63 protein-coding genes, 1 riboswitch and 1 other annotated feature (1 of these 65 running past the window's edge) are annotated in these 57671 nt (G+C 39.5%); of the genes, 13 read left to right on the forward strand and 50 right to left on the reverse strand.

Going from position 1 to position 57671, the window contains the following annotated elements:
* Positions 1-48 precede the first annotated feature (48 nt).
* From NSS77_RS15030 to NSS77_RS15045, 4 genes are all read right to left on the reverse strand, one after another.
* Positions 49-840 (reverse strand): carbonic anhydrase family protein, encoded by a 792-nt coding sequence (locus NSS77_RS15030; protein WP_342469460.1) that lies wholly within the window; start codon positions 838-840, stop codon positions 49-51.
* 94 nt (positions 841-934) lie between these two features.
* On the reverse strand, positions 935-2257 hold the full coding sequence (locus NSS77_RS15035) for a diguanylate cyclase (RefSeq protein WP_342469461.1): 1323 nt from the start codon (positions 2255-2257) through the stop codon (positions 935-937).
* Positions 2258-2401: 144 nt separating this feature from the next.
* Complete coding sequence (locus tag NSS77_RS15040) at positions 2402-3166, reverse strand: YqhG family protein (protein ID WP_342469462.1); 765 nt, start codon at positions 3164-3166, stop codon at positions 2402-2404.
* Between the two features lie 26 nt (positions 3167-3192).
* Complete coding sequence (locus NSS77_RS15045) at positions 3193-4803, reverse strand: SNF2-related protein (protein ID WP_342469463.1); 1611 nt, start codon at positions 4801-4803, stop codon at positions 3193-3195.
* Positions 4804-5126: 323 nt separating this feature from the next.
* Between NSS77_RS15045 and NSS77_RS15050 the strand changes: the two genes are divergently transcribed.
* The 6 genes from NSS77_RS15050 (at position 5127) to NSS77_RS15075 (ending at position 7762) form a co-directional block, all read left to right on the forward strand.
* The gene (locus NSS77_RS15050) at positions 5127-5333 is read left to right on the forward strand and encodes a hypothetical protein (protein WP_342469464.1); all 207 of its coding nucleotides are present in this window, start codon (positions 5127-5129) and stop codon (positions 5331-5333) included.
* Between the two features lie 38 nt (positions 5334-5371).
* Positions 5372-5524, forward strand: a complete 153-nt coding sequence (locus tag NSS77_RS15055; RefSeq protein WP_342469465.1) for a hypothetical protein — start codon at positions 5372-5374, stop codon at positions 5522-5524.
* Between the two features lie 185 nt (positions 5525-5709).
* The gene (locus tag NSS77_RS15060; RefSeq protein ID WP_342469466.1) at positions 5710-5847 is read left to right on the forward strand and encodes a hypothetical protein; all 138 of its coding nucleotides are present in this window, start codon (positions 5710-5712) and stop codon (positions 5845-5847) included.
* 142 nt (positions 5848-5989) lie between these two features.
* Positions 5990-6625, forward strand: a complete 636-nt coding sequence (locus NSS77_RS15065; protein WP_342469467.1) for a hypothetical protein — start codon at positions 5990-5992, stop codon at positions 6623-6625.
* A 459-nt stretch (positions 6626-7084) separates the two neighbouring features.
* Complete coding sequence (locus tag NSS77_RS15070) at positions 7085-7207, forward strand: hypothetical protein (RefSeq protein ID WP_342469468.1); 123 nt, start codon at positions 7085-7087, stop codon at positions 7205-7207.
* Positions 7208-7597: 390 nt separating this feature from the next.
* Positions 7598-7762 (forward strand): aspartyl-phosphate phosphatase Spo0E family protein, encoded by a 165-nt coding sequence (locus NSS77_RS15075; protein WP_342469469.1) that lies wholly within the window; start codon positions 7598-7600, stop codon positions 7760-7762.
* Between the two features lie 92 nt (positions 7763-7854).
* On the opposite strand, the gene NSS77_RS15080 is transcribed toward NSS77_RS15075, so the two are convergent.
* A complete protein-coding gene (locus tag NSS77_RS15080) occupies positions 7855-8628 on the reverse strand; it encodes a biotin transporter BioY (RefSeq protein ID WP_342469470.1) in 774 nt (257 codons plus the stop codon).
* 421 nt (positions 8629-9049) lie between these two features.
* Here NSS77_RS15080 and proB point away from each other — a divergent pair, with 421 nt between their 5' ends.
* Together proB and NSS77_RS15090 are read left to right on the forward strand one after the other, a co-directional pair.
* The gene (gene proB / locus NSS77_RS15085) at positions 9050-10135 is read left to right on the forward strand and encodes a glutamate 5-kinase (RefSeq protein WP_342469471.1); all 1086 of its coding nucleotides are present in this window, start codon (positions 9050-9052) and stop codon (positions 10133-10135) included.
* A 28-nt stretch (positions 10136-10163) separates the two neighbouring features.
* Entirely contained in the window at positions 10164-11429 is a 1266-nt protein-coding gene (locus tag NSS77_RS15090; RefSeq protein ID WP_342469473.1) for a glutamate-5-semialdehyde dehydrogenase, read from the forward strand.
* A gap of 139 nt (positions 11430-11568) precedes the next feature.
* Here NSS77_RS15090 and NSS77_RS15095 read toward each other — a convergent pair whose 3' ends face one another.
* The 5 genes from NSS77_RS15095 to NSS77_RS15115 all read right to left on the reverse strand — a co-directional run bounded on the left by NSS77_RS15095 (position 11569) and on the right by NSS77_RS15115 (position 16183).
* Complete coding sequence (locus NSS77_RS15095; protein WP_342469474.1) at positions 11569-11904, reverse strand: DUF3889 domain-containing protein; 336 nt, start codon at positions 11902-11904, stop codon at positions 11569-11571.
* A 93-nt stretch (positions 11905-11997) separates the two neighbouring features.
* The gene (argH, locus tag NSS77_RS15100; protein WP_342469475.1) at positions 11998-13371 is read right to left on the reverse strand and encodes an argininosuccinate lyase; all 1374 of its coding nucleotides are present in this window, start codon (positions 13369-13371) and stop codon (positions 11998-12000) included.
* A 170-nt stretch (positions 13372-13541) separates the two neighbouring features.
* Entirely contained in the window at positions 13542-14750 is a 1209-nt protein-coding gene (locus NSS77_RS15105) for an argininosuccinate synthase (protein WP_342469476.1), read from the reverse strand.
* Positions 14751-14916: 166 nt separating this feature from the next.
* Positions 14917-15666, reverse strand: a complete 750-nt coding sequence (locus tag NSS77_RS15110) for an SDR family NAD(P)-dependent oxidoreductase (RefSeq protein ID WP_342469477.1) — start codon at positions 15664-15666, stop codon at positions 14917-14919.
* Positions 15667-15736: 70 nt separating this feature from the next.
* On the reverse strand, positions 15737-16183 hold the full coding sequence (locus NSS77_RS15115; protein WP_342469478.1) for an Rrf2 family transcriptional regulator: 447 nt from the start codon (positions 16181-16183) through the stop codon (positions 15737-15739).
* Positions 16184-16385: 202 nt separating this feature from the next.
* Here NSS77_RS15115 and hmpA point away from each other — a divergent pair, with 202 nt between their 5' ends.
* Positions 16386-17543, forward strand: coding sequence for an NO-inducible flavohemoprotein (gene hmpA / locus NSS77_RS15120; protein WP_342469479.1), 1158 nt, complete (start codon positions 16386-16388; stop codon positions 17541-17543).
* 104 nt (positions 17544-17647) lie between these two features.
* Here the strand turns inward: hmpA and NSS77_RS15125 are convergent, their stop codons facing one another.
* A complete protein-coding gene (locus NSS77_RS15125; RefSeq protein ID WP_342469480.1) occupies positions 17648-18589 on the reverse strand; it encodes an MBL fold metallo-hydrolase in 942 nt (313 codons plus the stop codon).
* 139 nt (positions 18590-18728) lie between these two features.
* Positions 18729-18939: a binding site (T-box leader), on the forward strand.
* A gap of 60 nt (positions 18940-18999) precedes the next feature.
* Here NSS77_RS15125 and proC point away from each other — a divergent pair.
* Entirely contained in the window at positions 19000-19806 is an 807-nt protein-coding gene (gene proC, locus NSS77_RS15130) for a pyrroline-5-carboxylate reductase (RefSeq protein WP_342469481.1), read from the forward strand.
* Between the two features lie 372 nt (positions 19807-20178).
* Here the strand turns inward: proC and NSS77_RS15135 are convergent, their stop codons facing one another.
* From NSS77_RS15135 to NSS77_RS15145, 3 genes are all read right to left on the reverse strand, one after another.
* A complete protein-coding gene (locus NSS77_RS15135) occupies positions 20179-20409 on the reverse strand; it encodes an acyl-phosphate glycerol 3-phosphate acyltransferase (RefSeq protein WP_342469482.1) in 231 nt (76 codons plus the stop codon).
* A 92-nt stretch (positions 20410-20501) separates the two neighbouring features.
* Positions 20502-21452, reverse strand: coding sequence for a ribonuclease Z (gene rnz, locus NSS77_RS15140; protein ID WP_342469483.1), 951 nt, complete (start codon positions 21450-21452; stop codon positions 20502-20504).
* A 15-nt stretch (positions 21453-21467) separates the two neighbouring features.
* Complete coding sequence (locus NSS77_RS15145; protein WP_342469484.1) at positions 21468-22703, reverse strand: DNA polymerase IV; 1236 nt, start codon at positions 22701-22703, stop codon at positions 21468-21470.
* A gap of 193 nt (positions 22704-22896) precedes the next feature.
* Here NSS77_RS15145 and NSS77_RS15150 point away from each other — a divergent pair, with 193 nt between their 5' ends.
* Positions 22897-23445 (forward strand): biotin transporter BioY, encoded by a 549-nt coding sequence (locus NSS77_RS15150; protein WP_342469485.1) that lies wholly within the window; start codon positions 22897-22899, stop codon positions 23443-23445.
* Positions 23446-23541: 96 nt separating this feature from the next.
* Here NSS77_RS15150 and NSS77_RS15155 read toward each other — a convergent pair whose 3' ends face one another.
* The 10 genes from NSS77_RS15155 to NSS77_RS15200 all read right to left on the reverse strand — a co-directional run bounded on the left by NSS77_RS15155 (position 23542) and on the right by NSS77_RS15200 (position 31471).
* Positions 23542-24096, reverse strand: coding sequence for an HAD family acid phosphatase (locus tag NSS77_RS15155; protein WP_342471304.1), 555 nt, complete (start codon positions 24094-24096; stop codon positions 23542-23544).
* 18 nt (positions 24097-24114) lie between these two features.
* Positions 24115-25194, reverse strand: a complete 1080-nt coding sequence (locus NSS77_RS15160) for an FAD-dependent monooxygenase (protein ID WP_342469486.1) — start codon at positions 25192-25194, stop codon at positions 24115-24117.
* Complete coding sequence (ribD, locus tag NSS77_RS15165; RefSeq protein WP_342469487.1) at positions 25181-26296, reverse strand: bifunctional diaminohydroxyphosphoribosylaminopyrimidine deaminase/5-amino-6-(5-phosphoribosylamino)uracil reductase RibD; 1116 nt, start codon at positions 26294-26296, stop codon at positions 25181-25183. Before ribD ends, NSS77_RS15160 begins: the two co-directional genes overlap by 14 nt.
* Before the next feature lie 11 nt (positions 26297-26307).
* Entirely contained in the window at positions 26308-27051 is a 744-nt protein-coding gene (locus NSS77_RS15170; protein WP_342469488.1) for a GTP cyclohydrolase II, read from the reverse strand.
* A gap of 248 nt (positions 27052-27299) precedes the next feature.
* Positions 27300-28055 (reverse strand): 3D domain-containing protein, encoded by a 756-nt coding sequence (locus tag NSS77_RS15175; RefSeq protein ID WP_342469489.1) that lies wholly within the window; start codon positions 28053-28055, stop codon positions 27300-27302.
* A gap of 198 nt (positions 28056-28253) precedes the next feature.
* Positions 28254-28397: a hypothetical protein gene (locus tag NSS77_RS15180; RefSeq protein ID WP_342469131.1), complete on the reverse strand. Its 144-nt coding sequence runs from the start codon at positions 28395-28397 to the stop codon at positions 28254-28256.
* 534 nt (positions 28398-28931) lie between these two features.
* Positions 28932-29147, reverse strand: a complete 216-nt coding sequence (locus tag NSS77_RS15185; protein ID WP_342469490.1) for a hypothetical protein — start codon at positions 29145-29147, stop codon at positions 28932-28934.
* A gap of 170 nt (positions 29148-29317) precedes the next feature.
* Entirely contained in the window at positions 29318-29968 is a 651-nt protein-coding gene (locus NSS77_RS15190) for a bifunctional precorrin-2 dehydrogenase/sirohydrochlorin ferrochelatase (RefSeq protein WP_342469491.1), read from the reverse strand.
* Between the two features lie 143 nt (positions 29969-30111).
* Positions 30112-30666 carry a signal peptidase I gene (lepB, locus tag NSS77_RS15195; RefSeq protein WP_342469492.1) on the reverse strand — a complete coding sequence of 185 codons (555 nt, stop codon included), beginning with the start codon at positions 30664-30666 and terminating at the stop codon, positions 30112-30114.
* Between the two features lie 31 nt (positions 30667-30697).
* Complete coding sequence (locus NSS77_RS15200; protein WP_342469493.1) at positions 30698-31471, reverse strand: ABC transporter ATP-binding protein; 774 nt, start codon at positions 31469-31471, stop codon at positions 30698-30700.
* A gap of 162 nt (positions 31472-31633) precedes the next feature.
* On the opposite strand from NSS77_RS15200, the gene NSS77_RS15205 reads away from it, so the two are divergent.
* Positions 31634-32146, forward strand: coding sequence for a methylated-DNA--[protein]-cysteine S-methyltransferase (locus NSS77_RS15205; RefSeq protein ID WP_342469494.1), 513 nt, complete (start codon positions 31634-31636; stop codon positions 32144-32146).
* Between the two features lie 2 nt (positions 32147-32148).
* Here the strand turns inward: NSS77_RS15205 and NSS77_RS15210 are convergent, their stop codons facing one another.
* The 23 genes from NSS77_RS15210 to mce form a co-directional block, all read right to left on the reverse strand.
* Complete coding sequence (locus NSS77_RS15210) at positions 32149-32826, reverse strand: DNA alkylation repair protein (RefSeq protein WP_342469495.1); 678 nt, start codon at positions 32824-32826, stop codon at positions 32149-32151.
* An 18-nt stretch (positions 32827-32844) separates the two neighbouring features.
* Entirely contained in the window at positions 32845-33348 is a 504-nt protein-coding gene (locus NSS77_RS15215; RefSeq protein ID WP_342469496.1) for a DUF1648 domain-containing protein, read from the reverse strand.
* Between the two features lie 72 nt (positions 33349-33420).
* Complete coding sequence (locus tag NSS77_RS15220) at positions 33421-33906, reverse strand: chemotaxis protein CheW (RefSeq protein WP_342469497.1); 486 nt, start codon at positions 33904-33906, stop codon at positions 33421-33423.
* A 10-nt stretch (positions 33907-33916) separates the two neighbouring features.
* Positions 33917-35035 (reverse strand): M20/M25/M40 family metallo-hydrolase, encoded by a 1119-nt coding sequence (locus NSS77_RS15225; protein ID WP_342469498.1) that lies wholly within the window; start codon positions 35033-35035, stop codon positions 33917-33919.
* Between the two features lie 280 nt (positions 35036-35315).
* Positions 35316-36839, reverse strand: coding sequence for a cobyric acid synthase (locus NSS77_RS15230; protein ID WP_342469499.1), 1524 nt, complete (start codon positions 36837-36839; stop codon positions 35316-35318).
* Between the two features lie 14 nt (positions 36840-36853).
* Positions 36854-37450, reverse strand: coding sequence for a cob(I)yrinic acid a,c-diamide adenosyltransferase (locus tag NSS77_RS15235; RefSeq protein WP_342469500.1), 597 nt, complete (start codon positions 37448-37450; stop codon positions 36854-36856).
* A 19-nt stretch (positions 37451-37469) separates the two neighbouring features.
* Positions 37470-38252, reverse strand: coding sequence for a uroporphyrinogen-III C-methyltransferase (cobA, locus tag NSS77_RS15240; protein ID WP_342469501.1), 783 nt, complete (start codon positions 38250-38252; stop codon positions 37470-37472).
* A gap of 68 nt (positions 38253-38320) precedes the next feature.
* Positions 38321-39682 (reverse strand): cobyrinate a,c-diamide synthase, encoded by a 1362-nt coding sequence (locus tag NSS77_RS15245; protein WP_342471305.1) that lies wholly within the window; start codon positions 39680-39682, stop codon positions 38321-38323.
* Complete coding sequence (locus NSS77_RS15250) at positions 39682-40830, reverse strand: cobalamin biosynthesis protein (RefSeq protein WP_141600760.1); 1149 nt, start codon at positions 40828-40830, stop codon at positions 39682-39684. The genes NSS77_RS15245 and NSS77_RS15250 overlap by 1 nt, the downstream gene beginning before the upstream one ends.
* A complete protein-coding gene (gene cobM / locus NSS77_RS15255) occupies positions 40827-41606 on the reverse strand; it encodes a precorrin-4 C(11)-methyltransferase (RefSeq protein WP_342469502.1) in 780 nt (259 codons plus the stop codon). The genes NSS77_RS15250 and cobM overlap by 4 nt, the downstream gene beginning before the upstream one ends.
* Positions 41603-42307 carry a precorrin-2 C(20)-methyltransferase gene (gene cobI, locus NSS77_RS15260; RefSeq protein ID WP_342469503.1) on the reverse strand — a complete coding sequence of 235 codons (705 nt, stop codon included), beginning with the start codon at positions 42305-42307 and terminating at the stop codon, positions 41603-41605. The genes cobM and cobI overlap by 4 nt, the downstream gene beginning before the upstream one ends.
* The gene (cbiE, locus tag NSS77_RS15265; RefSeq protein WP_342469504.1) at positions 42300-43508 is read right to left on the reverse strand and encodes a precorrin-6y C5,15-methyltransferase (decarboxylating) subunit CbiE; all 1209 of its coding nucleotides are present in this window, start codon (positions 43506-43508) and stop codon (positions 42300-42302) included. Before cbiE ends, cobI begins: the two co-directional genes overlap by 8 nt.
* A complete protein-coding gene (locus NSS77_RS15270) occupies positions 43498-44607 on the reverse strand; it encodes a cobalt-precorrin-5B (C(1))-methyltransferase (RefSeq protein ID WP_342469505.1) in 1110 nt (369 codons plus the stop codon). Before NSS77_RS15270 ends, cbiE begins: the two co-directional genes overlap by 11 nt.
* A gap of 5 nt (positions 44608-44612) precedes the next feature.
* Positions 44613-45251 carry a precorrin-8X methylmutase gene (locus tag NSS77_RS15275; protein ID WP_342469506.1) on the reverse strand — a complete coding sequence of 213 codons (639 nt, stop codon included), beginning with the start codon at positions 45249-45251 and terminating at the stop codon, positions 44613-44615.
* Complete coding sequence (cobK, locus tag NSS77_RS15280; protein ID WP_342469507.1) at positions 45248-46024, reverse strand: precorrin-6A reductase; 777 nt, start codon at positions 46022-46024, stop codon at positions 45248-45250. The genes NSS77_RS15275 and cobK overlap by 4 nt, the downstream gene beginning before the upstream one ends.
* Complete coding sequence (locus NSS77_RS15285) at positions 46021-46950, reverse strand: sirohydrochlorin chelatase (RefSeq protein ID WP_342469508.1); 930 nt, start codon at positions 46948-46950, stop codon at positions 46021-46023. The genes cobK and NSS77_RS15285 overlap by 4 nt, the downstream gene beginning before the upstream one ends.
* Positions 46951-46963: 13 nt before the next feature.
* Positions 46964-48565, reverse strand: coding sequence for a precorrin-3B C(17)-methyltransferase (gene cobJ / locus NSS77_RS15290; RefSeq protein ID WP_026019029.1), 1602 nt, complete (start codon positions 48563-48565; stop codon positions 46964-46966).
* An 8-nt stretch (positions 48566-48573) separates the two neighbouring features.
* Entirely contained in the window at positions 48574-49428 is an 855-nt protein-coding gene (locus NSS77_RS15295) for an ABC transporter ATP-binding protein (RefSeq protein ID WP_342469509.1), read from the reverse strand.
* Position 49429: 1 nt separating this feature from the next.
* Complete coding sequence (cbiQ, locus tag NSS77_RS15300) at positions 49430-50212, reverse strand: cobalt ECF transporter T component CbiQ (protein WP_342469510.1); 783 nt, start codon at positions 50210-50212, stop codon at positions 49430-49432.
* Positions 50209-50502, reverse strand: a complete 294-nt coding sequence (locus NSS77_RS15305; protein WP_342469511.1) for an energy-coupling factor ABC transporter substrate-binding protein — start codon at positions 50500-50502, stop codon at positions 50209-50211. Before NSS77_RS15305 ends, cbiQ begins: the two co-directional genes overlap by 4 nt.
* A gap of 1 nt (position 50503) precedes the next feature.
* Positions 50504-51250 carry an energy-coupling factor ABC transporter permease gene (locus NSS77_RS15310; RefSeq protein WP_342469512.1) on the reverse strand — a complete coding sequence of 249 codons (747 nt, stop codon included), beginning with the start codon at positions 51248-51250 and terminating at the stop codon, positions 50504-50506.
* Positions 51251-51367: 117 nt separating this feature from the next.
* A riboswitch (cobalamin riboswitch) is annotated at positions 51368-51547 on the reverse strand.
* 214 nt (positions 51548-51761) lie between these two features.
* Positions 51762-53309, reverse strand: coding sequence for an acyl-CoA carboxylase subunit beta (locus tag NSS77_RS15315; protein WP_342469513.1), 1548 nt, complete (start codon positions 53307-53309; stop codon positions 51762-51764).
* Positions 53309-53725, reverse strand: coding sequence for a methylmalonyl-CoA epimerase (mce, locus tag NSS77_RS15320; protein WP_342469514.1), 417 nt, complete (start codon positions 53723-53725; stop codon positions 53309-53311). Before mce ends, NSS77_RS15315 begins: the two co-directional genes overlap by 1 nt.
* A gap of 125 nt (positions 53726-53850) precedes the next feature.
* Here mce and prli42 point away from each other — a divergent pair, with 125 nt between their 5' ends.
* Positions 53851-53943 (forward strand): stressosome-associated protein Prli42, encoded by a 93-nt coding sequence (gene prli42 / locus NSS77_RS15325; RefSeq protein ID WP_342469515.1) that lies wholly within the window; start codon positions 53851-53853, stop codon positions 53941-53943.
* A 229-nt stretch (positions 53944-54172) separates the two neighbouring features.
* Here the strand turns inward: prli42 and NSS77_RS15330 are convergent, their stop codons facing one another.
* From NSS77_RS15330 to scpA, 3 genes are all read right to left on the reverse strand, one after another.
* A complete protein-coding gene (locus NSS77_RS15330; RefSeq protein ID WP_342469516.1) occupies positions 54173-54619 on the reverse strand; it encodes a BrxA/BrxB family bacilliredoxin in 447 nt (148 codons plus the stop codon).
* A gap of 101 nt (positions 54620-54720) precedes the next feature.
* Complete coding sequence (gene meaB / locus NSS77_RS15335; RefSeq protein WP_342469517.1) at positions 54721-55809, reverse strand: methylmalonyl Co-A mutase-associated GTPase MeaB; 1089 nt, start codon at positions 55807-55809, stop codon at positions 54721-54723.
* Positions 55806-57671, reverse strand: the 3' portion of a protein-coding gene (gene scpA / locus NSS77_RS15340; protein ID WP_342469518.1) for a methylmalonyl-CoA mutase. Its footprint extends 282 nt past the window's final position; the window shows 1866 of its 2148 coding nt (coding positions 283-2148); its start codon lies off the right edge, out of view — the gene reads right to left on this strand; the stop codon is at positions 55806-55808. The genes meaB and scpA overlap by 4 nt, the downstream gene beginning before the upstream one ends.

The following is a 57671-nucleotide window of genomic DNA, read 5'->3' on the forward strand; positions in this document are numbered from 1 at the left end:
CTCAAGCTTTTTCATTTTGGAATTGAACGGATGAAGTTCGTGTATATATCACTTTACAGAAATCTTGATAATCTCCCTGCCATTTGCCGGTTGAAGCGGGCGGTTATTATTGCCATAAAATTTGCTGAATAAGGCGATCTGATCCTTGGAAAATTCAATAGGATTTTCAAATATAATCCACCGGACCCCCTCTGTACATGGCGGAGTCGTCAATGACCCCTCATAATAATAAGCTGTTTTTTCTTCGGGGATGAATTGCAAAAGATTGAAGGCTTCATATTCTTTTTCTTTCAATGTTTCATCCTTTAAAAATTTCCATACTTCTTTTATCATATCGTTTTCTTTGCCCGATTGAATAAAAACCGCTACGACTGCCAGTTCCCCTTTTTCATTTTTATGGACTAGATGCAATTCCATGTCATGGCTTTGACCTTCTATCTGATGCTCGCTTGGCTGGTGGAAATGGAATGATTCGAATTTGTATTGCTCGTTGTCGATCGTAATAAAATTCAAATTGGATTTTGAAACAGCTTCCAACGTATGCTTTTGTTTTACCAGCCCCAGCTGTTCCTCGCCATAAGAAAATCGGATGCTTGGAGCTTGTTTGCGGACGACATCAGCCGATTCAATTTGGATTGGCGATTGCATCGTCCCCTTTTCACAGGCTTTTTCCTCAGCGTATACCGTTTCATCTTCGAAATAGGATACTTCCTTTTTGGTGATTGTTTCTTCATGGTTTCCAGTCAGTTGTTTTGGCGACGTCATTTGATGAGAAAAATACGCCGTTGCGCTTAAAAATGAAAAGAACGTCAAAAGGAGGATTAAATGTCTGATTTTCATCGGGATTTCCTTTCATTTTTTGTTATTTAACTTAACCAGAATCTTTCCTTTTTTATACTTCCAACCTTTTACTTTTCAATAAAAAAGTGCTGGTTTACTCACCAACACCTTCGTTTTTATATAAAGTGACTTGATTTCGTCCATTATTTTTTGAATGATACAATGCTTCATCCGCCATTAAAATGAGATCGTTTGGATTGGATCCTTTCTTCGGTACGACAGTGGCTACACCGACACTCACCGTAACAAATTCATGGGTAGGAGATGATTCATGGGGCAGCTTTAATCCGAGAACATCCTTCCGAATTTCCTCCGAAAGTTTTTCCGCTTCATGTTCATTGGAGGAATTCAAGAGCAGACAAAATTCCTCTCCTCCATATCTGCATACAATTTTATCCGGAAACTGATTATGCTGTTTCAAACAGTCGGCTATTTTTTGCAAGCATTCATCCCCCTTGACATGACCATATGTATCATTAAACTTTTTGTAATGGTCAATATCCAAGAGAATAAGGGAAATCGGCTCTGAACGCGCTATCGCCCTTTTCCATTGCTCCTCTATATGTTGATTGAAGTATCTCCTGTTATATAGTCCCGTTAATGCATCCATATTGGCTATATATTCCAAAGATTGTATGTTATTGGCCAGTTGGCTGCGCATAATATCAATGTTTCCGATTAATTCGGATAATTCATCCCGTTTTTTATATGCGGGGACATTTTTTGTAAAATCATGCTCCGTATAAGCTTTCACACTGTTGCTTAATTGAATGATCGGTTGGATGACCTTTTTTAATATTTTAATTTCGATGATGACAGCAACAACAATGGTGAAGAAAACGGCAATGACGACGGAAATCAGGATTGTATTGATCTTTCTTCTCATTGTGTTTCTTACAATGGTTCTTTGTTCTTCCACCAACCAATAATACTCGCTGTACATTTGCCGAAATTCTTCCAATGCTTTTTCGCTTTGTTGCAGCAATGCCGTGTTGACCCCTTGATCTTTATCTGTCAAAAAAATGAGCGGGGCAATCAGCTCATCTTGTATGTATTGTCCCTTTTCCACGAATTCATCCGTTTTATGTACCAATAGAGGAAAAATCTTCGTTTGCATCCGAATGTCTTCCGCATTCTTTTTATATTTTTCCAATCCAAGATCATATGTATCCAAATAATATGTGTCGCCCGTTATACAATATCCCCTTTGCCCGATGATTTGATCATTGACTGCCTGATAAATTTGAGTGGCGGTTTCATCGATCGCATCCAATGAACGTTGCCCTTTGATATTTTCATTTAAAAACAGGCGAATCGAGATAATCGCCAATAATATAATAATAAAAATAATGCTTGCTGTTACAATGATGGAATGCAACAAACGCGTTCCCAATTTCCCTAATGTTCTATCCTTCACCCTTGTGCGTCTCCTCTTTCCCAACCACTGACCAATAGGTAACATTTATTGTATTGCACTATATTTTACCGTACAACAATCTATATATTTTATCAAGTATTGAAAAAATTTATCAATAAAAAAGCCGTATCTATATTGATACGACTATTTCAGATAAAACAGCCCCCCGCTGACGATTTCAATTTTGATTCTCGGCTGAAACCGTTCTTCCAACGCTTTTTTCTCAATCTCATAAATTTCAGGTTTTTCTTCAACACCGACATAAAAGTGATCCAAAATTTCTTGTTCCCTTTCCCATCGTTTTTTCGCCTCATCCGCCCACGTCATATCATCATTGGCAATATAGTTTTCAATGGCTGTCTCCAATCTTTCAATCGCTCTCATCGGCGAAACGATATAAGGAAGGCAATAGGCGTTTCTCGGGAGTTCATTCGTCAACTTCAGTCCAATCAATAAGTCTTGAAAATTGCTTTTGACGCTTCCATGAATCAAGTTGATCCCCAAAGAAAATAGCATTTCCTTTGTCTGATCCGTATGATAAGAAACTTTAAAATTTGCGCCAATCCATGGAAATAAGCTGGCCCCTTCTTCATTTTCATACAGTTGGACAAAGGAACCCAAATCTTTTGTCGCCTGAAATATTTGATGCATCCTCGTCGAACCATAATGAATATATTCGCCACGGATCTCTTGATTTTCGGGCCTTTTCGTTATGAAGGTCACCTTTAAAGGGTTGGGTTGTGCCTTTGTGCTTTCAACAAATTGCCAATAAAAAGGGCGATTCATGATTCGCTTATCGATGTCGGAGGTTAACTGTACCGTCAGATGATTGGGTGTATCCTCCAAAATTTCGCAATCTGTTACACTAAAAAAAGTCCGCAAATAGTCATGGATTTGCTCTGATAACATCTTTCAGCCCCTTTCAAGATGATGGTTCAGGTGAATCCGAGCTGGTCTTCCAAGCCATAATCCTCGAAATGGAAATTTGATACAAAGTTAGGAGAATTGTATATTCGTTCTTCCACTTTGTTCGTTAAAATATCGTCCAAGTCCCCTACAATTTTTTCAAATACATCGATTTTGTTCGTCAATAAATCGATGATCCGGTCTTCTATCGTGTTTTGAATGGCAAGATTATAAATATATACATCCGATTGTTGGCCAAATCGGTGCACACGGCCGATTCGCTGCTCAATTTTCATCGGATTCCATGGCAAATCAAAATTGATGACATGATGGCAAAATTGCAGGTTGATCCCTTCCCCGCCTGATTCCGTTGCGATGAGCACATCCGCATAATCCTGGAACAATTTTCTCATCCAATCCCGCTTATTTTTGCTGAATTTTCCATTAAACAGGACACTTTTGATCCCTTTTTGATATAAATACCATTGCAAATAAAGTTGGGTGGCACGATATTCGGTGAAGATAATGACCTTCTCTTTTGCTTTTTGAATGATTTCGTAAGTTTTTTCCGCCTTTGAATTGACATCCAATTGGGACATTTTCTCTATGATTTCATCAATATATTCCCTTTCTTCCCGCGACTGCACTTTTTCTTTCAGTTTGATCAATGTTAAATAAGCCGCTTCTTTGCTGGAACACATTTCTTTTAATAAGGTGGTCATGACAAAGGAATTGCTGTATAGATTTATCCGTTCTTTTAGATGCTCGATCATTCCGTAGACCTCTTGTTCCTCTTCCGTCAATTGAATCGGAATCGTTTCGACATGTCTGCCCACCCATTCAATGCCCGTATCTTGTCTGCGGTTCCGGATCATCACCTGATTCACCAGTTCTTTTAAATATTCGTCTTCCTGTAAACCGTTTTTCCCTTTTCTAAAATAGGCCTGGAAACTTTCGATGTTTCCTAAATGCCCAGGTTTTAACAAGGATACAAGATAGAAAATCTCGAAAATATTATTTTGAATTGGGGTTGCCGTCAACAGCAGGCAAAACTTCTTTTTTAATCCCTGTACAAATTGGTACGTTTGGGTTTGGTTGTTTTTTAATTTATGGGCCTCATCAATAATAATCATATCATAATCCTGTTCATAAATTTTTTCCCGATATGGACTGCGTTTTGCCATATCCATGCTCATCACGACAAAATCATATTGTTCAAAAGGCACGTTCTTTTTCCGGCATCCAATGGCAGGAATGGAAAATTTCCCGTTCAATTCATCGACCCACTGGGTAAGCAAAGATGCAGGCACCAATATTAATGCCTTTTTTACAAGCCCCCTTAAAATGTATTCCTTCAAAATCAAACCGGCTTCAATGGTTTTACCGAGACCCACTTCATCCGCCAAAATCGCCTTTCCGTTCATTTTTTCAATGACCGTCCGGGCAGCGTCAATTTGATGGTCAAGAAATTGAATATTAGTCAAAAACTTTGGCGCCTGCAATCCTGAAAAATCGGTAATCAATTGGTCTTTCACGACATCATAGGCCATTTTGTATAATGTCCAATCATCCCATGGACCGCCTTCATTTAATCGTCGCGCAAATTCTTCCTTCCAGCCGGAGGATTTTTCAATCATCATGGTTCTCTCCCCCCTTTTCATTTTAGATTGTCCAAAAAGCGGAATCCTATGAAGATCCAAGGCCGAATGTTTCCTGTCGGATAAAAAACCCTTCTTTTCGCAAACTAAAAATGAAAAGCGAAGAGAAAAAATGAAAAATGGTTATTCTTCATCACCTTAGGTATTTTCCTTTCAGCTGTTTTTATGCCAGGATATATAAAAGTTCATTTCTTCCTTTGGTGGATGAAATGAGCGTCCATTTATATATTTGGCTGTTTTTTTTACGTAATCTGCGGAAGGCTTTTGAGAATAATAAGTGCACATGGAGGCAGGAGGTGAGAATTATGAGCAAAAATAATAAGAAAACTTTGAATGAACGTACCCACAACCCATTTGAAACATATAAACATTTGCACCAAAATACGACAAGCAACAAGAATAATCCGGAAGACAATACCGCGGAAATTTCGGAGGAGTTTGATTCAAAAGCAAAAAACAAGAACAATAAAACGAATCATGATAAAAACCAAAAATCCAACAAGGATGCTTAACCTTTTCATTGAATCCCCGTTTTTTTGGAGGTAATCCAATGAATAAAAAACAAGTCATTTTTCTGAACCGCACCCACAAAAATTTTAATATGTACATCGGCAACAAAGGAGATCAAGATTTTTTTAAAGAACTTGAAACAGCGCAACCTGTTTCGGATAAGGTCATACCCATTGATCGTTTTAAAAAATAACTTTCCGTGACATTTCTATAAACTTTTTGCAAAAAAGTTTTTGAATAAAATGTGAAAAAATTCACTAACTCTTTCTTTTTTTCAACATTAAGCGTACAATGTAATTGAAAAGATTGATATATAACAATAGAAATGACCGATTGCGGTGTTATATAACAAATTTATGGAATTAGGAGGCGTAAACCATGTGGGTGCTAACAGTTTTTGATGGCGAAACATTCCGGATTTATGAGTTCGAAACGAAAGAAGAAGCAATGAAAGTAATGGAAGAAATCCAACTGCCAGCCATCCTTTCTTACACAAACTTGACTTTGGTTGCTTAACCCCCTTTCAAACAGACTTTTGGCCATACATTCAAGGAGCATTTATTGCTCCTTATTTTTTTTGATTTCACTAGATTTTTCTGTCGGAACTGCCAATATTCTTCACTTTTTTCTTCGTGATTTTTGGGAAGTATAAGAATTAGTGAAAAACACATTGGATGAGGTGATATTGATGAAAAAACTGTTCTCCTTTTTCATATGCTTATTCGCCTTTGGATTTGTCCTTGTGCCTTCCGAAATCGAAGCGCACTATCATTCATCCTTTATTAAAGAATACGAACAGTTGGATGATGAAAAGAAACAACAAGTGGATCAAATTTTAAATCATTTGCATGAAGAACTTGAAAAATTGGGAGTAAAAATTGATCATCCGAATGTTCATGAAATCATTTCAAGGTTAGATGAAGAGGCACAACAACAGGTCAAAGCCATTATCAAAGATTTGGATGAAGGCAAAATCACATCAGAAGAAGCGGATAAAAAACTCGAACAATTAGGAGTGCTGCCTAAAAAAGAAAATTGTAAAATATTCGAAAATCTTGATGATGAAACAAAAGAAAAGGCAAAAGAAATTATGAAAGAACTGAAAAGTGGTGCCATCACCCGGGAAAAAGCCGATGAAAAATTCAAAGAATTGGGGATCGAATTGCCAAAGAGACAAGAATTAAATGATGAAACGAAAGAAAAAGTGAAGCAACTCCTTGAAGAAGCGGAAAAAGAATTTGAACAAATCGGAATCGAATTTCCAAAACATCATTATAAACATTTAATCGAATAAACGAAAAATCCAGCGAAAACAAATTTTTTCGCTGGATTTTCCCCTTTATATATATTTTATAAAAATAATAAAAAACAGTTGTGAAGATTTGTTGAATTTGAAAACGCAATCATCTTGAACAAAATGTGAAAAGTTTCACTAACTATTTTCTTTTTGGTTTTCAGGGTGTACAATGAACTTGAAATTGATATATAACAATTTCTTGGATAACAAAAACCAAAGGAATTGTTATATAACAAAATTATATTGAAGGAGTTTGATCCCTCGATGTGGGTACTTACTGTATTTGAAAAAAATTCTTATCGAATCTTTGAATTTGTGGAAAAAAGCGAAGCTACAATGGCACTTCAAAAATTCGGTAAATCCGCATTTTTGTCCTTTACAAAATAATTGAAATGAAAAACAGTGGCGATAGATATAAAAGTTTTCGGTGAAAAAAACATGAAGGAGGAATTCTGAATGTGGGTTGTTACAGTTTTTGAAACGGGCACTTTCCGCTGCTTTGAATACGATACAAAAGAAGAAGCTGTCCGTGCGTTGCAAACTTACAAAAACAATGCCATCTTATCTTTCACAAAATAAGAGTACCGCTTGTTCCCCATCCATAAAAAAATTATCATCCGGCCTTGGATGATAATTTTTTTTAAACTTTTACCCCGATATTGTATTGGAATCAGCTATGCAACCGCCATTTTCAAAGCGCTTACATTCCATTTACCCTCTCGTTTTTTTCTTCTCGAAATGCTTTATTTTTTCTATTCTATCAACTGATTTTGCCCTATTATTTACAAACAACAAAAATATATACCCATTTTTTCTATTAATTAATCCTATTAAATTGTGACAAATTTGTGAAAATATATAGTTTCCTCCACAATCCGACATTTTTTTCAAAAAAAATGGTATACAATGAAGGAGCTTCTACAGCAATAAACAAAAAATATCATGAACAAATTTACTGGAGGAGTAAAAATGTTTAACACACTATACAAAAAAATGTTAAAAGTTGTGATAGAAATAAAAAGAAAAGATATGTACCGGAAAGCACAAGAACTTGGTTTCACACATCCGGAAGTTGTAAATTGCAGCCAACAGTTGGACCATCTGCTCAATAAATATACTAAAGAAGCGGCATAACTCTGCCAATCGATCTCCTGATCTTTTCCTGAAATGGTTGGATGAAATACCCTCAAAACCTTGTGGCACAAGGTTTGACGGGTATTATTTTTTTATCTTTTCAACGGATTATCTTTCACTCCCGCATAATCTTTTTTTGCGTCCACAAATACGAATTCGTTTTCCGGATAACGGTAGGCCGTCAGTTTCCCTCCAAATACAACTCCCTGGTCAATGTTGATGGTATTATTCACCATCAGCGGCTCCGGCTTTGGATCGTGTCCCCATACAACAAGCAAATCGCCTTTATATTGCTTATACCAGTCCCGGCGTATCGGCTTTCCCTGTTGATCAACCCCTGCTACATCGCCATAGCGGCAAAAATTTTTGATTCTTTCCGATTCTTTGCCAATAAATTCTTCACGGATTCCCGCATGAACGCAAACAAGCTTCGGCTGCCCTTTTTCAGAAAGTATATAGTGGGAGGGTAAATTAATCAACATGTCTCTCAATTCTTTTTTTAACTGTACGGTTTTTTCTTTTCCATTTTTCCTTTCGAATTCAATAAATTCTTCCTCCACTTTTTCATCCCCGTGTTTCAGCTGAACTTTTCTTCCATCAAGCCATCGGGCAATTTTCCAGCCATGATTGCTATCGATCATATACATTAAATGCCGATGTTTTAAAAAAAATACCATCGTTTCAATGGATTTTGGCCCCCGGCTCATCACATCCCCAAGAGAAACCATTTTTCTCCCCTTCGGATGCACATAAAGCCCCTGTTCATTTTTTTGATAACCCAATCGATCGAGCATTTCGAGCCATTCATCGAAACAGGCATGTATATCTCCTACTATGTCTACTCCTTTGTCTATATTTATGAACATGATTATATACCCCTTTATTTTTTCTAAACTATTTTATATTATAGAGCTAAACATACACCTTATTCACCAGAGTTTACTGATTATTAATTCATGCCGAATTGTTGACACTTTTCAAAATATCATGCATATTTTTAATTGATAGAACAAGTGTCGGACATATCGACATCGGCGCAGCGAAGACCAGTAAGCGGCACACTGTTGGAAAGAGAGCGATGTCCATGGGCTGAAAGACATCGTACAAACAAGAGCTGCTGAACCTGCTTCGTCAGCTTCCAGCCAAAACTGGACGCATCCCAAGCGTTATTGGGATAAAGTGGGATTATAATTAATCCAATTTAGGTGGTACCGCGGAAACCTTTTTCGCCCTAAAACCAGGGTGGAAAAGGTTTTTTTTATAAACAACGTTTAAGGATGGTTATCGATGGAGAAGAAACGAATTGTCGTTAAAATTGGTTCAAGTTCACTAACAAATTCAAAAGGCGAAATCGACTTTGAAAAATTGCAGGATCATGTGGAAGCCATTGCGAAAGTCGTGGAACAAGGACATGAGGTGCTGCTTGTTTCTTCCGGCGCTGTGGCGGCGGGATTCCGGAAACTCGGCTACCCTACCCGCCCGGTCACATTGAAAGGAAAACAAGCTGCTGCTGCTGTCGGTCAAAGCCTGCTCATTCAATTGTACGCGGAACAATTTGCCAAATACAACATCACTACAGCCCAAGTGCTGTTAACCCGTACCGATTTCTCCAACAAAGAGCGCTATAAAAATGCCTTTGCCACTTTCAGCGAATTGCTGGAACGCTCCATTTTGCCAATCATCAATGAAAATGACACCGTCTCAGTGACAGAACTCACCTTTGGCGACAATGACATGCTTTCCGCACTAGTCAGCGGATTGGTGCATGCAGACCAGCTGATCATTTTAACGGATATCAACGGCTTCTATGATGATAATCCTCAGAAAAATCCGAACGCCAAGCGGATTAGCCGTTTAACGGAAATCACCGATGACATGCTCCAGCTGGCACAAGGCGCAGGTTCAAAAGTCGGCACCGGCGGAATGCAATCGAAGCTCCTTGCCGCCCGAACGGCATTAAAAGCCGGGGTGAAAGTGTTCATCGGAAAAGGCAGCGGACCGGAAAAACTCATGGACATTTTGGAAGGCTGGGGTGATGGAACTTATATTGAACGTGACGAACTGCCGGTGCTCCCAAGCCAAAAACAATGGATTTCCTTTACGGAAGCCAAAGGGAAATTGTTCATTGATAAAGGGGCGGAAGATGCATTGCTGCGGAGAGGCAAAAGCTTGTTGCCTGCAGGGATTTATAAAGTGGAAGGCGTTTTTGAACGGGGAGATGTGGTTGAAGTATACGGGGAATCCGGCCTCATCGGTCGGGGAGAAGTGCTATACTCCAGTGACGAAATCGCTTATGCCTGCGGGAAAAAAACCGATGAGCTCCATGACGGTTTTATCGAGGTCATCCACCGGGATAAATGGGTGAAAATATAAATTCTATTTCATAGCAGGAGGTATTCTTATGAAACAACATATTGCCGGCTCAGAAGTGCAAACAAAAGGAAAATTGGCCAAGTTCTCAAGCTATTTAATGAATTTGAAGACAACGGAAGAAAAGAACGAAGCACTGGCAAAAATTGCAGAACAGCTGCTTCTCGAAAAGGAAGCGATCATCGAAGCAAATAAAAAAGATTTGGAAAACGGGAAAAAACAAGGCTTATCGGATGCAATCCTTGACCGGATCATGTTGAACGAACAACGCATCCAAGCGATGGTGGATGCCATTCATCAATTGATAGAACTGCCGGATCCAGTTGGAGAGGTGCTTGAAAGCTTTACGAAAGAAAATGGTTTACAAATCGAAAAAAGACGTGTACCGCTCGGTGTAGTATGCATGATTTATGAAGCCCGCCCAAATGTGACAGTTGATGCCGCCACCCTCTGTTTAAAAACCGGTAATGCGGTGATCTTACGCGGAAGCTCATCGGCAAAAGAATCCAATATTGCCCTTGTTTCCTGTATCCACCGGGCACTGGAAAAGACTTCATTGCCTGTCGATGCGGTACAGCTGATAGAAGACACAAGCCATGAAACAGCATCCGAACTATTTCATCTAAAAGAATATATTGACGTATTGATTCCTCGGGGTGGAAAAAAATTGATCGATTTGGTCGTACGGGAAGCTTCTGTTCCGGTACTTGAAACGGGAGCAGGAAACTGCCACGTCTATGTCGACCAATCTGCAGACTATGATATTGCTGATAAAGTGGTCATCAATGCAAAAACCCAAAGACCATCCGTATGCAATGCGGCTGAAAGCTTATTGATCCAGGAAGATTGGTTCAATGAACATGGGAAAAAGTTATTGGAAAGTTTACAAGCCGCAGGGGTCAAAATCATTGGGGACGAAAAGGTTTGCAAAGTGCTTCCAGGCGCTTCTCCTGCAACAGAAGAAGATTATGCAACGGAATTTTTAAGTTTGACAATCAGCGTGAAAATCGTAAAAGATGTAGATGAAGCGATTGACCATATCAATCATTTTGGCACGAAACATTCAGAAGCCATCATTACCAATGATGAGCGGAATGCGGAGAAATTTTTAAATCGTGTCGATGCGACAAGCGTCTATGTGAATGCTTCCACCCGTTTTACGGATGGTTTTGAGTTTGGCTATGGGGCCGAAATCGGCATCAGCACACAAAAACTTCATGCAAGAGGTCCAATGGGACTCCCTGCATTAACATCGACGAAATACTACATCCGCGGGAATGGCCAAATCAGAGGGTAATAATAGTAAAAAAACCTATCAATACAGAAAAAAGTATTGATAGGTTTTTTAATGCCGATCATTCAAACTGATCCCTTCCCTGCATGTCCGAATGCTCGCTCACCATCCCAAGGCTTTTCCAGCCACATTTCCTGGATTCTTAACGGTCTGTTTCCTTAAATTCGATATTCACAATTTCTTCTGTTTCATTATCAAACGTAATGTCCACAAAAACGCCGAATTCGCGATTCCCTTCCTTCAGCCAAAGTTTGAATTTTTCCGTGGAAGTTTTGTTTCCCACACTTCTTCCGATATGGAGATAATCAATAATATCCGCGGTTTGATATCTCTCTTTCACCTTCTCCATGGCGATTCTTCCCCATTTGGCATAGGCAGGGGCCGATTGCTGTTGGGCGCGGGATTCCGAAGCATCAGACATGAAAGTTCCAATAAAAATCGTGGAAGCAATTAAAACAAAGGACACAAATAATCTCAATGTCGCAACCTCCTTTCAATTTAGTTTTTTCAATGGAAAGGAGGTTATTCCAACAAAAAAGAACTGCCGTCATTTGGCAGTTCCATGTCAAGTTTATTGCAAGCAAGCTTTTGCTTTTTCAATTTGTTTTTTCACTTGTTCAAATCCCGTGCCGCCTTGGGAAAGACGACGGGCCACCGCGTTTTCAGGTTTCAACACAGCATACACATCTTCTTCGATCAATTCGCTTTCTTCTTTCATTTCATCCAATGTTAAATCTTGCAGGAAGATGCCTTTTTGAATGCATTTAAACACCAATTTTCCTGTCACTTCATGGGCTTTTCTAAACGGCATGCCTTTTGTGGCAAGATAATCGGCCAGTTCTGTCGCATTGGAGAAGTCGCTATGCACAGCTTGATTTAAGCGCTCCGTATTGACGGTCATCGTGCGGACCATACCTTCAAAGATTTTCAAAGAACCTACAATCGTTTGAAGGGTGTCAAACATGCCTTCTTTATCTTCCTGCATATCTTTATTATAAGTAAGCGGCGTGCCTTTCAATACCGTAAGCAGGCCGATTAAATTGCCATACACGCGTCCCGTTTTCCCGCGGATGAGTTCCGCCATATCCGGATTTTTCTTTTGCGGCATGATGGATGAACCGGTTGAGAAAGAATCGTCCAATTCGATAAATTTAAATTCATCCGTTGACCAAAGAATAATTTCTTCGGCAAAGCGGGATAAATGGGTCATGAGCAATGAAGAATTGGATAAAAATTCCACGATAAAATCACGGTCACTTACGGCATCCATTGAATTTTCATAAATTTTGGAAAATCCTAATAATTTTGCTGTCATTTCCCGGTCGATTGGAAATGTTGTCCCTGCCATCGCGCCGGCACCTAATGGAGAAATGTCAATTCGTTTTAAAGATTCCGTAAAACGTTCTTTATCCCGTTCAAGCATCCAAAAATAAGCCATTAAATGATGGGCAAAGCTAATCGGCTGCGCCCGCTGCATATGGGTATAGCCTGGAGCAATCGTTTCCACATGCTGCTCCGCTTTTTCCAAAATCGTTTTTTGGAACGCCTCAATTAATTCGATGACTTCTTTCACCCGTTTCTTTAAGAATAAGTGAACATCTGTCGCCACTTGGTCATTCCGACTACGGCCAGTATGTAATTTCCCACCGACTGGTCCAATTAAATCTATGAGCATTTTTTCAATATTCAAATGAATGTCTTCATTTTCCACTTTATATTCAAGTTCGCCATTTTCTGCTTTTTTCTTTAACTCCTGAAGGCCCCATTTAATTTTTTCCACATCTTCTTCCGGCAAAATGCCCTGCGCCCCTAGCATTGTGACATGGGCAAGGCTTCCTTCAATATCTTCCATGACCAATTGCTGATCGAAACCAATGGACGCTCCGAATTCATCCACCCAGCTTTCCGCTGATTTTTGGAAACGTCCTCCCCATAATTTTGTCATTGTTTCCACCTATCCTTATAACAATATTGTTTCCAATGCATAAGAATAGCGAAGGAGTCTAAGTGCTCGGGAAACTCCCCTTCCCAAGCGCATTATTTTAAGAACAAGCTATTCTCCTCCTCATCCTGTCTTAAAATAATCTTCCCTAGACCTCTTCGCACTCAAATTCATTATTTTGTGTTGATTGATTTATTGTTCACTTGTGAAGCAACAACAGTTGGAAGACCCCAAAGTTCGATGAATCCAACTGCAGACGCATGGTTAAAGGCATCTTCTTTTGAGTAAGTCGCCAATTTTTCATTGTATAAAGAGTTTGGAGATTTTCTTCCTTCTACAATGGCATGGCCTTTGAACAATTTGACGCGAACAGTTCCGTTCACATATTTTTGTGTTTCTTTAATGAAGGCATAAAGCGCTTCACGAATTGGGTTGAACCATAAACCATCATAAATCACTTCTGAAAGTTTTTGTTCTACGATTGGTTTAAAGTGTGCAAGTTCTTTCACAAGCGTAATATCTTCAAGTTCTTTATGGGCAGTTAAAAGAACTTTTGCCCCTGGAATTTCATATACTTCACGGGACTTAATGCCGACTAAGCGGTTTTCCACGTGGTCAATGCGTCCAACACCGTGGCGGCCAGCGATTTGATTTAATTCAAGAATCAAATCTGCGAGTTTCATTTCTTTGCCGTTTAATGCCACTGGTTTCCCTTCCACGAATTCAATCTCCACGAATTCAGGAGTGTCTGGCGCATTTTCAATGGATACTGTTAAACCGTAAGCTTCTTCCGGTGGAGCCACCCACGGATCTTCCATTACCCCTGCTTCATTGGCACGTCCCCAAAGATTTTGGTCGATGGAGAATGGGGAATCGATAGTTGCAGGTACTGGAACATTATGTTTTTTCGCGTATTCGATTTCTTCATCGCGGCTCCAAGCCCATTCACGCACTGGCGCCAACACTTCCAAATTCGGATTTAACGCTTTGATGGATACTTCAAAACGCACTTGGTCGTTTCCTTTACCCGTACAACCGTGGGCTACGGCATCTGCGTTTGTTTTGTTTGCAATTTCCACCAATTTTTTCGAAATTAATGGACGGGATAAAGCAGACACCAATGGATATTTTTGTTCATACCAAGTATGTGCTTGAAGCGCCACAAGGGCATATTCTTCCGCAAATTCATCTTTTGCATCAACGATATATGATTCAACAGCTCCTACTTGAAGAGCTTTCTTTTGAATAAAATCAAGGTCTTTTCCTTCACCGACGTCCAAACAAACCGCTACAACGTCGTACCCTTGTTCTTTTAACCAAGGAATCGCAACAGATGTGTCAAGACCGCCAGAATATGCTAAAACCACTTTTTTGTTTGCCATAATTACATGTACTCCTTCGATGAAATGGAATGTATTTTTATACAATTCATTAAAAGTTTATACATGAATGTTAACAGATTATAAAAATAAATACAAGTGTATTTTTATAAGTAATTGAAAGATTTTTTATAAAAATTGCGCATTCATTGTTGATTCCATTTTTGCATTATTTTTTAGTAAAAAACCTTTTCCCCAATTTCTCAACCAAAGCGGGAGCTGCTGCATAAATCTTGCTCGTGGCACCCATGATGCGCGGCAAATTGATCTCCCTTTTTGGATGATCGATCAGGCGGATGACTTCCATTGCGACTTTTTCAGGCTGAAGCAGAACGCCTTTCACAGAATTTCTGTATGAGGAAGTCGAATCCGCTTTATCCAAAAAAGGCGTATCAATCGGTCCGGGATATACGGCTGACACTTTAATATTGTATGGGGCCAGCTCCAATCTCAAACCGTTGACAAATCCGGTGATGGCATGTTTCGACGCGGCATAGACACTGGCCTTTTTTGTTGCCACCTTACCCGCTTGGGAACCGATGAAAATAAAATGGCCTGAACGTTTTTGAATCATGTTGGGAGCCAAATATTTTGCCATATAAATCGGCGCTCGAATATTCACGTCGATCATCCGATCGATTTCCTCTTCCGAGAGGTCAAAGGCATTATCAAACGCACCAACACCCGCGTTGATGATCGCCACATCAATTTCAGGAAGTTCATTGCATAATCGATGTATATCCGCTTTTTGGCATAAATCCCCTTGCATCACTTTTGCCCCGAGTTTTGAAAGAGAAAGCAGCGCTTCCTCATTCCTACCCGTTGCAAAAACTTCATATCCTCTTTTTAAACTCAATTCCGCGATAATTTTTCCGATTCCGCTTGTAGCTCCAGTAATAAAAATTCTCTTCCGGTTCATTCTATTTATTATCCTTCCCCATCCAATGATTATGCAAAACAAAAAGGGATATCCGTAGAATGGAACATCCCTAATACTCAATTTTCATTTGAAGCAGTTCCGCCATATCTTCTTTCGAGTGGAGAAAATCTGCCAGCGTGTATTGGTCCAAAACTTGCAGGAACGCTTGCAAGGCTTCATACAATACATGTCTCAATTGACATGAGGGAGATATTTTACAATGATTATTATTTCGATCAAAACACTCGACGATATGAAAATCTTCTTCCGTATGCCTTACCAATTTTCCAATATTGATATCTTTCGGCTCCACTTTCAGGCGTATTCCTCCGCCACGGCCACGGACCGTTTCGATTAAACCGATTTGAGCCAAATCATAGGTCACTTTCATTAAATGATTTTTCGATATATGATATCGATCGGCAATTTCCTGGATGGTTGATAACTGATTGTCTCCTTTGAGACCTAAATATATTAAAACCCTTAAGGAATAATCCGTATATAAAGTTAATCGCAAAGTCCTCCACCACGCTTTATCCTTTTTAATCTGTATTTATTATATCATTTTTCAATATTCAAGTAGATGATTACACAAAATATTCAATTTAAAAAGTAGTATTTTTTATGCATCAATTGTGGCAAAAATGTTAAAGATGTATATAAAATATTGCTTTATATATCCACAATGTTTATAGTGTTTTTGAAAGGACGTGACAGAAATGTTATCACAAAAAACAATCGACATCGTTAAATCAACAGTTCCTGTATTGGAAAAACACGGGGTGGATATCACAAAACATTTCTATAAAAGAATGTTTACAAATCATCCCGAACTAAAAAACATATTCAACCAGACAAATCAACGGGAAGGCAGACAACCACAGGCATTGGCCGCCTCTGTTTATGCCGCTGCTGCAAACATCGACCATTTGGAATCCATCTTGCCGGTGGTGCATTTAATCGCCCATAAACATAGAGCCCTTGGCATTTTGCCTGAACATTATCCGATCGTTGGAGAAAACTTGCTTGCGGCAATCAAAGAAGTATTGGGAGATGCGGCAACGGATGAAATCATCGAAGCTTGGGCGGATGCTTACGGAGTAATTGCCGACGTCTTTATCCAAGTGGAGGAAGAACTTTATCAACAAGCGGAAGCTAACGGGGGCTGGCGGTTATTTAAGCCGTTTAAAGTCGTTAAAAAAGAACAGGAAAACGATCTTGTAACATCATTTTACTTAGCGCCGGAAGACGGGAAAGCGCTTCCACCTTATCAACCGGGCCAATACATCACTGTGAAAGTGAAAGCTCCTGGTGAAGAATATACCGCTTTGCGTCATTACACTATATCACATGCGCCTAACGGAAATGTTTACCGTATTTCTGTAAAACGTGAAGCGGAAAATAATCCAAAAGGTGTCGTATCCAATTATTTGCATGATTTTGTGGAAGAAGGCAGCACTGTTGAAGTCAGTGCTCCGGCCGGTCTATTCACATTGCAACAAAACAGCAACCCTGTATTGTTTATTGGAGGGGGAATCGGTGTAACTCCTCTTTATGCAATGCTTGATTCAATGGAACCGGGACGTGAAGCCGCGTTTATTCAATCTGTACGCAACGAAAAATTGGCCGTATTCCAGGAACAAATCCAAAAGAAAATCAATGAATTAAACGGCACTTATCTTGTGAAATATTCCGATACGGAAGGCCATCTTACAAAAGAAGACCTGTCAAAATTCATCCAAGAAAACACGGAAGTTTATATTTGCGGACCAGAAGCATTTATGGAAGCGCTTATTCCGACAATCAGGGAACTTGGTGTGCCGGATGAACGAATCCACTTTGAATTCTTCGGACCTGGTCTATCCTTTAAAGCATAATCGATTCACTCGTACACTGACCTCCCTAAGAACATAACCGATTCATGCAAAATCCCACAATAAAGGCGAAACCTTCTATTGTGGGATTTTTTGTTATCAAACCATTAAATTCTCGAATAAATTTCATGACCGCCTACGAGTTCGAAACGTATTCTTTCCTCTTTAACCAAAACATCCAGGTACCCTTGCGTTTTGGATAATGTTAACCCCAATTGGCTTTCATAAACGGCCGGATACAATTCTTTCGTTACTTCATAAACGGTTTTTGGTTCAGACAAGATTTCATATACTTGGTTTGTTCTTTGCGAATCTTTTTCCAATCTCATGTCCACCAGCTCTTTTACATTCACAATTTCATTTCCATGACCTGTATAAAGCTTTGAAATCTCCAATGTGGTCAAAAATTGCAAAGATTCCTGATATTGGACAAGGCTTTTTGGCCGATCGAACGATAAATCCACAGGCGGTTCAATAAGGGGATTGGAAGCGATTTTTTCCAACAAAATATCCCCTCCGATCACTTCCTTCGTACGTTGATGATGGAAAATGAAATGGCTTTGGGCATGGCCGGGTGTATAATAAACCATTAACCCGGGATGCCCCGGCACTTCGTCTCCGTCCTTGATGTATTTTGTCAACGGGGTACTTCCGTATAATTCCATATCTCTGCGGATACGGAGAATTTTTTGAATATACCCTTCTGGAACAGCCTGTTTTATTAAATACATTTTATAAAATTCTTCACGGTAGTTTAAAAACTCTTCCGTTTTTTTCATCCAATGATCGATGTATTCATGGCCCAGTATTTCAGCATTCGGGAATGCATCCACCCAACCGGCATGATCCGGATGATGATGGGTCAAGATGACTTGCTCGATATCATTGAAACGGTACCCTGCTCGTTTTATTCCAAACTCAAGGGCCTCGTATGCTTCTTTTGTCTTCGGTCCAACATCAACAATGGATAATGCGTCCCCTTTTATTAAGAATGCATTCACATCTCCTACATCATAGGGAGTAGGCATCACAATTTTCACAATTTCCATACTTGTTCCCCCTTGTTCTCTATATCTACCAAATGAATCTTCATTCATTTCATTTTACTGCTTTTTTTCCAATTCGTCACGTCACTGAGTTGACAGATTTTTATGAAATGAATATAATTTCTGTAATAATTGAACATAACGGTTCGCGATGACGAAGCCAAGTAAATGGATTGACGACTCCAGAGAGTGCTGCATTTGGTGGGAGCAGCACAGTCCTCTCAATTCATTGAACCTACTTCTGAGCAGTCATGCAAACATGACCGTTTCCCTTAGCGATAATAAGGGCCTGAGGTGTGCTTTTATAAGCAAACAAAGGTGGTACCGCGGAAACATGCGTTTTCGTCCTTTCTTTAAAGGATGAAGACGCATTTTTTATTGATAAAAGATCGAATTGACAGGAGGGAAAAGTTTTGCAAAAACTTGTATTTTTAGGAGCAGGATCCATTGCTGAAGCATTGATTCATGGATGGATCAAAAATGAAGTTGTACCTGCAGACCATATTTATGTGAAAAATCGTTCCAATGTTCAAAGATTGAAAGAATTGAACGAACGGTTTGGAGTTCATATACTTGAAAACTTGGAAGAGCTGAGAGATGCCGATTTGGTGATTTTGGCCATGAAACCAAAGGATGCGAAAGACGCTTTTAGAGCAATCGCGCCTTATCTTTCCGAAAAAACGGCCATCCTCTCCGTTTTGGCCGGAATAAGCATTGAAACGATCGAGAAGGCTTTGGGCGCCCGTCCAATCGCCAGAGTCATGCCAAACACTTCCGCTGCAATCGGCATGGCAGCAAGCGGCATTTCATTTAATGAACAGGTGACAGAAAGCCAGAAAAAGATTTACTTGCAATTGTTGGAAGCGATCGGCATTGTCATCGAAGTGGAAGAAGATAAACTCCATGCCATCACCGCCCTTTCCGGAAGCGGGCCAGCTTATCTCTATTATTTGCTGGAAGCATGGGAAAAAATCGGGACGGAATTTGGTTTATCCAAAGAAACCGTAAGAAAATTGATGGTTCAAACCATTGCAGGTTCCGCCATGATGCTCCAACAAATCAAAGAAGAACCGGAAGTGCTCCGCAAAAAAGTCACAAGCCCTGGGGGAACTACGGAAGCGGGCATCAGAGCATTGGAAAACTACCGGTTCACCGAAGCCATTTTTGCTTGTATTAAAAGTGCGGAAGCAAGATCCCGTGAACTTGCAAAAGGTGAGTAAATCCTTCCCGATGCAATTGTCGAAATGAAGGAAACTTTCATGCATTGGAAATTGTATCAATTTCCCGCCTTTATTTCCTATTCCACAGAAGAAAGTCAAAATCAATTGCATCAAACACCCTGATGGAAAAGCTCCGGATAAGGAGCATTTTTCATTTATCGGAAAATTTGAAATTATCATTATTTCAATTATTTCCTAGGAAATGTAATTTTTTGCTATTTTTTGCTGTCGAAAGGCGCGTTTTTGACTATTTGTTGAGGATTTTGTAGCCGTTTATATATCTAATGGCAACCTTACCCGGTTTATAATCAAAAATTTGACCAGAAAAAAAGCTATCCGGAAAGTCCTCCGCTTTCTGGATAGCCGAACTTTTTATAATGTACCGTTTCTGATCCTTTTGATGATGGAAATGGTCGTATACAGGGTAAGCGGTATGAAAATGACCAATAGAACAATCCAAAATGTCAAAGCATCGGACGCTTTTAATTCTGCATAATTTGTTACGACAAAAAATATAATCCCAATCATTAAACACCAGGCCATTATATTGGGAAACACGACAAATAATCGCAATAATCCAGGATTCAATTTCGGTTGATTCATATTTTCCCCTCCCCACCCCTATCATACAATAAAATCAATCGGATATTCCATTATTTTCTGTTTTCTGTATCCTTTCCTATATAATAGGCTATTTATGGATGAAGTTCATTCAACTTTCCATTTTTCCACTGGAACGCAGAAAAATCATTGGCCACAAAAATGTTGGGGAAAATAGTTTTTGCTTCTTTGATCAGCTTGCCGGTTTCATGGGGCAAAAACCGTGCACTGATATGGTTGAGGATCAAATGTTTGGCATTGGCTTCGTTTGCCACCTTTGCGGCTTCCACATTCGTTGAGTGTCCGTAATCTTTTGCAAGATGGGATGTTGCATGGTCGAATGTTGCTTCATGAATGACAATATCGGCATTTTGGCTCAATTCAATGGATTGCTTGCAATATCGGGTATCTCCCAATACGGTTATGACAAATCCTTTTTTTGGGGGGCCCGTCACCTCTTTGCTATAAACTATTGTTCCATCATCAAGCTCCACATCTTCCCCATTTTTCAGTTTTCCCAGTAATGGCCCTTTTGGAACCCCCAGTTTCATTGCCTTTTCGATATACAATTCGCCGGGAAGGGGCTTTTGTTCAATCCGGTAACCGTAGCAAGGAATCACATGTTCCAGCTCTTTTGCGGTGACAATGAATTGATCGTCTTCAAAGATGACCCCTTCTTTTACATCTACATATTGGATCGGATAGTTTAAATGGGTTTTTGTCAGTTCCAATGTGAATTGAACCCATTCCTTTAATCCGGAAGGACCGTAAAGGGTCAGTGGCGTTTGCTCCTCTCCGCCCAAAAAAGAACGGGAGCTGAGCAGTCCAGGGAGGCCGAAAATATGGTCACCATGTAAATGGGTGATAAACACTTTTTCTATTTTTCTCGGTTTGATGGCGGTATGCAAAATTTGATGCTGGGCCGCCTCCCCACAGTCGAATAGCCAAATCGTTCCCCTTTCCTCATACAATTTCATTGCAAGGGAACTTGTATTTCGTTCTTTTGAAGGCATTCCTGCTCCTGTGCCTAAAAATTCCAGTTCCATGTTGAATCTCCATTCTTACAATTCTTCTTTTAAATCTTCCAGGAAGTCTTTACTAAAACTTGTTTTTGATGCATAGCTCTTTTTCTTTACATCGATTCCTTTTTGAATGATTCCTTTACCAAACTTCTTTTCCATTTCATAAATGATTTCATAAATCGGTTCTTCTTTTGCAAATTGCTCATAGTTGAAAATCGTAAGTTGTTCGGCCAGATGTTTTTTATCCATCACATTGGAAACGGTGACACCCAGAAGCCGAATCGGCGTACCATCCCATGCCTTAGAAAATAATTCCATGGCCTCATGATAAAGATCCTTTTTCAAATAAATCGGATTTTGCACCGTTTTGCTTTTCGTATGGTTATTCCAATGGCAATCCCGGATTTGGATCGTGATGGTGGAACCGCATAAATTTTTAGCCTCCAGCCTTTCCGCCACTTTTCCGGATAGTTTTAAAAACGTGCTTTCAATGTCCTTCATTTCTGTTATGTCATAGGGAAGGGTGGTGGAATTTCCGACGCTTTTCGTTTCGTAAATGGATTCCGGATCCACTTCCCTTGAATCAATTCCGTTGGCTCTCCTTTTTAGCCGGACCCCGATTTTTCCAAAGGCTTCTTTTAATAGTCCTTCATGGGCATTGGCCAAATCGCCGATGGTATAAATACCTAAAGATTCCAGTTTTTTAGCGGTGCTCTCTCCGACTCCATGCATTTTTATCACCGGGAGTGGCCACAGTTTTTCCGGCACTTCCCTCTTTCTGAGCACAGTGATGCCCATCGGTTTTTTCATGTCAGAGGCCGTTTTTGCCAAAAATTTGTTGGGGGCAATGCCGATGGAACATGGCAAATCCAATTCATTGTAGATTCTAAGCTGTATCTCTTTTGCAAGTTCCAAAGGATGGCGCTCTTTGGCCACTTCGGTCACATCCATATAACCTTCGTCTATGGATACCGGTTCAACCAGTTTGGTATAGCTTCTCAAAATGGTAAACATCGCTTTTGAGGCTTCACGGTACTTTTGAAAATCGGGAGGAAGGAGGATCAATTCCGGACATTTTTTCAATGCTTCTTGAACAATCATCGTCGTATAAACGCCTTTTGCCCTTGCTTCATAGGAACTTGTGACGATGATGCCGCGGCGTTCTTTCGGATTTCCGGCAATCGCGATCGGCTTCCCTTTCAATTCGGGATGATAGGCCTGTTCCACAGAAGCATAGAAACTGTTCATGTCGACATGAAAAATGACCCTTGCCATCTCTTTTCCTCCCCGGTTTCTTTACACATTATTTTATCATAAACCGAAAAAAACCACCTTTTTCGATTCGCCCTGTAAAAAACCCATGATGATTCAAATTTACTATCAACATCATATTGACTTTTAAAAAAATGTTCGATATCCTTTTTGTAAACCAAATATAGAGAAAGGTTAACAAAGGGGGATAAGAATTGTGACGTCTTCAAAAACATATGGACTTGTATTGATTGCATTTGGAGCAGCGATTATTTCCGTTTTAGCTCAAATAACAATCCCGCTTCCGCTCATTCCGATTACCGGACAAACACTCGCCATCGGACTTATTGTTACTATTTTAGGTTTAAAATACGGCACTTTAAGCGTGCTTGTTTATTGTTTGCTTGGAGCGATCGGTTTACCGGTATTTACAGGAATGTCTGGCGGACTTTCCATTATTGTCGGGCCAACTGGCGGCTATATTATCGGCTTTATTCCTACCGCATTATTCATGGGCTGGTATTTAAATAAATTCGGTTATACTTATCTTCATGGATTGATCGCCAATGTGGCAGGAATGATGCTGACACTGGCCTTTGGCACCCTTTGGCTCAAAGTGGTCGCAGACATGTCATTTCTTGCGGCATTCATGGCCGGTGCGGCACCGTTCATCCTATTGGAAATCATCAAAGGTGTCATCGCCGCTTGGGCAGGAATTCTTGTAAGACAACGATTATTGAGCGCAAATTTATTAAAATACGTTTAATTTGCTTATTTATTAAGCTTATGAATAGATACCCCTTCTATCCATACGAAAACCGAATGGCCATTTATTTCGGCCATTCGGTTTTTTCGTACATCCTTAAAATAATTGGAAATTGTTCCATTCATAAACCCTCGGGAAAAGCACTTGCTCATTATAGGATTGATTTTTCACATACACATGAATGTTCGAACTTTTTAACGTTTCAAGAACGGCGGGCTTATCATCAAAATAAACATCCAATTCCAATTTCTTAATGATTTCCACTTTCTCATGATCTTTCATTCCGCAATAAAATTGTCGATCAACGACCGGAAAGCCTTTTTCTTTCAACCAATTTCTCGTTTTTTGACAATACTGTTTCGGTCTCGATGTGATATAAAAAATGGCATGCCCTTCCCTTTCGAGCCGGTTGACAAATTCAATCGCCCCCTCGAAAGCAGGGCAATCGGAAAAATAAATTTCTTCCACCAAGGAATTCCACAAATGATGCCCCTGTTCATCGTTCAACCCAAAAAGTTCATGGATTTCAACCCTTTTTAACTGATGAAAAAGGGCGATATCCACCTGTTTTCCCAATTTTGTATTATATATATGGAAAGCGTGTTCCCTCAGATTGATTAACGTATCATCAATATCAAATCCGATATTCACCATAAACCCACTTTCTGTCTATTCTATGATAATAAATTGATTTGCGAAGTTTTTTTCCTTCTCGATTTGTAAATCGAGCAGTTTTTTTACTTCCTCTTTTCTTTGCTTTTCACATTGTATTAACTTTGATTCATTGATATTGCCCGGTTCAATGCATTCCGCCAACCGATCCGCATCCACCAATGCACTGTTCAACCCAAAGGCCCCGGTCGGCGTCATGGTGTGGCATGCATCCCCAATCAACAGTACATTGTCCTTTTTCCAAACTTCCGTAAAATTGCTATGTACATCGAGCAAAACAAAATCTTCCCAGGACGTAATATGTTTTCGAACCGTTTCTTCCAATTCCGGAAACGCCTGAATGAATTTGAGCAAAAACTCCTCTAAGGGCTGTTTGCGAATTTTCGGAAATGAACCTTGTTCTATATTCCATCCAATTTGGACAAAACCTTTTGTTTGGGTAAACAATGCCAATTGATAACCATCGATTTCCGCCATTTTAATGGAAGGCTTCCAATCATGGGGTGCAGGGACTTTTGCCCAAAGCAAATCATAGCCGTGTTTCCTTATCGCCGTTTCAATGCCCGCTTTTTTCCGGACAATGGAATATCTTCCATCCGCTCCAATAATGATTGAGCTATAAATATTCATTTCTTCTCCGTGTTTCTTCGCTTTAATTCCGATAAAATGTCCATCCTCATCTTTCAATAAATCGATGACTTTCGTGCTTGTCATTAACGAAAAATTTTCATATTTACCGGCTTCGTCAATGATCACTGATAATAAATGGGCTTGTGGCACATGGATGCCCAAATGCCCAATTTTTTCTTCCGGCTGAATCATTTTGAAAAGTTTCCCATTTTTCCAATATTCAACGACTTCCATTTTTAATAAGCCGAGTTTTTCAATTTTTGAATATAGATTGTGTTTTCTGAGGACTTTTTCCCCCTCTTCATTCAAATGTTCTCCCCGGAATTCTTTGGCAATGTCTTTATGTTGTTCGATGAGAATGACTGAAACACCCTTTTTGGCGAGCAGAAGTGAAAGAAGGGAGCCTGCCGGACCTGCTCCCACAATCAAAACATCAGTACTGGGCATGAAGTTCACCTGGCTTTGGATAGGCAATGATGCATAAATCTTCACCGATCCGTTCAATGGAGTCAATTTCAACTTTCGATGCCATATCCATCGTATCCACATCCTCACCGGAAACCGGGGAAATGGAATTTCGGCCTCCTAAAATTTTAGGCGCAATATAAAGAATATATTTATTGACAAGTCCCGCCCTAACAAAGGAGGCATTCACTTCTCCTCCGCCTTCCACTATTAGATCGGTTATTCCATGTTTATATAATTGCTCCAACATTTCTTCCAGATTGATGCCGTTTTGAACTTTTGAACAATAGATAAAAGTGACATTTTTCTTTTCCAGTTCCGCGATTTTCTTTGGATTGGCGTCGGTTGTCGTAACAATGATCGTTTTCGCTTCATCATTTAATACATTCGCATCCAACGGAATCTGCAAACGGCTGTCCAAAACGACACGAACCGGATTTTTCCCTTTCTGATTTGGAAGTCTTGTTGTCAATAAAGGATTATCTTTTAAGACCGTACCGATTCCAACCAGAATCGCATCGGATTCGTTGCGGAGTTGATGAACTTGCAACCTTGATTCTTCTCCGGAAATCCATTTTGAATGTCCTGAATGAGTGGCTATTTTCCCGTCCAAAGTCATGGCATATTTTAACGTCACAAAAGGGCGGTTTGCGATCATATTATGGAAGAAGCGTTCATTCAGCTTTTGAGCTTCTTTTTCCAATAAACCTACTTCAACTTCAATGCCGGCTTCCCGAAGAATTTGAACACCTCTTCCAGAGACTTTAGGATTTGGATCGAGGGTTGCGACCACCACCCTTTGAACACCAGAATTTTTTACCAAATCTGCGCAAGGAGGGGTTTTGCCGTAATGGGAACATGGCTCGAGGGTTACATATAAAGTGGCCCCTTTTGCATGTTCACCGGCCATGTTAAATGCATGGACTTCCGCATGGGGTTCCCCCGCTTTCCGATGGACTCCGGTTCCAACAATCACCCCGTCTTTCACAATCACCGCTCCGACAAGCGGATTGGGGTTCGTTTTTCCCTTTGCAGTTTTCGCCATAGTTAATGCCAATTCCATAAAATCCCGATCTGTGAACACGTTGACCCCTCCTAAAACAATTGCTTTTCCGGGATATGTCCTGCCTTCTTGATTTTCGTTTCCAAATAGCGCCGGTTTGTTTCCGTTAATCCACCCCATATTGGAATATGTTTATCCGCAAGCAATCCATGGCGTTTGAGGGCTTCCAGTTTTCTTGGATTATTCGTAATCAATGTTACCGGTTTATCCCGCAATGTTTCGAGCACTTTAATCGCTTCTTCGTAAGATCTCGAATCATCTTCAAAACCTAATGCATGATTGGCTTCCACCGTGTCGTAGCCTTCTTCCTGCAACAGGTAGGCCAACGATTTGGAAAATAACCCGATTCCACGCCCTTCGTGATTGGCCAAGTAAAAAATCGCCCCACATCCATGTTCCACAATCATTTTCATGGATTCATGCAGTTGATAGCCGCAATCACAGCGCTGGCTGCCGAAAATATCTCCTGTATGGCAGATGCTATGCATGCGAATCAGGGCTTCCTTTTCATTTTGGAAGTCCCCGTAAATCAATACGGAAGATTGCTGGGACTCTTGCAAGTTTGCACTTAAAATATAATCCAGCACTTGTTCTTTTGTCGAGATGGGTTGATCCAATTTCAACCACGTATACCATTGGAATGTGGCCTCGAAATCCCCCTGTTTCACAGGCAATTTCACAGGACCGACGAGGCAAATTTGTTCATGATCTTTATATGGAATCAATTGCATTTTTTTCAGCAAAATATCGTTTTTATTCATTAACAAGTTTTTCATTTTCATCACCTAAATTCAACGAATCTATAAAAAAATCCTATGTTTTTAATAGGAATTATAGTTGCTTTTTTAAATATATCTGAAATAACTGCAAAAATCAAAAGAAGTGTTTTCCAAGTCAGTTTACATTATGTGGTAATATCTGTTTGAAAATTGATTCTTTCATTCGGAAACCCTTTCAATAAAAAAACACTTCATTTTCAAGGGATTGAAAATGAAGTGATATTTAGCACCAATTTTTCAGTTCATTAATCCAGGATTTTCACTTTTACCTTTTTTACTCCCCATTGCATTGCTTCATCATAGGAAGGAATGAAAACATCGATTTTATTTCCTTTGATGGCCCCGCCTGTATCGCCGGCAATGGCATACCCATATCCTTCCACCCATACTCTTGTGCCAAGTGGAATGACGTTCGGATCAACGGCAATCACTTTTAAATGGGGATTTTCACGTAAATTAATTCCATAGGCCGTCGTTCCCGAGCAACCTTTGCAATATGCAGTGTAAGCTGTCGCAGTAACCATCAATTCTTTCCCGGAAGATGCCGGTTCAACGCTGGCAACAACCTGTTGTGCAGCGTCATGATTGGCTGTATTTTTTTCTTTTTTTGGAGCGATTTGTTGAGTGGCGTCAGCCACAACGGAAATCGGTTTATATTCTTTTTTGTACTTTCCATCGGTTTTAATGATCAATTCTTTTCCCGGATGGATCAAAGTATCATCCAAGTCATTCCATTCCATCAACAAATCCAATGGGACGCTATGATTATATGCAATCCGGAATAAGTTGTCCCCTTCTTTCACAGTGTATATGATATAGTCTTCATCTTCTTTTTCAAAAGCCAATTGACGGGTGATGGCATCTTCCACCACTCTGTTTCCCAACAGATTCTTTAATATTCCAATTCTAGACTCTTCCAATGATAATTCTTCCGCATATGTCAACGATGTAGTAAACAATGTCATTGCCAATAATAATAATAAACTGATTTTCCTTAGCATACTTAGTCCTCCTTAACAAACAAACTTGCTTATTGAATGTCAATTCGTACTAAGTAATGCCCAAATGTTTCATTTATTATTCATATTTTTATAAAATTAATTAATCCACCTTATAAACTAGTAAATCGAGTAGGAGGGAGCGATTAACTCCCGTCCTCTCACACCACCGTACGTACGGTTCCGTATACGGCGGTTCAATTAAGATAATTGACGCAAGTTTTTATAACTTCCGTGAATAGCTGTTCTCTTTATGCCAGTGGTCACTCCACCCTCCAAGAGGTCTCCCACGGGATTCACCGCTTCCTTCCTCAAGTGAGGTACTACGTTTTCTGTGTTCATCATGACTCACTGAATGCCAAGGGCTATTCTCTCTTCATTGTTCGGTCCTTCTTAGTAGTTCTAAACCAACTAATACTATGACCTCTGCTGACTTCTGACGGTTCAGCTACTTATCACTAAGTAGGTTATGAAGAGTATTTCACCTATCCGCCAGACCTCCCCGGGTAAGAATGTAATCTTTCCTTCCATCTATCTGCTTCATTTACTCTGTACCACCTTTGGCAGAAAGGACTTTGTTTTGTTTAGCAAACTCATCCAATGATACCTAGCCTTATATGAAGTTCGTGTTCCTCAGACCGGAAGTTTGCCGCTCGCTTCCTTCAGATTCCGCGTCACCACGGACACCCTTGCGTTAAGCTAACTGTTACTTCTGCCTTCACAGTTCGGGACTTACACCCTATAGATTACACCCATGCCAGGCGCACTAAAAAATGTAGCGATGCACTGAGACACCGCTACATTTCCCTTTTTCAACCGATTCATTTCATTCAAAAATGGGAAACAAAATAAATCCTCCAGAATATAATCCAGAGGACGTCAGTTTAAATATTCATCCGAGCAGCTTGGAAACATATAAATACCTTGAATCATATGAAAATCGTAATGACGCTGTACAAATTTTTCCTGGTATAAATATTCCATGATGGAAATTTCGTGTTCGTTTGCATCACACAATACACCGGAAACGCTTAATCCGTTTTTCAGATAAACACCAATGGGCTTTCCAATTAAATATTTGATTTTTTCAAACATTGTCTGCCCCCTTCCTTACTGCATTGTATGCAAACTTGTTTACAATTGGCTGTGTGGGCGGCATCCCCTTTTTTATTTATAGCAAGCCCATTTATATCCGCCTGAACTCCCATTTATCCGGAAAATAAAAATCCGCGATACAAACATTGATCAAATCAACCGTTTTTTGTTTACATAATATTTTTATCGTCGTTAATGACCGACTTTATCAAATCCATCAACAAATGATCCCTTTTTTTCAATTTCCTTTCCATTGTCAACTCATAAAAAACAGGATCCAATAAACGGGTCAAAATGGATTTTCTCAAGGATGCATCACCGATTTGTTTCAAAACAACCCTTCTTGCATCTTCCAGAAATTGCACATATTCCCCAAAATTTTCATCAAATTGTTGTTCCAACTCTTTTTTAATTTTTTTGGATAAACCCGGACTCGCCCCATCCGTAGAAATCGAAATGGTAAGTTTTCCTCTCTGGACCACGGCTGGAGTAATAAAATCGCTTTCCTTTGGATGATCCGCACGAAGCAATAATTGATGCCCTTTTTTATGCAGCCCTATTGCTTGATTTACTTTCGGATCATTTGTTGTTGCAAAAATGAGATCAGCCTGTTCGATATCCGATGGTTCAAACTCCTTTTGAATCCATATGGCATCATGCTCGTTCAGCCATTCTTCCATTTCCGGAATGATGGTTGGACTCACAACCGTAATCTTCGCCTTCGTATTTTCGAGCCCCTTCAGTTTTTGAAAAGCAACCCGTCCGCCGCCAATGATGACAACCTTTTTTCCTTCCAATTTCATCATCATAGGATAATACATGCCAAACACCTTCTTCGATAAGCTTTAGATGTGAATACAAAAAACTTAATAAAAAAATACACCATTTTTCCCGATTGAAAAATGGTGTTCCCAGGAATCCCAAATTGGCATTTTTTATATGTACCAATATCCATTTAAAAGTGTCACTCAACAGGTTTATAAAAAATTTTCATGTTCTTCAATGGATAAATCCGCATTTTTGATTCTCCGTACACATCATCCAATGGAATCAATCCAAAATGCCGGCTATCGTAACTTCTCAAACGATTATCGCCCAATACAAAAATATAGCCCTCCGGAACAGTCTTTTCCCCTGTCAATTCTTCCAGAGTAAAGTTTTCCGTCGTGCGCATTTGCGAGACTGAATTGCGATTCACATAGGGCTCTTCATACTCTTTTCCATTGATGATCAAAACATCGTCTTTCATTTCAATCGTATCTCCGGGCAAGCCAATGACCCTTTTAATATAATATTCGTCTTCATAAGGAGCTTTAAAAACAATATGATCAAATCGTTCTATTTTGCTTATTTTGCTTACCAGAATGATATCCTCATTTTCGTAAGTCGGAGACATCGAGGCACCATCCACCACGACGGGGGAAAAGATATACTCTCTGCATATGAATGCAATAGCATACCCCATCAAAATTACCAAAAACCAAGATGCAAGTTCTTTCACGATTTTGTTTTCTTTCATCCGCATTGCTCCTCTAATTGAAATGGGTATTTCATGATTTGATTGCAATCCAAGTACGGTTTTGCTGTTCTTGTACGGATACTTCGCGGCCGAAGAACCGGGTCAATGTTTCCTCTGTCAATAAATCTCTTGCCAATCCTTTTTCATATACTTCCCCATCTTTCATTAACAGAACATGGGAAAAACAAGGCAAAATTTCTTCCACGTGATGGGTAACGTAAATCAATGTTGGGCAAAACTCTTGTTTGGCTAGCCGATCGATAAATTCCAGGAACTCTTCACGGGCGATCAAATCCAATCCGTTGCAAGGCTCGTCCAAAATCAATATTTTCGGTTTGGCCATAAGCGCCCTTGCAATCAGCACCCGTTGCTTCTCGCCTTCAGATAATAAACCGTATCGGGTATTTTCCAAATGTTCAATTCCCAATTGTTCCATGAGTGTGCGGGCCATTTCCACATCTTTTTTCTCAACCGCTTCATACAAGCCAATGGATGCAAATATTCCGCTGAGCACTACGCTCAACACGATATCATAATCTTTTAATTGCTGCTTTAATGAAGAACTGATAAAACCGATCTCTTTCCGCAATTCCGGAATGTTTGTTTTCCCAAATTCCTGGTCCAACACCTCAACCTTTCCTGAAGTCGGGTATAAATATCCGTTAATGACGTTCAACAATGAAGTTTTGCCGGAGCCGTTCAATCCCAGAATGGCCCAATGTTCACCTTTATTTACATCCCAATCGATCCCTTTTAATAGATATTTTCCATTCCGTATGACCGTTACATCTTTTAAGTGTATCAACTTTCTTCCCCCATCTTACCATGATATATAATAATATAATATTACAATAAATCGTTTTTTTGAGAAAAGTGATAAAAATTAGAATAAAACAAATATCCATAAAAAATGAGTTTTTCGTTATCATAAAGCAAATAGGGATTGCATGAATCCGGGGGGATCAGATTGGAAAAGAAAGTCATTTATGCCGCACATGTCAAACATCCATATATGCACTTATATATCGCTTCTTCCGAAAAGGGGTTGGTTTTTGTTGGCACAGACCATTCTTCCATGGAGGAATTGACCCAGTATTGCCGAAGACGATTTCCCCATTGTGAAGTGATTGAAGAAGGATCATTTATGAAACCGTATATTTCACAGCTCATTGAATATTTAAACGGGCAACGCAAAGAATTTTCATTGCCTTTCGATCTTCATGGCACCCCTTTTCAACAAGAAGTATGGAAAGCGTTATGCGATATTCCATACGGGATGACGACAACTTATGGTGAAGTGGCCAGACAAATCGGAAATTCTAAAGCCGTCCGAGCCGTCGGGGGCGCCATTGGCAGCAATCCGTTATCGATCGTCATCCCTTGCCATCGGGTCATTGGAAAAAGTGGAAGCCTTACGGGATATAGCGGAGGGCTGGATGTGAAAAAACGTTTGTTGGAATTGGAAGGGATTTCCTATTAACTTCATGATCGTTTCCACTTCCGGATCATTTCTTTCTCTTCTTTGCTGATGCGACGGGATTCTGTGATTTTTTGCAGCGCTTTATTATGTGTAAAATCGTCCAATGAATTCGAACGAAGAAAGTTTGTTGTTTCTTCCGGATATTTCAAATAGGCTTCACAAATCGCCCAGGCTGTGGCCATCTTTACATAATAGCCGTCATGATGGATTCCGTTGAATATTCGGAAAATTTCTTGAAGATAAGATTCTTCAATAAAATAGCTCAAACACATGACCACCGCAAAGCGGATTTCGAATTCTTTGTCGGAACGAAAATATGGCAGAATAAATTGCCAAACTTCATCCGGATGCTTTTTTGCAAACTTCAAACCGCTGCAAAAACTGTCACAGACAGCCCAATTATCGATTTTCGGCACAAACCATCGAATCCAATCCAGCCTTTCTTTCAAGGGCAGTTTCACCTGCCCGATGACCATCCCTTTCAACATGATTTCTTCAAAATTTTCCTCTTTCCCATTCCGCAGAAAACCTTCCCAATCCTCTTTCGAAATCTCTTTTGCCAACGTTCTTAAAATCGGCAGACGCACCCCTAAAATGTTTTCCTGATTTGGAATTAATGTTTTTTGAAAAAGCCGGTATTTTTCTTCAGACAATTCCATGAGTTTTTGACGGACGTTCATTACATCACTCCATGGGGATTATTTGATTTTCGATTGTTTATAGATACCGATGGCCAATGGTATGAAAACGATGACGATAAATGCCGGTATAAACCATGGATCGAGGGATTCTTTCTGCTTCAATCCGATTTGAACCATTTCAAAATTCAAATAGGCAAAGAACACCATGCATAAATTTTTCATCGCATTGAGCATTTTTCGGCTGTTCAAATAAAACGCTTCCACATTCGATTCATTCAGCCGCTTTGGATAATTATGCATGTGGGGCGCTTTTTCAAAAGCGGTGTTCAACAACAGAATAAACAAACCAATAACAGGCAAAATAAATAGTTCATATTTTGACCCCCAACGGTCCACTTCTCCTTTTCCATTAAAATGACCCGGAATTTGATCAGGGAGATGATTCCATTGAAGAACGATATAAAGAATCGATACAAGAAAACAGCCAATGCCGATGATGTCAAAGATTTTTTCGGTTTTCGTTTTCGGAATGTGCAGTATTGGCCGATATGGATATTTCATTTCTCCTCATCCCACCTTTTATAAAAATGAAGCTAGAAAAGGGTCTACACCTTTTTCTAGCCATAAAGTCTGTCAAGCATTGCTTTCTTTTTCTTCCGCCAGCAATTGATGTAAATAATCGATAATTTCCCGGATCCCTTCCAAAGAATTCACCAATACTTTCGGATTCACAATCGTAATCATCCGGTCCTCCAAATTGGCAACCGCCGTAAAGTATTTTGTTTGGAAGTAATTCACGAGACCCACTTGCTGGATATCATCTTCCCGTATATCGATAATTTCTTTTGCTTCACTTACAACCAAACCGAAATTTACAATATCCGTATTTAATACAACGATTCTGGCCAAAGGATCTGTTGTGGGTTTATTGTATAAAATGATATTAAAATCAAGCACCGGCACCAGTTCACCGCGGATGCGTGTAAAACCGACCAAATAGTTTGGCAAATGCGGAATCGGTGTTATTTTTCCGATTTTTTCGATCGAAACGACTTGATCGATCGATATCCCGTATTCTTCCTTCTCGCAGCGAAAAATAATTGATTTCAATAAAATCACCTCAGATTATCTATTTCTTGCTTGAACATTTTACGATTTCTACTAATAAATCGGCCAGTTTTTCCAATTCTTCAATAGGCATCCGTTCATTTGTTGTATGAATATTTTCATAGCCTACTGACAAATTGACTGTAGGAATGCCAAAACTTGAGATGATGTTGGCGTCACTGCCTCCTCCAGAAACCCCTATCTGAGGTGTACGGCCAATGTTTTGAACCGCTTCCGCCGCCACTTTCACCACTTGATCCGATTCACTGACTGAAAAGCCGGGATACATCAGTTGCACGTCCACTTCCGCACGTCCGCCAAGCTTTTCGGCAGTTTGTTCGAATGTTTGTTTCATGTGTGCTGTTTGCCGGTCCAATTTTTCTTTATTGATGGAGCGGGCTTCGGCAAGGATGAATACTTCATCACAGACGATATTGGTTGCCTTTCCCCCTTCAAAACGACCGATATTGGCCGTTGTTTCATGATCGATGCGCCCTAATTTCATTTCCGCAATGGCTTTCGCTGCCAATGTAATAGCAGAAATCCCTTTTTCCGGTTCCACTCCTGCATGGGCTGTTTTTCCAAAGATTTTTACATTTAATTTTGCTTGATAAGGAGCCGCAACAACGATTCCTCCCACTTTTCCATCGCTGTCAACCGCATAGCCGTACTTGGCAATAATTTTATCCCGATCCAACTCCTTAGAGCCGGCAAGACCATCTTCTTCGCCTGCTGTAATAATGAATTGTATTGTACCGTGTTCAATGGACTGTTCTTTAAGACGGCGAACCATTTCCAAAAGTGCAGCAATTCCAGCTTTATCATCGGCGCCTAAAATGGTTGTGCCGTCAGAATATATATAGCCATCTTCTTTTATTTGTGGTTTAATGCCCTTCCCAGGAACAACCGTATCCATATGTACGGTAAAATAAATCGGTTCAACATCCAATGATCCTTCCAAAGTGGCAATAATATTTCCTGCCGCATGACCATTGCGTGTATGAGCATCATCTTGATAAACAGAAAAACCTAAATCTTCCAATTTATTTACAAGAATTGGTGCTATTTTTTCCTCATGTTTTGTTTCTGAATCAATTTGGACTAACTCGATAAATTCATTCACTAAACGACTATTTTCCATGTTCAAAACCCCTTTTTTCCACTATTCATCCTCATTCTACGCTTTACTGTTTCAGAATACAATTACAAAGGTTTTATTGTTTGAAAGGTTAATTCTTCTTTTCAACTTATTAATTTTCCAGCAGAAAGGGTGTTGTTGATTATGGCGTTAGGGGATGTTTCTATAGCACAGATAGGAAAATAAGTGCGGAGTCTAGCATAAATTGGTGAATCCTAAGCAATGCAAAATTGCCCCCAATCCGAAAAATACTTTGGATTGAAGGCTATTTGTAATTCGACATTTACTTCCCATTTTTCATTAATTTTTGTTTTTCTAATAAAGCATATATATATTCCATATTTAAACAGCTTTGCACTTGTTCTGCCAGTATTTCATATGCCTGTTCACGGCGTTCTTTATCCGTTTGTACTTCCATTGGTAATGGATTCAACCCCTTACTTTTTCTTATTTCATTAAAATACGCCCTTGTAAAATAGCGATTTTGGAAGATGCCATGTAAATATGTGCCAATGGCTTTCCCATTATGAACAATAATACCATCCGTTGTTCCATCATTTAATTGTAAAAAAGGTAATGCATTTTCCTTTACCTTTGTTTGGCCTAAATGAATCTCGTATCCTTCCACTTCAATTTCTTTTTGGAAAAGCGTTGAATGAATTTTGCCTTTTGTTTGGGTCGTTCTTTTATTTTTTTCAAAGATCGTTTGTATCGGCAGTAGAGAAAGGCCTGAGACTTCCTTCAAATTTCCTTCTACACCATCAGGATCGAGAAGTTTCTCGCCTAATATTTGATAACCGCCACAAATTCCGAAAACTCTGCTGCCCTTTGAATAACATTGTTGAATAGCTTCAAATAATTTCGTTTCTTTTAACCACATTAAGTCGCCCGTTGTATTTTTTGTACCAGGTATGATGATGCAATCTGGATTTCCTAACTCCTTCACATCTCTAACTAAGCGTACCCCTACGTCAGGCTCCTCAAACAACGGATCTAAGTCTGTAAAATTAGATATTCTCGGCAATTGAATACAAGCCACATCAATAGGGCATTTCTTTTTAGGGTTTTTTAGTTTTAAAGTATCGAGGGCTAAAGAATCTTCAGCTTCAATCTGGCAGTCTAAATAAGGGATAACCCCAATAACGGGAATTCCGGTATAGTTTTCAAGCCATTGTATGCCATCCTGAAGTAATTCAATCATCCCTCTAAATTTATTAATGATGATACCTTTTACAAGTTTCCGTTCTTCTTCATCCAACAATGCAAGCGTGCCGACAATTGAAGCAAAAACTCCGCCCCGGTCGATGTCTGCAACGAGGAACACATCGGCATCCAGCATTTTTGCTACCCGCATATTCGCAATGTCGCGGTCTTTTAAATTAATCTCCGCAGGGCTGCCGGCACCTTCTGCCACAATAATATCGTAGGATTGTTCCAAGTCATGGATGGCTTTTTCCACAATTGGCATTGCTTGCAGCGTAAAGTTCTCTCGATAATTTGTTGCACCCATATCCATAAAATGCTTCCCATGAACGATGACTTCCGAAACCATATCTTGTTTCGGTTTGAGCAAAATCGGATTCATTTTTGAATTAGGGATTATCCTGGCAGCTTCTGCCTGCACCCCTTGAGCTCGGCCGATTTCTTCCCCATTCTGGGTAACATAGGAATTCAATGCCATATTTTGAGACTTAAAAGGGGCAACTTTGTATCCTGCATTGGAGAAGATGCGGCAAAGTGCCGTACAAAGAACACTTTTCCCCACATCAGAAGACGTTCCTTGTATCATAATTGAACTTGCACGCAAATATTTTCTCTCCTTTAAAATTCCAGGCCTTTTACCGCCGAAATTCCTTCATTATAATAATGTTTCGTACAATCGATAGTCGAAACCAAATCTGCAATGTCGATCAATTCTTGTTTCGCATTACGGCCTGTAATCACGACATTCATATGTTTTGGACGATTTTGAAGTGCTGTGATCACTTCATCAAGAGGAATTACGTCATCAACCGGAAAGTTTGTAATACTGAGAGCATTGTTTAGTTCATCCAACACTAATAAATCAATCGTTGGATCTTGGAGGGCTTGTTTTGCAATTTCCCACCCTTTTTTCAAAGCTTCCCGATGCTCTTCCGGTGTCTTCGTCCATGTAAATCCGATTCCTAATTGTTCAACCTTAACGGAGCCTTTCCCTTCTTCGCCTTGGCTAATGCAACCGAGGCCTAATTGTTCCATTGCAACTCCTAATTTTTCTAAGGCAATGGCTTCACCGTAAATACGTTGTTTCGATTTAATGAACTGTAAAAAACAGACATTCATTCCACGGCCAATTGCACGCAATGTTAGTCCCAACGCTGCAGTCGTTTTCCCTTTACCATCACCAGTATATATTAAAGTGAGTCCTTTATGTTTCATTGTCATTCTCCTCCTTCCATTATTGTGTATTGGTATTGTTTTTTGTTTTATATAAGGTATCTTCAAACCACATTGCTTGTTCTCTTACCTTTACAACTTCACCCACAATGATCATGGCAGGATTTGTAATCTTTTCGCTCGCAGCCAATTGGGAAATCGTATCTAATGTTCCAGAAATGGTTCGTTGTACCTTCGTCGTACCATTTTCGATAATCGCGACCGGAGTACCGGGGGCTTTGCCATTTTGCATTAATTGACGGCAAATATTCTGTAAATTCCCAACTCCCATATAAAAAGCAATCGTATCGATTCCAGAGAGTGCTCTCCAATTTAAATGATCAGGACCATTTTCTTTACATCCGTGTCCTGTAACAAGGGCAACACTGGATGCATATTCGCGATGGGTTAATGGAATCCCGGCATACTCGGCTGCTGCAACACTTGCAGTAACGCCAGGCACAATTTCAAAGGGAATCCCATGCTGCTTGAGGACACTGGCTTCTTCTCCTACTCTTCCAAAAATACCGGGATCCCCTCCCTTTAATCTCGTAACAATCTTTCCTTCCAATGCTTTTTGTACAAGAATTTCATGAATTTCCTCTTGAATGAGCATATGTTTTCCAGGCAATTTACCGCAATAAATGCGTTCTGCATTTTTGGGAGCATACTCTAGCAATGATGGATTTATAAGCCGATCATACACAATGCAGTCTGATTGCTGTATGCATTCGAGCCCCTTGACTGTGATCAATTTTTCATCTCCAGGTCCAGCTCCTACTAAATATACTTTTCCTTTGCTCATATTTCCCTCCCGGAACAAAGTTGCATTGTTGTTTACTGAATTGAAAATTATTTAATAGTATAATAGTTTTATTTCCGTTTCTGTTGTTGATATTTTAAACAAGCATTCAACCAGTTATCGATCAGCTTCGGATTGGATGCGAAATGGAAATGGACATATCCTGCAATTAATGAATGGACAACACAACCATCCTGTTTTTGTCCAAATCGACTTTTCAATGCATAAGCCGGCACCTGCTCTGTATTTGGTATAAAAGTGGAATAATGGAATTCATGGCCTTTTGCCGTCTCTCCTTCTCCCATGAGGAAATTGTTGTTTACTCCAACAATTTCCCGGTAACCAAGAGCTGCAAGTTTAGGTTGCATCATAACGTTTCCATCAATGATCCCAACCATTGGATAGCTTATACCTTCAGTTGACTGGATGGATTTTGTCAAGTACATGAACCCTCCACATTCAGCCACTGTTGGAAGCCCGTTTTCAATCAGTTCTTTAATGGATTGTTTTGAAACTTCATTATTTGCAAGCTGTTCTGCGAATTCTTCGGGAAAGCCCCCGCCAATATATAATCCATCTGCATCTTCAGGTACCGGTTCGTTCGCTAATGGGGAAAAATATTGAATTTCAGCCCCGCGCGATTTAAGTAATTGTATATTTTCTTCGTAATAAAAATTAAAGGCCGCATCCTTTGCAACGGCGATTATTAAATTTACCTTTGGATCTTCGTGAAAAATAGAATTTTCAACTTCTTGTAAATTGTTCGTTTCAGAAATGCTTAATAGCCGGTTGAGATCAATGGTTTTTTCTACTTCTTGTGCCAGCGAATCAAAATAAGAATCCAATTCTCCCCTTTCAATAGCCGGAATTAATCCGAGATGCCTGCTTGGCAAATGGAGATCATTGTTTTTCTTCATATAGCCGATTACCGGAATTTTACATTCTTGTTCAATGGCTGTTTTTACAATGTTAAAATGGCCCTCGCTTCCAACTCTGTTGGCAATTACACCAACGATTCGCGATGGTTCATGCAGAGTTTGAAAACCTTTGACAATTGCTGCTGCACTTCTTGCCATGCTTGAGCAATCCACCACCAGCAGAACTGGACTTTCAGTAATGACAGCGATTTCAGCAGCGGATCCGGTATTTTCCAATGGACTTTTGCCATCAAAATACCCCATCACCCCTTCGATAATTGAAATATCTGCATCGCGGCCAGACCGTTCTACAATATCACGGATTACTTCGCGGCTTAACATCCAGCTATCGATATTTCGGGAAACTCGTTTTGTAACGGCAGTATGATAAGATGGATCGATATAATCAGGACCGCATTTAAAACCTTGGACGACTAAATTTCTCTTTTTCAGTGCAGCCATAATTCCGATTGTTAAAGTTGTTTTTCCAACACCGCTCGATGTACCTGCAATCATTACTCTTTTTGCCACGGATAATCCTCCTTATGTTCTAGAACCCCTACAGAAATCGTTACATTGCCGCTTTTCTTTTTGACAAGGACAAGGGAATCCGATTGTAAATACCGTTTCGCTGCTGCTTCACTCACGGAATATGCCCCTGTATATTTATAAACCGTTTCTGATGGTTCTTCGATATGCATTTCATTAAGTTCCTTGGCTGTATACGTACAAAATTCCACTTTTCGTTCTTCCACCACTTTTAATAAACCTTCTTCATCTTTCTTTAAGTCAATGGTGCATATCGCTTTTATACTTTTTGAAGAAAATCCCAACTCAAGCAACGTCTCTTCAATGACTGACTGAATCTCCTCCCCGCTTGTTCCGCGATTACAACCGATGCCTATTACGATCACTTTTGGTCTAAAAATAATACCGCATTGCAATATTGATTTTTCTTCTGGGGCAAGTAAGCGATGCGTGATTATTAAAGCACCGCTTGGCTTCGCATCGATTGCGTCCAAAATTGTCGGATATAACATGATATTTTTCGGTAATGGATGATCATATAACCACCAAGAACGCTCTCCACTTTCCTGCACTATGGCAACTGGTTCTTCGTTGACGACAGCCGCACTTACCTTGGTCAAATGCTCTTCGGAATCCCAAACCCATCCGAATCTGGAGCCAAATAAATCTACGGCGATGGTTTGTTGAACATCAGATGCTGTGGTAATAACGGGATTTGCGTGAAGCAATGCGGCGATTTCTCTCGTTAATTCATTCGCACCTCCTAAATGGCCTGAAAGCACACTGATTACATTTTTACCCCGATCATCGATGACAACGACTGCCGGATCGATTTTTTTATCTTTTAATAGTGGTGCAATCATGCGAACAACTGCACCAAGAGAAATAAATAAAATGAGACCTTTATATTTATAAAAAATGGCTGAAAGCAGAATCCGAACATTGCCATCATATAACTGAATTCCCAGACCCTCTTCATCACCTTTGGCAAACTTATGCGGATAATACAAGTCGCCATTTGGAAAAAGTCCTCTTAATTTTCTCGCAATTTCTGCGCTATGTTTTGTAATCGCTACAATCGCATAATCATTCTTTTGATTGATTTTCGGAATTTCCTCCTCCGCTAGTTGAATCACTTTGAAACTCCTTTCCTATAGCCGTGGGTAAACTCGGCATCGTAAAGTTTCGAACGATAAGAATTCTTTTCATAAATGTTTGGATCTAGTGCCCATCCAGCCAATATCATGGCATGTTTGCGAATGCCATTTTCTTTCATTGCTTCATCAAGTTGAGCAAGTGTCGTTCGAACGATTTTTTGATCTGGCCAAGTAGCTTTTTGAATAACTGCTACAGGCGTATCATCTTGCCAGCCTGCTTCTTTCAATTCCTTCATGATTTTTTTCGTTAAAGTGGCACTGAGGAAAAGAGCGATTGTACAATGATGGCTTGCCAAATCTTTTAATTTTTCTTTTTCCGGCACAGGCGTTCGTCCTTCTGCTCGGGTTAAAATCAGGGTTTGAGTTAATTCGGGAATTGTCAGTTCTGCTTGTACTGCTGCTGCTGAAGCAAAAACTGAACTCACACCCGGAATGATTTCAACTTCAATGCCTTCTTTTTTTAGTAATGCGATTTGTTCTGCAATAGCACCATACATCGATGAATCTCCGGTATGAACACGTGCAACTTTTTTTCCACGGTCCACCCGATCTACAATGATTGATACAATTTCTTCCAAATGCATTCCGCTCGTTTTTATTATTTCTGCTTCTTTCTTTGCTTTGGCAATTAACTCTTCATTCACAAGAGAGTCTGTATAGAGAATACAATCTGATTGTTGCAAAATATGTAAACCCTTCACCGTGATTAAATCGGGATCGCCCGGACCAGCTCCAATAATCCATATTTTTTTCATTTTCGCACCACCATTAACGTTAAATAATTTAAATCCGCACCGTCCAATTCATCGATGCTCCAGATTATTTCTTCTTCAGATGTTACTTTTGTCACTACGTGCGCTTTGTTTTCCAAGCCCAAATCCCGAAGAATTTCCAGCATCAAATCTATGACCTTTGCAACTTTAAGAAATACAACAGCATCATGGGTTTCAATCGCTTTTCTCATTTTATCGACATCATCATTTGCAGGTATAATCGCGACTTGTTCATCACCATCAGCCAGAGGAATGTTTAGACAGGAAGCTGCACCGTTAATAGAGGAAATGCCAGGAACTGCTTGAATTTTGACATCTGGATATTTTTCGCTCATTAACTTCATTAAATGAATAAAAGTGCTATATAATAGCGGATCCCCTTCCGTAACAAACGCCACATCTTTTCCATTGGCAATTTTCCCATAGATTTCATCAACGGCTTTATTCCATTCCCTTTTTAATACTTCTTCATCTTTCGTCATTGGAAATATTAGGCCCAACATTTCCTTTTCTTCAGGCCGTATAAAAACTTCTGCAATTTTGTATGCATAACTTTTTGAACCTCGCATTTTTTTTGGATAAGCAATGACTGGACATTCTTGAAGTGTGCGAAAAGCTTTTAAAGTAATTAATTCAGGATCTCCAGGTCCAACACCTATTCCGTATAGAGTCCCTTTATTCATTTCCATCTTCCTTTCGTTTTGCACTTACAATAAACACGGGATTTAATGGAGCTAACCGGGTCAATGATAAAATCGGTTTACTTCTTGCGATTTGTACTTGGGTAACTTCTGTATGGAATCCTAATCTGTTCAATATCTTGATTGATTCATATAAGTTTTCGATTGTTGCTAGATTTAACACGATGCGTCCATCATTTTTCAACCTTTGACAACATACAGTTAATAATTCCTCCATGTTGCCGCCTGTACCACCAATGAAAATGGCATCCGGATCGGGAAACTCATCAAGGCCTCCCGGCGCTTTTCCGTGTACTACCGTGAAATCCACCCGAAATTTTTTTTGATTACGGAGACAGTTTGCGATGTCTTCTTCATTTTTTTCAATGGCATATATCTTTCCTTCTTTTGCAATTTTCCCAGCTTCAATCGCGACAGAACCGGTGCATGTCCCGATATCCCACACAACGCTTTGTGGGTTTAAATTCAAAGCGCTAACGGATAATACACGAACTTCCTTTTTCGTTATTAATCCTTTTTCCGGCTTTCGTTGATAAAACTCTTCATCTTCAATGCCAAGCGGCCATTTTTTTGCTTCTTGAGTTTGAACTAAAATCACAACATTTAATGGAGAGAAACTGGATTTCTCCATTTCTTCCAACGTCATTTTTCTGCAACGCTCCTCTTCCCCTTGCAAGTTTTCAGCAATATAAGCTTCATACTCAGTCATACCAAACTCTAGCAAATATTTTGCTAGAGTATTTGGAGAATTATTTTCATCTGTTAATATAAACACTTTCTTTTTTCCATCGATTTTTTGAGCAAGGCCTTTTATTGGGCGTCCATGTATGCTGACAAAATAGGCATCTTGCCAACTGATTCCAAATTTTGCCGCTGCAAGTTGTATTGAACTGATATAGGGATAGATTTCAACCGGGATTTTTTTTGATAAAAGTCCGCCTATGCCATAAAACAAGGGATCTCCGGAAGCTAGAATCACAATGTTCTGATTCCTTTTTCCAAGTTGTTCAACTATCCTCATTATTTTGGTTTTTAATACGATTTTTTCACCTTTAAAATTTGGGAAAAATGATAAGAGTCTTTCTCCTCCAACAAGAACTTCCGCATTTTCAATCCACTCAATTAATTGGGGATGAAGTCCATGTACACCGTTGTCTCCAATTCCAATCAATTTAATAGGCATCAATATTTTCCGCCTTTCCTAATAATTCTCCATTCATTGAATAAATCGCAGTCGAAACAATCAATCCGCCTTCCACATGTTTAATTACTTCTTTACAGCAATGTTCCGATATTTTGTCAAAAAAGGTCTTGCATCCTAGTTCTCTCATGATTTCCCCAACTTCATTCGCTGTGTTCGCTTGAAGAATTTTTACGATGCTTTCATTTGCAGCTCCACATTCTTTAGCAATGGAAGCAAGAAATTCAAAACTTACTTGAGAACCTTTTGAGTGGAGCATCATCGAACCTCGGGCAAGTTTTGAAAATTTTCCCATCATTCCAACCAAAGAAACTTTTGGAATGCCGATTTTTTTGCAATGTTTCATTGCAAAACCCACAAAATCGCCCATTTCAATAAAAGCAACTTCAGGAAGATCGGAAAACATGCTCATAGCAAATTTTTCGCTTCGTCCACCTGTTGTAAAAACAAGATGCTCACAACCGGATGCTTTGGCCACTGATATAGCTTGTACAATACTTGCCATATAAGCAGCATTAGAAAAAGGAACAACCGTTCCCCTTGTTCCCAATATTGAAATTCCTCCAATGATTCCGAGACGGCTATTTAATGTTTTTTTGGCAATTTCTTCACCATCGGGAACAGAAATGATAACATTTACCCCTTTTTCAATCTCAAAATGTTTTAATACGTTTTCAATTTCCGTTTGAATCATTTTCCGTGGAACGGGATTAATGGCTGCAAGTCCCACTTTAATCGGCAATCCGGGTTTTGTGACCCTGCCTACTCCTTTGCCGCCATCGATAAAAATTTCCCCGTCCTCTCTCCAAGAAACTGTTGCTTGAATAATAGCGCCATGGGTTGCATCTGGATCGTCCCCGCCGTCTTTAATTGTTGAACACATCACTTCAAAGTCTCCCATGTTGCAATCTTCTATTAGAAATTCAACATCTTTTCCAATTGGCAGATGTATCATTACCCTCTTTTGTACTTGTTTTGTGATTAAAGCAATTAGTGCCGCTTTTGCACAAGCTGTTGCACAAGAACCCGTTGTATAACCTTCCCGTAGTTCAGATGTACTCTTTCTCTTTGTTTTCTGCATTTCCCTTACACCTGATCAGCTAATATTGAAATAGCATTTAAAGCAGCTACGGTTACAGTGCTGCCGCCTTTACGGCCGATATTCGTAATATATGGAATCCCTTCGAGTTTCAACAGCTCCTCCTTCGACTCAGCTGCTGAAACAAAGCCAACAGGCATCCCGATGATTAAGTCAGGTTTTGCAATGCCTTCCTTAACAAGACGAATTAATTCCAACAATGCAGTAGGTGCATTGCCTATTGCATATATACCTCCTTCATGTTCACGAGCGGCTTTTCTCATTGACATAATAGCCCGAGTAACTCCCTCTTCTTTCGCTTCTTGTGACACATCTTCATCACTGATATAACAATGCAGATCTCCGCCATATTTTTGGAATCGTTTCCGTCCTGAGCCGCTGACAATCATTTGGACATCGGCAATTACATGTTTTCCTTCCCGGATTGCTTTAACGCCCGCTTCAACAGCACCATGTGAAAATACAACACTTCTTCCTAATTCAAAGTCAGCCGAAGCATGGATGATTCGGCGAACAACTTGCCATTCCATGTCTGAAAAGTGATGTTCTCCCATTTCTTCTTCGATAATGGCAAAACTATAATCATAAATCTTATCCGGATCTACCGTAATAGGTTTAAAATTCATAATGCACCCTCATTTCTTTGATTTTTTATCCAATTTACAATTTCCTCCATTTCACTAAATACATGACCAAATTCTATAATTGGTCTTTTAATGACAATCGTTTCAATCCCAAGTTCCTTTGCAGCTTCTATTTTTTCATCGACCGCACCAACTTTGCCGCTTTCTTTTGTAATCATGAGTGTCACACCGAAATGCTTAAATAAGGCAATATTCAACTCTTTTGAAAAAGGGCCTTGCATTGCCACTATATTTTTTTGGGGAAAGCCGAGCTGCTCGCATTTTTGCATATTATCGATTCGGGGAAGCATTCTGCAAATCACGCGAACATCATTCAGCGGCAATAATTTATTTGCGAAGATTTCCAGCGTTTTACTGCCTGTTGTGAGCATGACAACTCCTTTTTTCTTTGCTGCAAGTTCCGCTGCCTCTTCATAGGATGAAACAAATTTGATAAAATCCTGTTTAAGCTGCAATTTTTCCCTCTCATAGCGGATATAGGGGATATTTAATTGTTCGGCAACCCATTTTGCCGTTTTATGTGCTTCTTCCGCAAAGGGATGACTGGCATCTACAATCATTGTCACCCCGGTTTCCCTTGAAAATTCGTACATTTTTTCATAATTTAATCTACCAACTTTTACTTCTATGCCTTTATCAACAAGACTTTTGGCTGCAGATTCTGTTACTACGGTGGCCATTAGGGGGAAGCCTTCCTTTTTTAACAAAACAGCCAATTCACGTGCATCACTTGTCCCAGCAAGAAATAAAATCATGGTTTCACTTCCATTTTTTCATCAAGTTGGACGTTACGACCTTTGTAATCATGATGATGTTTATGACCATGGTGATGTTCATGTTCATGCTCGTGCTCATGGTGATGGTGGGAAATGAGCCCCTTTTCCATTAACTTTTGAACATTTTGTATATCTTTATCACCGTTCGAATGCCCTGATAATGCTTGTACCATTCGTTCAATAATGACAGATTTTAATCGGGGATGGTATCCAAAATAATGGGCAATTTCAATGTTTATTTCGGGATATTGTTCTTTGAAGCGTTCACAATAGGATTTCATCCGCTCCATTAATATGCCCGTAAATAGAAAATATGGAAGCATGATGATTTTTTTAGCACCAAGCTTTATACATCGTTCAATCCCTTCTTCAACCAATGGTTCTGTCACTCCCATAAAAGCACTTTCTACTATTGGAACATCTAGTTTTTCCCATAAAAGTCTTGTAATCTTATAAAAATCACCATTTGCGTATTCATCGCTTCCACCACGAGCAATTAATAAAATCGCTGTGTCTTCATGTTTTGCCTGTGTATCAAAACCGATTTCTTGCAAACGCTCTAGTAAAATTTGAAGTATTTCTTCGTGAATTCCAACAACTTCACCATACGTAAATTTCACATGGGGATATTTATTTTGTGCTTCTACAATTTCAGCAGGAATATGAATTTTAGAATGTCCTGCATGGAGTAAAATAATCGGAATTACATATATTTCTGTTGCACCTTTTTCAACACAATAATCAATTCCTTGAGAAATGGTAGGTTCAGCAAATTCTAAAAAACAAGTCTCAACTAATAAATTAGCATCTATTAAAGGGGATAATTGCTCCACAAATTCCCTTACTTCATTATTTCCTGCTTCTAACTTACTTCCATGTCCTACAAACAAAATGGCTTTTGTCATTATTTTCTTCCTCCTAATCTACACAAGGGATCGGCTGTAAATTCAATTTTGGTTCATTATCTTGATATTCGTAGCCTGCTAGCACTTTTTTCCGTTTAAAATATTTAAATAGTCTTTCATTTGGATGAGCATGTTCTTTATATTCCTCAATAATTTTTTCGATTAAATCAACTAATTGATCCGCTTCTAGTCCTTCTTCAATTAATTGTCCAGGATGGGCCGTACGCCCAACTGGTTTTGCCCCTAAAAACACATCAAACTTACCTTTTCGGTAAACGATTCCGATATCTTCCATAACTGCGTTGTAACAAGCCATTCCGCATCCATTAATACCGATCTTTAATTCTTTCGGCATGGCTTTTCCTCCAAATCGTCTTTGAAGTTCTTCCGCGTATGGAATGGGTTCAGTTTTTTCACCATCACAAAAATCACAAGCTTTTACCGTAACGACATTTCCAACCGGCATCACTAGCAATCCAACATTTGATATTTGCTCTACTATTTTTTTAGGATTATTGGTTGGAATACTTATGAGTAACTGATGATCCCTTGAATAGTCCATCCTTCCTTCATTTCCCACAATTTCTGCTAACAGCTGAAATTGCTCCGGAGTAAATCGTTTGTTTGCCACTCCAGGGCTTACCGCAAATTCAAAAATAGACATATTGCTTGGCTGTTCTACAACGAAATGTCGCTTTTGATCTAGCATGGCAATTGCTTCACATGCAAGTTGAAATGGCGTTTTTTGTTTAAATAGTTCACTTTCTTTCGAATCTAGATTTTCTAAAGACCAAGGTTCAGCTTCCTTTTTTAATCGTTCATGAGGTTTCAATGGTTGAATCTCGCTATCAAGCGTATATTTTCGTTTGTATCCTCTCGGTGTAATCATTAAGTCATCATACACAAAAGTGGAAGAATTTCCGATAATCACCGTTGTGAGCATACCAATCTCGTAATCTAGCATTTTTTCTAGCGTAGTAATTACAATATTTTGTCTCTCACGATAAGCACTCTTTACGAGTCCAACAGGCGTATTCGGTGACCGGTATTTTAATAAAATTCTCCTAGCCTCTACAATTTGTTTTGTTCTCCTACCGCTTTTAGGATTATATAAAGCAATTACAAAATCTGCTGCTGCCGCTGCTTCCAGTCTTTTTTCAATAATAGACCATGGCGTTAAATGGTCGCTTAAACTAATTGTGCATGAATCATGCATTATTGGAGCTCCAAGAAGGGAACCGCAAGAATGAACTGCAGAAATGCCAGGAATAACTTCAATTTCAACCCCGGTTTCTTTATTCCACCCTTGTTCAATGAGCACTTCATAAATTAAACCAGCCATACCGTATACACCTGAATCACCACTTGAAATGACCGACACATGGTGCCCCGCTTCAGCAAGTTTTATTGCCGCTTGTGCTCGTGATACTTCCTCTGTCATCCCTGTACTAATAATTTGTTGTTTGGAATCTAATAAATCTTTAATTAGCTCGACGTAAGTTTTATAGCCAATGATTGTATCACTAGCCTTGATTGCTTCAACTGCACGATAGGTAATGTGATTAGCATCACCTGGACCAAATCCGACAATGTAAAGCTTTCCCTTCAAACTCATCACCCCTTTTAATTCTTTGCCTTCATGAAGCAATCATGAAGAACATCTATTACTTTTTCTTTTGAACGTACATCATCTAGTTTTGAAATGAGTCCTTGCATTTTCATCATTTGCGCAATTTCGAATATTATGGATGTTTCTAAATTTGCTTTTTTCACAATGTCCTTGTTTTCTTCAAACAAACGATAAAAAGCACCGTGATATAACATTTCTCCATGATGCATCACAACGACTTCGTCAGCCCATTCATAAGCAAAGTCAATATCATGAGTAGAAAGAATGAGTGTTCTCCCGTCACAATGAAGTTCGTTTAACAATTTTCGTATTTTCCTTGTGTAATAAATATCTAAAGATGCAGTCGGCTCATCTAATATGATGACTTCAGGATCCATAGCAAGAACTCCAGCGATGGAAACTCGCTTTTTTTGCCCAACACTTAAAAAGTGAATCGGTTTATCTAATAATGATTCAACGTCTGTTTGATTAATTGCTTTCTCTATCAACGACTTTCGTTCCTGTTCTGCTAGATGTAAATTTAATGGCCCATAGGCAATATCATCCCAAACAGTTCCATTAAACAACTGGGTTTCTGGATTTTGAAAAACAATTCCAACCTTGCGTCTAACATTTAACAATTCTTTTTTTGAATAGGATAATGGTTGTCCTTTAAAATAAATTGTTCCGGAGGTTGGTTTTAATAAACCATTTAAATGCAATATTAAAGTGGATTTCCCTGCTCCATTACTACCTAACAAAGCAATTTTTTTTCCTTGATCAATTTGTAAATTTATTTTTTGTAAAGCTTCTGTTCCATCTTCATAGGTATAAGAAACTTCTTTCAATTCAAACAAAGGAGTATTCATTTTAACCAACTCTCCCAACGGTGAAATAAAAGACGATAATGAACAAATTCACTAACAACGTAAATATCCAACTACTTGTTGAAAAATGAAGTTCTCTTGAAATGACTGCTGAATATCCATCTACACTTCTTGCATTTATCGCATTATTTAAGTCTTTCATTTCTTGAAATACCTTAATAAACAAAGCACTGATTATAAGTCCAATTGATTTGATAGAATTTAATAAAGAACTGTGACCTAACCTTGCTATTTGTGCAAGATAGATTGTCCTGCTGGAATCAAGAAATATAAATATAAATCGATACATTAATGCAATTAAATCCAATAAAGTAGTTGGTACTTTACAACACCTTAATCCATATAGAAAATCTTGAATCGTCGTAGATAAAATTAAAAAATACAAACAACTAATACTCGATAAAGCAACAACAAATAGCATCAATGCCTTTTCAACACTCGTTATCGAAATTGAAATCGTGACGGGACCAATAATAGATTGAAAAATGGCACCTTCTATAGGGTTAGTTGAAAAATTGAGTAAAATGACTAGTATACTTGAAATTAGAAATACCACTGGAATAAGCAATAACTTCAAATATAGACGAATCGGAACTTTTCCGATTATTAAAGTAATAACTGTCATGATGCAAAATATGAATATGGATGTAAGAACATTTTGAAATACGATATTCAATATTAATGGAATAAGAGAAAATCCCATTTTTTCGATTGGGTGTTTATTTCTTAAAGGTGATTGATAAGCGAAATATTCTAACATTCTCATTTCTGTATCTCTGCATTTCCGCCCCTATTCCGGCCTCGCATATATCCTATAAAGTAACCAATGAACCCTGCACCGATTGCTCCTTGTAGTACGAATAATAAACTTTCTATTTCACCACTAGGAGGCTCCCAAATACTTGAAAACCATGGTTCATAGGATTGGTTCAGTGCTGTAATTAATTCTTCCGCTTCTCCGTCTGCACCGCCGTATTCTGCATTTCCATTGAAAATCAGCGGGACAATCATTAAAAAAATGATCAAAACTAATAAAAGCATATTCTTTTTTAACATCTTACTTCACCTCCTGAGGTTTCTTTAGTACTTGAAGTAACTTTAATTCTCTTTCGTTGTATTTCAATAAGAAATTCATCACCATTACTGAAATCAATCCTTCAATAATTGCTAATGGTACCTGTGTAACAGCGAATACGCCAGCAAACTTTACAAATGAAGCGAAAATTCCACCAACTTCAGATGGAAAGGCTAGTGCAAGTTGAATAGATGTAATGACATATGTACCTAAATCTGCCAATGTTGCTGCTGAGAAAACTGCTAGAGTAAAGGGCAAACCGATCCTATTGAAGCCTTTAAATACTCCATAGGCGATAAAAGGTCCAGCAATCGCCATCGAAAACGCATTGGCGCCAAGCGTTGTTAAACCTCCATGGGCTAATAATAATGATTGGAATAATAACACGATGGTACCTAAAACACTCATTACAAATGGTCCAAATAATACGGTTCCTAACCCAACACCCGTAGGATGAGAACAACTTCCAGTAACCGAAGGAATCTTTAATGCGGATAATACAAAAGTGAATGCACCCGATAAACCTAGTAATAACTTCGTCTCAGCATTTCTCTTTACTAAACTACTCATTTTCTTTAATCCAATGATTAAAAAAGGGAATGTAAGGAGCCACCAAAATATTGCCCACTTGATTGGTAAAAAACCTTCCATGATATGCATAGCAAAAGCTGTATTAGGAATGATTAATAATACTACTAGAAAGTAAAGTATTTTGATTGAGACTTTCATAAAATTCCTCCTAAAATGAAAATTTGAAAATAAAAAAACACTGCCAAACTAGCAGTGTCCCACAATAAGACATAATAATCCAATCATGCCTATTCGTGTACCTATCCTCGTAGGACACTACCATCCACTCCATACGGCAGGTCTCCTGGCTTAGATTCATCGCTCCAAAATCGCCTTCCCATTTTCACAGTGGCATTTGATTTTGAGCTCCTCTTCACAGTGGCGGGACCGCACTAGATTTTCACTAGTTTCCCTATTAAGCTAATTTTCATTAGCACCGTATGGAATATTCAATTGTTGAAATTTAATTGCATTGTAGCATATAAATTCAAAAATTTCTATATCTTTGTAAATAGAATTAAAAATTTGACAACTCATTTTTTCTTTCAGCCATTACAAAATTAAGATTTTTGCTTTCTTTTGTATCAAAATAGATAACCTATTTAAAATTTTTAGAAAAAAGTAGTACAAACCGGGATTGCTTGTACTACAAATGTTCGTATTCATTGGATTATAGTGGAATATTTCCGTGTTTTTTCTTAGGTCTTGATTCTTCTTTATTTTCAAGCATTTCTAATCCTTGAATTAACTTAATGCGCGTTTCTCTTGGATCGATGACGTCATCCACCATTCCAAGTGAAGCAGCAACGTAAGGATTTGCGAATTTTTCTTTATATTCTTCAATTTTTTCTTGGCGTGTTTTTTCTGGATCTGGGGAATTGGCAATTTCGTTTGCAAAAATGATATTTGCCGCACCAGCAGCACCCATTACAGCGATTTCTGCATTTGGCCAAGCAAATACAAGGTCGGCACCGATGGATTTAGAGTTCAATGCCACGTATGCACCGCCGTATGCTTTACGTAAAATGACCGTAATTTTTGGCACTGTTGCTTCAGAATAAGCATACAAGATTTTTGCACCGTGACGGATGATACCGCCATGTTCTTGTTTAACGCCTGGGAAGAATCCTGACACGTCTTCAAATGTAATGATTGGAATATTGAATGCATCGCAAGTGCGAATGAATCTGGACGCTTTGTCGGATGAATCGATATCAAGTCCTCCAGCTAAAGCTTTAGGCTGGTTACATACAAGCCCTACTGAATAACCTCCAATGCGTGCAAATCCAACAACGATGTTTTTTGCAAATTCTGAATGCACTTCCATGAAGGAACCTTCATCCACCACTTGTTCCACCACTTTACGCACATCATATGGACGAGTTGGTTCGATTGGCACAACGTCAATTAATTCAGGACGCCAATCATCGCCTTCCGGACGTGGCAAGCGAGGTGCTTTTTCTTTATAGCTTTGCGGTAAGTAGCTTAACAATCTTCTGATTTGTTGGATTGCTTCTTCTTCGGATGGTGCACGGAAATGAGCGTTACCGCTGATGGAGTTATGCACTTTTGAACCGCCTAAATCTTCTGACGAAATTTTTTCTCCTGTTACCGCTTCAATTACTTTTGGTCCTGTAATGAACATTTGGGATGTTTTATCCACCATTAAAATAAAGTCTGTAATCGCTGGAGAATATACTGCCCCACCAGCACAAGGACCCATGATGACGGAAATTTGCGGAATCACTCCGGAATAAATGGAGTTGCGATAGAAAATATGACCATATCCGTCCAATGAAAGTACCCCTTCTTGGATGCGGGCACCACCAGAGTCGTTGATACCGATGAATGGCGCACCGTTTTTAGCAGCCAAATCCATCACTGTCGCAATTTTTTTCGCATGCATTTCACCTAGTGCTCCACCAAACACTGTGAAATCCTGAGCAAATAAGTATACAGGGCGTCCATTGACTTTACCATAACCTGTTACAACCCCGTCACCAGGTCCTTTTTGTTCGCCCAAGCCGAAATCCGTTACACGGTGCTCGATGAAAGGATTAATTTCCACGAATGTGCCTTCATCCAGCAATAATTCAATACGTTCGCGGGCAGTAAGTTTTCCTTTTTCATGCTGTTTGGCAATACGTTTGTCGCCACCGCCTAAATAAATCTCTCTTTTTCGGTCATACATTTCATCAATTTTGTCTAACATGTCCATTATTCATTAACCCCTTTTCCACTTTTTTCATATAGTTCATATAAAACTCCAAAACTGTCTTTTGGATGAATGAAACATGCTTCTGCCCCACCGGCAGCTGGAATTGGTTCTTCAGAAAGAAGACGTACTCCCTTTTCTTTTAATTCCGCCATTTTTTCGCGAATATTATCAACTTTGAAACAAATGTGCTGAATTCCTTCGCCGCGTTTTTCAATATGATTATAAATTGCTCCTTTTTCGCTTAACGGTTGCAACAATTCAATATGGACGTTACCGGCATCAATGAATGCCACACGCACATTTTGTGTTGGAACCTCTTCGATTCTTTCTAGTTTTAAACCTAACACTTCAGTATAATATTTCACTGATTCGTCTAGGTTTTTGACGGCTATACCTATATGATCGATATTTTCCATGATGACACCCCTTCTGTTATAGTACATAACCTATTGTAACGAATTTGCGAAAATTACGCTACGTACTTGAGAAATTTTTCAAATTTGATAAACTAAAAATATGAAAAAAAGGAGAGAGCGAGAAAATGAGCAATAAAAAAATTCAAAAAGTGGTCGTATATGCGATGATTGCAATTATGTTACTCTCAACATTGGCATTCGGATTGTCATTTTTCTAATAACCGGTAGCGATTACAAGTCAGTAATCGCTATTTTTTATTTCAAAAAAATTTTCCTCAACCATCTTTATACTGTATCATAACAGATCTATTTAAAAAATTTCCGTAAAATAATAAAATTATATGATTTCTGAAAATAGAGGACGCTTTTTCAAGAAAAATTACAAAATGCAGAATCCGCAATACTATTATTAAGAACATTTAGTATGCGGATTCTTTAATTGTTACATTAGACTTCGTCGCAATATTCCTCAAAATAAGCCTGCAAATTGGTAATGACAGACATTACATCATGCCCTTCAATCTCATGACGGCCGATATCCGCCACCACTTTGCCGTCTTTTAATAGAACAAAAGCCGGGGATGAAGGGATATGCTCTTCACCGAAATGCGCACGTGCCGCTGCTGTCGCTTCTTTATCTTGTCCCGCGAAAACGGTCACTAGATGATCAGGGCGTTTATCGTAATGAATTGCATTTGCTGCCGCTGGACGGGCGATGCCACCCGCGCAACCGCATACAGAGTTGATCATGACAAGGGTTGTTCCAGGACGTGCAAAGGCTTTTTCCACCTCTTCAGGCGTTCTTAATTGCTCATATCCCGCACTCTCTATTTCCGCACGGGCTGTTCTGATAATTTCCTGCATAAATAAATCGTAATCCATCATGTCATTCATTCTCCTTTCAACTATACATTTTAGCATAGAGGACTAAAGAGGTCATTGCAAATAAGAAAAGGAAGAACTGAAATGATCTTTCCATGGATTACGGTTTAATATCACCCAAAATCCGGAAATAATTGATGAATTCCTTGAGTAACCGTCAGTTTTCCTTGCAAAATTTCTTCTTCCAATTGCTTGACCAATTCTTTGTTTTCTTTCTTTCCGAAAAACGAATCGATTAAATGGTCATGAATCATGGAATAGAACCAATCGCTAGTCTGTTCCCTTCTTCTCGTATACCAATAACCGGATTCCTTCATTTGTTTTTCGAAGGATAATATCATTTCCCAAACTTCTTTTAATCCGGTTTTTTCATAGGAAGAGACGGCAAGGGCCTGGGATTCCCAACCAGGAGTGGATGGTTGCAAGAAATGCAAAATTTTCCGGTATTCCCGAACCGTATTTTTCGCTTTCTCCACATTGTCTCCATCCGCTTTATGGACAACAATTCCATCCGCCAATTCCATAATCCCTTTTTTCATTCCTTGCAGTTCGTCCCCTGCTCCGGTCAAAACAAGCAGAAGGAAAAAGTCCACCATTCCGCGCACATAGGTCTCACTTTGCCCTACTCCGACCGTTTCAATGAGGATCACGTCATATCCTGCCGCTTCGCATAGCAGCATCGTTTCTCTCGTTTTCTTATGCACACCGCCAAGAGTGCCGGCGCTTGGAGATGGGCGAACGAAAGCATTTTCATGCCGGCTCAAATTTTCCATCCGCGTTTTATCCCCTAAAACGCTTCCGCCGGAGATGCTGGAACTCGGGTCAATGGCAAGGACTGCGACCCTTTTTCCCATGTTGCAGAGCATTGTGCCGAAAGCTTCAATAAAAGTGCTTTTTCCTGCTCCTGGAACGCCGGTGATGCCGATCCGTACACTATTGCCTGTATAGGGGAGCAGCTCTTGCAACAGTTGTTGGGCCATAATTTTATGTTCCGGATTGGAGCTTTCGATCAATGTGATCGCTTTGGAAAGAGAAGTGCGCTTTGCTTCGCGCACTTCACCCGCTAATTGGTGTATATCAATTTGCTGTTTTTGCTTTTTACGAAACTTTTTTGGGGCGACATAAGTCATCCCGTCATGTTTGCTTTCAACGCCTTTCATGACATTCAAAGCAGTCTCTTCAGCGTTCTTTTCCTCCATCATTCGGACACTTCCTCATATCCTAAGCGTCGATAAATTTCTTCAATGATCTTAATGGCAGCGACAGGAATCACTGTACCTGGTCCGAAAATCGCAGATACGCCTTTTTTATACAGGAATTCATAATCTTGTGCAGGGATTACTCCGCCGACAACAACGATGATGTCTTCTCTACCCAATTTTTTCAATTCCTCTATCAATTCCGGCACTAATGTTTTGTGACCTGCTGCCAATGAAGACACACCTACGCAATGAACGTCATTTTCCACCGCCATTTGGGCCGCTTCTTGCGGAGTCAGGAATAATGGAGAAATATCCACATCGAAACCAAGATCCGCATAACCTGTTGCAACGACTTTCGCACCGCGGTCATGTCCGTCTTGTCCCATTTTGGCAATCAGGATCCGTGGACGACGGCCTTCATTTTCCAAGAATTCTTCCGTCATTTGTTTTACTTGTTCAATCAACTCATTGTCGGAGAAGTTGGATGAATATACGCCGGAAATGGAGCGAATCACTGCTTGGTGGCGTCCGCATACTTTTTCGATGGCGTCGGAAATTTCTCCAAGGGTTGCACGGGCTCTAGCTGCATCTACTGCAACCGCAAGCAGATTTTCTTCTCCAGTGGCAGCCGCTTTTGTTAGGCGCTCAAGATGTCTTTGCACTTCTTCTTCATTTCTTTCTGCCTTAATTTTATTAATACGTTCAATTTGTTTTTGACGTACAAGGGTATTATCGATATCCAAAATATCGATTGGTTCTTCGTAGTCTAGCGTATATTTGTTCACGCCGACGATCGTTTCCACTTTTGAATCGATTTTTGCTTGGCGTTTGGCGGCAGATTCTTCCACTTTCATTTTTGGTAAGCCTGTTTCGATGGCTTTTGCCATGCCGCCAAGGTCTTCGATTTCTTTAATTAATTCCCAAGCGCGTTTTGTCAACTCATCTGTCAATTTTTCAACATAGTAAGAACCGCCCCATGGATCGATGACTTTTGTCATCAATGTTTCTTCTTGCAAGAATAATTGCGTATTGCGGGCAATGCGGGCTGAGAAGTCTGTTGGCAACGCAATCGCTTCATCAAGGGCGTTTGTATGCAAGCTTTGCGTATGGCCCATTGCCGCAGCATTGGCTTCAATCAACGTACGTGTCACGTTGTTGAATGGATCTTGTTCTGTCAAAGACCAGCCGGAAGTTTGGGAGTGAGTTCTAAGTGCCAAACTTTTTGGATTTTTCGGATTGAATGTGCTCATCATTTGGGCCCAAATGCGGCGAGCGGCACGCATTTTCGCCACTTCCATGAAGTAGTTCATACCGATTCCCCAGAAGAAAGATAGTCTTGGTGCGAAGGAATCGATATCAATGCCAGCTTTTAAACCAGTTCGAACATATTCAAGTCCGTCTGCCAACGTGTAAGCCAACTCGATATCTGCTGTAGCCCCGGCTTCTTGGATATGATATCCGGAAATGGATATTGAGTTGAATTTTGGCATAAATTTACTAGTATACTCGAAAATATCCGCAATGATTTTCATTGACATTTCAGGAGGATATATGTACGTATTACGCACCATATACTCTTTCAAAATGTCGTTTTGGATTGTACCGGCAAGTTTTTCCGGTGTGACTCCCTGCTCTTCGGCCGCTACAATGTAGAAGGCCATAATCGGAATAACCGCCCCGTTCATTGTCATGGAAACGGACATTTGATCCAATGGAATACCGTCAAATAAAATTTTCATATCTTCAACGGAGTCGATTGCAACGCCCGCTTTCCCAACGTCCCCTTTTACGCGGGGATGATCGGAGTCGTAACCGCGGTGAGTAGGCAAGTCAAAGGCAACAGATAGACCTTTTTGCCCCAT

Source organism: Ureibacillus sp. FSL K6-3587 (assembly GCF_038593165.1).
GTDB lineage: Bacteria > Bacillota > Bacilli > Bacillales_A > Planococcaceae > Ureibacillus > Ureibacillus suwonensis.

Excerpts from the sequence above, each read along its gene's own strand:
- NSS77_RS15030 (WP_342469460.1), bottom strand. The coding sequence starts at position 840 with ATGAAAATCAGACATTTAATCCTCCTTTTGACGTTCTTTTCATTTTTA.
- NSS77_RS15040 (WP_342469462.1), bottom strand. The coding sequence starts at position 3,166 with ATGTTATCAGAGCAAATCCATGACTATTTGCGGACTTTTTTTAGTGTA.
- NSS77_RS15045 (WP_342469463.1), bottom strand. The coding sequence starts at position 4,803 with ATGATGATTGAAAAATCCTCCGGCTGGAAGGAAGAATTTGCGCGACGA.
- NSS77_RS15050 (WP_342469464.1), top strand. The coding sequence starts at position 5,127 with ATGAGCAAAAATAATAAGAAAACTTTGAATGAACGTACCCACAACCCA.
- NSS77_RS15055 (WP_342469465.1), top strand. The coding sequence starts at position 5,372 with ATGAATAAAAAACAAGTCATTTTTCTGAACCGCACCCACAAAAATTTT.
- NSS77_RS15060 (WP_342469466.1), top strand. The coding sequence starts at position 5,710 with ATGTGGGTGCTAACAGTTTTTGATGGCGAAACATTCCGGATTTATGAG.
- NSS77_RS15070 (WP_342469468.1), top strand. The coding sequence starts at position 7,085 with ATGTGGGTTGTTACAGTTTTTGAAACGGGCACTTTCCGCTGCTTTGAA.
- NSS77_RS15075 (WP_342469469.1), top strand. The coding sequence starts at position 7,598 with ATGTTTAACACACTATACAAAAAAATGTTAAAAGTTGTGATAGAAATA.
- NSS77_RS15080 (WP_342469470.1), bottom strand. The coding sequence starts at position 8,628 with ATGTTCATAAATATAGACAAAGGAGTAGACATAGTAGGAGATATACAT.
- proB (WP_342469471.1), top strand. The coding sequence starts at position 9,050 with ATGGAGAAGAAACGAATTGTCGTTAAAATTGGTTCAAGTTCACTAACA.
- NSS77_RS15090 (WP_342469473.1), top strand. The coding sequence starts at position 10,164 with ATGAAACAACATATTGCCGGCTCAGAAGTGCAAACAAAAGGAAAATTG.
- argH (WP_342469475.1), bottom strand. The coding sequence starts at position 13,371 with ATGACAAAATTATGGGGAGGACGTTTCCAAAAATCAGCGGAAAGCTGG.
- NSS77_RS15105 (WP_342469476.1), bottom strand. The coding sequence starts at position 14,750 with ATGGCAAACAAAAAAGTGGTTTTAGCATATTCTGGCGGTCTTGACACA.
- NSS77_RS15110 (WP_342469477.1), bottom strand. The coding sequence starts at position 15,666 with ATGAACCGGAAGAGAATTTTTATTACTGGAGCTACAAGCGGAATCGGA.
- hmpA (WP_342469479.1), top strand. The coding sequence starts at position 16,386 with ATGTTATCACAAAAAACAATCGACATCGTTAAATCAACAGTTCCTGTA.
- NSS77_RS15125 (WP_342469480.1), bottom strand. The coding sequence starts at position 18,589 with ATGGAAATTGTGAAAATTGTGATGCCTACTCCCTATGATGTAGGAGAT.
- NSS77_RS15135 (WP_342469482.1), bottom strand. The coding sequence starts at position 20,409 with ATGAATCAACCGAAATTGAATCCTGGATTATTGCGATTATTTGTCGTG.
- rnz (WP_342469483.1), bottom strand. The coding sequence starts at position 21,452 with ATGGAACTGGAATTTTTAGGCACAGGAGCAGGAATGCCTTCAAAAGAA.
- NSS77_RS15145 (WP_342469484.1), bottom strand. The coding sequence starts at position 22,703 with ATGGCAAGGGTCATTTTTCATGTCGACATGAACAGTTTCTATGCTTCT.
- NSS77_RS15160 (WP_342469486.1), bottom strand. The coding sequence starts at position 25,194 with ATGCCCAGTACTGATGTTTTGATTGTGGGAGCAGGTCCGGCAGGCTCC.
- NSS77_RS15170 (WP_342469488.1), bottom strand. The coding sequence starts at position 27,051 with ATGAAAAACTTGTTAATGAATAAAAACGATATTTTGCTGAAAAAAATG.
- NSS77_RS15175 (WP_342469489.1), bottom strand. The coding sequence starts at position 28,055 with ATGCTAAGGAAAATCAGTTTATTATTATTATTGGCAATGACATTGTTT.
- NSS77_RS15180 (WP_342469131.1), bottom strand. The coding sequence starts at position 28,397 with ATGATGAACACAGAAAACGTAGTACCTCACTTGAGGAAGGAAGCGGTG.
- NSS77_RS15185 (WP_342469490.1), bottom strand. The coding sequence starts at position 29,147 with ATGTTTGAAAAAATCAAATATTTAATTGGAAAGCCCATTGGTGTTTAT.
- NSS77_RS15190 (WP_342469491.1), bottom strand. The coding sequence starts at position 29,968 with ATGTATTATCCTATGATGATGAAATTGGAAGGAAAAAAGGTTGTCATC.
- lepB (WP_342469492.1), bottom strand. The coding sequence starts at position 30,666 with ATGAAAGAAAACAAAATCGTGAAAGAACTTGCATCTTGGTTTTTGGTA.
- NSS77_RS15210 (WP_342469495.1), bottom strand. The coding sequence starts at position 32,826 with ATGAACGTCCGTCAAAAACTCATGGAATTGTCTGAAGAAAAATACCGG.
- NSS77_RS15215 (WP_342469496.1), bottom strand. The coding sequence starts at position 33,348 with ATGAAATATCCATATCGGCCAATACTGCACATTCCGAAAACGAAAACC.
- NSS77_RS15225 (WP_342469498.1), bottom strand. The coding sequence starts at position 35,035 with ATGGAAAATAGTCGTTTAGTGAATGAATTTATCGAGTTAGTCCAAATT.
- NSS77_RS15235 (WP_342469500.1), bottom strand. The coding sequence starts at position 37,450 with ATGAAACATAAAGGACTCACTTTAATATATACTGGTGATGGTAAAGGG.
- cobA (WP_342469501.1), bottom strand. The coding sequence starts at position 38,252 with ATGAGCAAAGGAAAAGTATATTTAGTAGGAGCTGGACCTGGAGATGAA.
- NSS77_RS15245 (WP_342471305.1), bottom strand. The coding sequence starts at position 39,682 with ATGATTGCAGGTACATCGAGCGGTGTTGGAAAAACAACTTTAACAATC.
- cobM (WP_342469502.1), bottom strand. The coding sequence starts at position 41,606 with ATGAAAAAAATATGGATTATTGGAGCTGGTCCGGGCGATCCCGATTTA.
- cobI (WP_342469503.1), bottom strand. The coding sequence starts at position 42,307 with ATGAATAAAGGGACTCTATACGGAATAGGTGTTGGACCTGGAGATCCT.
- cbiE (WP_342469504.1), bottom strand. The coding sequence starts at position 43,508 with ATGCCTATTAAATTGATTGGAATTGGAGACAACGGTGTACATGGACTT.
- NSS77_RS15270 (WP_342469505.1), bottom strand. The coding sequence starts at position 44,607 with ATGCAGAAAACAAAGAGAAAGAGTACATCTGAACTACGGGAAGGTTAT.
- NSS77_RS15275 (WP_342469506.1), bottom strand. The coding sequence starts at position 45,251 with ATGAATTTTAAACCTATTACGGTAGATCCGGATAAGATTTATGATTAT.
- cobK (WP_342469507.1), bottom strand. The coding sequence starts at position 46,024 with ATGATTTTATTTCTTGCTGGGACAAGTGATGCACGTGAATTGGCTGTT.
- NSS77_RS15285 (WP_342469508.1), bottom strand. The coding sequence starts at position 46,950 with ATGACAAAAGCCATTTTGTTTGTAGGACATGGAAGTAAGTTAGAAGCA.
- cobJ (WP_026019029.1), bottom strand. The coding sequence starts at position 48,565 with ATGAGTTTGAAGGGAAAGCTTTACATTGTCGGATTTGGTCCAGGTGAT.
- NSS77_RS15295 (WP_342469509.1), bottom strand. The coding sequence starts at position 49,428 with ATGAATACTCCTTTGTTTGAATTGAAAGAAGTTTCTTATACCTATGAA.
- cbiQ (WP_342469510.1), bottom strand. The coding sequence starts at position 50,212 with ATGAGAATGTTAGAATATTTCGCTTATCAATCACCTTTAAGAAATAAA.
- NSS77_RS15305 (WP_342469511.1), bottom strand. The coding sequence starts at position 50,502 with ATGTTAAAAAAGAATATGCTTTTATTAGTTTTGATCATTTTTTTAATG.
- NSS77_RS15310 (WP_342469512.1), bottom strand. The coding sequence starts at position 51,250 with ATGAAAGTCTCAATCAAAATACTTTACTTTCTAGTAGTATTATTAATC.
- NSS77_RS15315 (WP_342469513.1), bottom strand. The coding sequence starts at position 53,309 with ATGGACATGTTAGACAAAATTGATGAAATGTATGACCGAAAAAGAGAG.
- mce (WP_342469514.1), bottom strand. The coding sequence starts at position 53,725 with ATGGAAAATATCGATCATATAGGTATAGCCGTCAAAAACCTAGACGAA.
- prli42 (WP_342469515.1), top strand. The coding sequence starts at position 53,851 with ATGAGCAATAAAAAAATTCAAAAAGTGGTCGTATATGCGATGATTGCA.
- NSS77_RS15330 (WP_342469516.1), bottom strand. The coding sequence starts at position 54,619 with ATGAATGACATGATGGATTACGATTTATTTATGCAGGAAATTATCAGA.
- meaB (WP_342469517.1), bottom strand. The coding sequence starts at position 55,809 with ATGATGGAGGAAAAGAACGCTGAAGAGACTGCTTTGAATGTCATGAAA.